General features: G+C 59.8%; 51 protein-coding genes and 1 pseudogene. 29 read left to right on the top strand and 23 right to left on the bottom strand.

Features of this window, described 5'->3' with window-relative positions:
- Positions 1–134: 134 nt before the first annotated feature.
- From msrQ to F8N80_RS28370, 6 genes are all read right to left on the bottom strand, one after another.
- Positions 135–755, bottom strand: coding sequence for a protein-methionine-sulfoxide reductase heme-binding subunit MsrQ (msrQ, locus tag F8N80_RS28395; protein ID WP_150785196.1), 621 nt, complete (start codon positions 753–755; stop codon positions 135–137).
- A complete protein-coding gene (gene msrP / locus F8N80_RS28390) occupies positions 755–1768 on the bottom strand; it encodes a protein-methionine-sulfoxide reductase catalytic subunit MsrP (protein ID WP_150785195.1) in 1014 nt (337 codons plus the stop codon). The genes msrQ and msrP overlap by 1 nt, the downstream gene beginning before the upstream one ends.
- Positions 1769–1826: 58 nt before the next feature.
- Positions 1827–2681: a CDP-diacylglycerol--serine O-phosphatidyltransferase gene (pssA, locus tag F8N80_RS28385; RefSeq protein ID WP_064675887.1), complete on the bottom strand. Its 855-nt coding sequence runs from the start codon at positions 2679–2681 to the stop codon at positions 1827–1829.
- Positions 2682–2825: 144 nt separating this feature from the next.
- The gene (gene ilvC, locus F8N80_RS28380; protein ID WP_122540428.1) at positions 2826–3842 is read right to left on the bottom strand and encodes a ketol-acid reductoisomerase; all 1017 of its coding nucleotides are present in this window, start codon (positions 3840–3842) and stop codon (positions 2826–2828) included.
- 48 nt (positions 3843–3890) lie between these two features.
- The gene (gene ilvN / locus F8N80_RS28375) at positions 3891–4382 is read right to left on the bottom strand and encodes an acetolactate synthase small subunit (protein WP_003176102.1); all 492 of its coding nucleotides are present in this window, start codon (positions 4380–4382) and stop codon (positions 3891–3893) included.
- Positions 4383–4384: 2 nt separating this feature from the next.
- Positions 4385–6109 carry an acetolactate synthase 3 large subunit gene (locus F8N80_RS28370; RefSeq protein ID WP_150748267.1) on the bottom strand — a complete coding sequence of 575 codons (1725 nt, stop codon included), beginning with the start codon at positions 6107–6109 and terminating at the stop codon, positions 4385–4387.
- A 399-nt stretch (positions 6110–6508) separates the two neighbouring features.
- Between F8N80_RS28370 and F8N80_RS28365 the strand changes: the two genes are divergently transcribed.
- Positions 6509–6931 carry a DUF4124 domain-containing protein gene (locus F8N80_RS28365; RefSeq protein ID WP_150748268.1) on the top strand — a complete coding sequence of 141 codons (423 nt, stop codon included), beginning with the start codon at positions 6509–6511 and terminating at the stop codon, positions 6929–6931.
- 3 nt (positions 6932–6934) lie between these two features.
- Here F8N80_RS28365 and F8N80_RS28360 read toward each other — a convergent pair whose 3' ends face one another.
- Genes F8N80_RS28360 through mrcB form a run of 3 tightly spaced genes read right to left on the bottom strand, consistent with a single transcriptional unit; the run spans position 6935 to position 10345 of the window.
- The gene (locus tag F8N80_RS28360) at positions 6935–7270 is read right to left on the bottom strand and encodes a YqcC family protein (protein ID WP_150748269.1); all 336 of its coding nucleotides are present in this window, start codon (positions 7268–7270) and stop codon (positions 6935–6937) included.
- Entirely contained in the window at positions 7270–8004 is a 735-nt protein-coding gene (locus F8N80_RS28355; protein WP_150748270.1) for a tetratricopeptide repeat protein, read from the bottom strand. Before F8N80_RS28355 ends, F8N80_RS28360 begins: the two co-directional genes overlap by 1 nt.
- Before the next feature lie 16 nt (positions 8005–8020).
- Positions 8021–10345 carry a penicillin-binding protein 1B gene (mrcB, locus tag F8N80_RS28350; RefSeq protein WP_150748271.1) on the bottom strand — a complete coding sequence of 775 codons (2325 nt, stop codon included), beginning with the start codon at positions 10343–10345 and terminating at the stop codon, positions 8021–8023.
- A gap of 118 nt (positions 10346–10463) precedes the next feature.
- On the opposite strand from mrcB, the gene F8N80_RS28345 reads away from it, so the two are divergent.
- The 3 genes from F8N80_RS28345 to F8N80_RS28330 all read left to right on the top strand — a co-directional run bounded on the left by F8N80_RS28345 (position 10464) and on the right by F8N80_RS28330 (position 13028).
- The gene (locus F8N80_RS28345; RefSeq protein WP_150785194.1) at positions 10464–12020 is read left to right on the top strand and encodes an AAA family ATPase; all 1557 of its coding nucleotides are present in this window, start codon (positions 10464–10466) and stop codon (positions 12018–12020) included.
- 91 nt (positions 12021–12111) lie between these two features.
- Positions 12112–12456, top strand: a complete 345-nt coding sequence (locus F8N80_RS28340) for a pentapeptide repeat-containing protein (RefSeq protein WP_150748273.1) — start codon at positions 12112–12114, stop codon at positions 12454–12456.
- 299 nt (positions 12457–12755) lie between these two features.
- Entirely contained in the window at positions 12756–13028 is a 273-nt protein-coding gene (locus F8N80_RS28330) for a TfoX/Sxy family protein (protein ID WP_003228231.1), read from the top strand.
- 306 nt (positions 13029–13334) lie between these two features.
- On the opposite strand, the gene F8N80_RS28325 is transcribed toward F8N80_RS28330, so the two are convergent.
- The 5 genes from F8N80_RS28325 to F8N80_RS28305 all read right to left on the bottom strand — a co-directional run bounded on the left by F8N80_RS28325 (position 13335) and on the right by F8N80_RS28305 (position 17639).
- A complete protein-coding gene (locus tag F8N80_RS28325) occupies positions 13335–13619 on the bottom strand; it encodes a DUF6124 family protein (protein WP_150748292.1) in 285 nt (94 codons plus the stop codon).
- A gap of 461 nt (positions 13620–14080) precedes the next feature.
- Positions 14081–14944 (bottom strand): ChaN family lipoprotein, encoded by an 864-nt coding sequence (locus F8N80_RS28320; protein ID WP_150748274.1) that lies wholly within the window; start codon positions 14942–14944, stop codon positions 14081–14083.
- Positions 14945–14965: 21 nt separating this feature from the next.
- Positions 14966–15733, bottom strand: a complete 768-nt coding sequence (locus F8N80_RS28315) for a heme ABC transporter ATP-binding protein (RefSeq protein ID WP_150785193.1) — start codon at positions 15731–15733, stop codon at positions 14966–14968.
- Positions 15733–16716, bottom strand: a complete 984-nt coding sequence (locus F8N80_RS28310; RefSeq protein ID WP_191633003.1) for a FecCD family ABC transporter permease — start codon at positions 16714–16716, stop codon at positions 15733–15735. Before F8N80_RS28310 ends, F8N80_RS28315 begins: the two co-directional genes overlap by 1 nt.
- 50 nt (positions 16717–16766) lie before the next feature.
- On the bottom strand, positions 16767–17639 hold the full coding sequence (locus tag F8N80_RS28305) for a heme/hemin ABC transporter substrate-binding protein (RefSeq protein WP_150748277.1): 873 nt from the start codon (positions 17637–17639) through the stop codon (positions 16767–16769).
- Positions 17640–17806: 167 nt separating this feature from the next.
- On the opposite strand from F8N80_RS28305, the gene F8N80_RS28300 reads away from it, so the two are divergent.
- Complete coding sequence (locus tag F8N80_RS28300; protein ID WP_150785192.1) at positions 17807–18124, top strand: Rieske (2Fe-2S) protein; 318 nt, start codon at positions 17807–17809, stop codon at positions 18122–18124.
- Here F8N80_RS28300 and sfsA read toward each other — a convergent pair.
- Together sfsA and F8N80_RS28290 are read right to left on the bottom strand one after the other, a co-directional pair.
- Entirely contained in the window at positions 18121–18834 is a 714-nt protein-coding gene (gene sfsA / locus F8N80_RS28295; protein WP_150785191.1) for a DNA/RNA nuclease SfsA, read from the bottom strand. The genes F8N80_RS28300 and sfsA overlap by 4 nt on opposite strands.
- Entirely contained in the window at positions 18834–20006 is a 1173-nt protein-coding gene (locus F8N80_RS28290; RefSeq protein WP_150785190.1) for a pyridoxal phosphate-dependent aminotransferase, read from the bottom strand. The genes sfsA and F8N80_RS28290 overlap by 1 nt, the downstream gene beginning before the upstream one ends.
- A gap of 333 nt (positions 20007–20339) precedes the next feature.
- Here F8N80_RS28290 and dksA point away from each other — a divergent pair, with 333 nt between their 5' ends.
- From dksA to F8N80_RS28205, 14 genes are all read left to right on the top strand, one after another.
- Positions 20340–20780 carry an RNA polymerase-binding protein DksA gene (gene dksA, locus F8N80_RS28285; RefSeq protein ID WP_150748281.1) on the top strand — a complete coding sequence of 147 codons (441 nt, stop codon included), beginning with the start codon at positions 20340–20342 and terminating at the stop codon, positions 20778–20780.
- 199 nt (positions 20781–20979) lie between these two features.
- The gene (gluQRS, locus tag F8N80_RS28275; RefSeq protein WP_150785189.1) at positions 20980–21876 is read left to right on the top strand and encodes a tRNA glutamyl-Q(34) synthetase GluQRS; all 897 of its coding nucleotides are present in this window, start codon (positions 20980–20982) and stop codon (positions 21874–21876) included.
- A gap of 77 nt (positions 21877–21953) precedes the next feature.
- Positions 21954–22130, top strand: a complete 177-nt coding sequence (locus F8N80_RS28270) for a hypothetical protein (RefSeq protein WP_003176118.1) — start codon at positions 21954–21956, stop codon at positions 22128–22130.
- A complete protein-coding gene (locus tag F8N80_RS28265; protein WP_191633002.1) occupies positions 22114–25068 on the top strand; it encodes a sensor histidine kinase in 2955 nt (984 codons plus the stop codon). Before F8N80_RS28270 ends, F8N80_RS28265 begins: the two co-directional genes overlap by 17 nt.
- Before the next feature lie 22 nt (positions 25069–25090).
- Positions 25091–26527 (top strand): sigma-54-dependent transcriptional regulator, encoded by a 1437-nt coding sequence (locus F8N80_RS28260; RefSeq protein ID WP_150748284.1) that lies wholly within the window; start codon positions 25091–25093, stop codon positions 26525–26527.
- Positions 26528–27233: 706 nt separating this feature from the next.
- The gene (locus F8N80_RS28255) at positions 27234–28634 is read left to right on the top strand and encodes a polynucleotide adenylyltransferase PcnB (RefSeq protein ID WP_150748285.1); all 1401 of its coding nucleotides are present in this window, start codon (positions 27234–27236) and stop codon (positions 28632–28634) included.
- Positions 28635–28637: 3 nt separating this feature from the next.
- A complete protein-coding gene (folK, locus tag F8N80_RS28250) occupies positions 28638–29123 on the top strand; it encodes a 2-amino-4-hydroxy-6-hydroxymethyldihydropteridine diphosphokinase (protein ID WP_150748286.1) in 486 nt (161 codons plus the stop codon).
- Between the two features lie 367 nt (positions 29124–29490).
- Entirely contained in the window at positions 29491–30291 is an 801-nt protein-coding gene (gene panB / locus F8N80_RS28240) for a 3-methyl-2-oxobutanoate hydroxymethyltransferase (RefSeq protein ID WP_150748287.1), read from the top strand.
- Complete coding sequence (panC, locus tag F8N80_RS28235) at positions 30288–31142, top strand: pantoate--beta-alanine ligase (protein ID WP_150748288.1); 855 nt, start codon at positions 30288–30290, stop codon at positions 31140–31142. The genes panB and panC overlap by 4 nt, the downstream gene beginning before the upstream one ends.
- Positions 31143–31553: 411 nt before the next feature.
- Positions 31554–33218 (top strand): glucose-6-phosphate isomerase, encoded by a 1665-nt coding sequence (pgi, locus tag F8N80_RS28225; protein ID WP_150748290.1) that lies wholly within the window; start codon positions 31554–31556, stop codon positions 33216–33218.
- A gap of 192 nt (positions 33219–33410) precedes the next feature.
- Complete coding sequence (gene acs / locus F8N80_RS28220) at positions 33411–35348, top strand: acetate--CoA ligase (RefSeq protein WP_150785187.1); 1938 nt, start codon at positions 33411–33413, stop codon at positions 35346–35348.
- A gap of 315 nt (positions 35349–35663) precedes the next feature.
- Positions 35664–36680, top strand: coding sequence for a class I SAM-dependent rRNA methyltransferase (locus F8N80_RS28215; protein ID WP_150785186.1), 1017 nt, complete (start codon positions 35664–35666; stop codon positions 36678–36680).
- A gap of 94 nt (positions 36681–36774) precedes the next feature.
- Positions 36775–39726, top strand: a complete 2952-nt coding sequence (locus tag F8N80_RS28210) for a DUF748 domain-containing protein (protein ID WP_150785185.1) — start codon at positions 36775–36777, stop codon at positions 39724–39726.
- The gene (locus tag F8N80_RS28205; RefSeq protein ID WP_150747777.1) at positions 39726–40022 is read left to right on the top strand and encodes a DUF2845 domain-containing protein; all 297 of its coding nucleotides are present in this window, start codon (positions 39726–39728) and stop codon (positions 40020–40022) included. The genes F8N80_RS28210 and F8N80_RS28205 overlap by 1 nt, the downstream gene beginning before the upstream one ends.
- A gap of 282 nt (positions 40023–40304) precedes the next feature.
- Here F8N80_RS28205 and F8N80_RS28200 read toward each other — a convergent pair whose 3' ends face one another.
- Together F8N80_RS28200 and F8N80_RS28195 are read right to left on the bottom strand one after the other, a co-directional pair.
- Positions 40305–40658, bottom strand: coding sequence for a BON domain-containing protein (locus tag F8N80_RS28200; protein WP_150747744.1), 354 nt, complete (start codon positions 40656–40658; stop codon positions 40305–40307).
- Positions 40659–40957: 299 nt separating this feature from the next.
- Entirely contained in the window at positions 40958–41371 is a 414-nt protein-coding gene (locus tag F8N80_RS28195; protein ID WP_150785184.1) for a pilin, read from the bottom strand.
- Positions 41372–41597: 226 nt separating this feature from the next.
- Here F8N80_RS28195 and pilB point away from each other — a divergent pair, with 226 nt between their 5' ends.
- Genes pilB through yacG form a run of 5 tightly spaced genes read left to right on the top strand, consistent with a single transcriptional unit; the run spans position 41598 to position 46209 of the window.
- Positions 41598–43298, top strand: coding sequence for a type IV-A pilus assembly ATPase PilB (pilB, locus tag F8N80_RS28190; protein WP_150747746.1), 1701 nt, complete (start codon positions 41598–41600; stop codon positions 43296–43298).
- 2 nt (positions 43299–43300) lie between these two features.
- Entirely contained in the window at positions 43301–44518 is a 1218-nt protein-coding gene (locus tag F8N80_RS28185; protein ID WP_150747747.1) for a type II secretion system F family protein, read from the top strand.
- A 1-nt stretch (position 44519) separates the two neighbouring features.
- Positions 44520–45392 carry a prepilin peptidase gene (locus F8N80_RS28180; protein WP_150747748.1) on the top strand — a complete coding sequence of 291 codons (873 nt, stop codon included), beginning with the start codon at positions 44520–44522 and terminating at the stop codon, positions 45390–45392.
- The gene (gene coaE / locus F8N80_RS28175) at positions 45389–46012 is read left to right on the top strand and encodes a dephospho-CoA kinase (RefSeq protein ID WP_150747749.1); all 624 of its coding nucleotides are present in this window, start codon (positions 45389–45391) and stop codon (positions 46010–46012) included. The genes F8N80_RS28180 and coaE overlap by 4 nt, the downstream gene beginning before the upstream one ends.
- On the top strand, positions 46009–46209 hold the full coding sequence (yacG, locus tag F8N80_RS28170) for a DNA gyrase inhibitor YacG (RefSeq protein WP_150747750.1): 201 nt from the start codon (positions 46009–46011) through the stop codon (positions 46207–46209). The genes coaE and yacG overlap by 4 nt, the downstream gene beginning before the upstream one ends.
- Positions 46210–46279: 70 nt before the next feature.
- Here yacG and F8N80_RS28165 read toward each other — a convergent pair whose 3' ends face one another.
- Together F8N80_RS28165 and F8N80_RS28160 are read right to left on the bottom strand one after the other, a co-directional pair.
- Complete coding sequence (locus F8N80_RS28165) at positions 46280–46975, bottom strand: energy-coupling factor ABC transporter permease (RefSeq protein ID WP_150785183.1); 696 nt, start codon at positions 46973–46975, stop codon at positions 46280–46282.
- Positions 46976–47051: 76 nt separating this feature from the next.
- Positions 47052–47984, bottom strand: a complete 933-nt coding sequence (locus F8N80_RS28160; RefSeq protein WP_150747752.1) for a LysR family transcriptional regulator — start codon at positions 47982–47984, stop codon at positions 47052–47054.
- 120 nt (positions 47985–48104) lie between these two features.
- On the opposite strand from F8N80_RS28160, the gene F8N80_RS28155 reads away from it, so the two are divergent.
- Complete coding sequence (locus F8N80_RS28155) at positions 48105–48347, top strand: DUF2790 domain-containing protein (RefSeq protein WP_150747753.1); 243 nt, start codon at positions 48105–48107, stop codon at positions 48345–48347.
- Positions 48348–48355: 8 nt separating this feature from the next.
- Here the strand turns inward: F8N80_RS28155 and F8N80_RS28150 are convergent, their stop codons facing one another.
- The 3 genes from F8N80_RS28150 to F8N80_RS28140 are packed head-to-tail and all read right to left on the bottom strand — an operon-like array spanning position 48356 to position 52225.
- Positions 48356–49624: an OprD family porin gene (locus F8N80_RS28150; RefSeq protein ID WP_150747754.1), complete on the bottom strand. Its 1269-nt coding sequence runs from the start codon at positions 49622–49624 to the stop codon at positions 48356–48358.
- Between the two features lie 16 nt (positions 49625–49640).
- Entirely contained in the window at positions 49641–50861 is a 1221-nt protein-coding gene (locus F8N80_RS28145) for a benzoate/H(+) symporter BenE family transporter (RefSeq protein ID WP_150747755.1), read from the bottom strand.
- Positions 50858–52225 carry an aromatic acid/H+ symport family MFS transporter gene (locus F8N80_RS28140; RefSeq protein WP_150747756.1) on the bottom strand — a complete coding sequence of 456 codons (1368 nt, stop codon included), beginning with the start codon at positions 52223–52225 and terminating at the stop codon, positions 50858–50860. The genes F8N80_RS28145 and F8N80_RS28140 overlap by 4 nt, the downstream gene beginning before the upstream one ends.
- Before the next feature lie 249 nt (positions 52226–52474).
- Here F8N80_RS28140 and F8N80_RS28135 point away from each other — a divergent pair, with 249 nt between their 5' ends.
- The 4 genes and pseudogenes from F8N80_RS28135 (at position 52475) to F8N80_RS28120 (ending at position 54829) form a co-directional block, all read left to right on the top strand.
- Positions 52475–53101: a DUF1780 domain-containing protein gene (locus F8N80_RS28135; RefSeq protein WP_047533376.1), complete on the top strand. Its 627-nt coding sequence runs from the start codon at positions 52475–52477 to the stop codon at positions 53099–53101.
- A 25-nt stretch (positions 53102–53126) separates the two neighbouring features.
- Positions 53127–53243, top strand: a pseudogene (locus F8N80_RS28130) (MOSC domain-containing protein); the annotation flags it as partial.
- 53 nt (positions 53244–53296) lie between these two features.
- Entirely contained in the window at positions 53297–53470 is a 174-nt protein-coding gene (locus tag F8N80_RS28125; RefSeq protein ID WP_008028730.1) for a DUF3094 domain-containing protein, read from the top strand.
- Between the two features lie 60 nt (positions 53471–53530).
- A complete protein-coding gene (locus tag F8N80_RS28120; protein WP_150785182.1) occupies positions 53531–54829 on the top strand; it encodes an NAD(P)/FAD-dependent oxidoreductase in 1299 nt (432 codons plus the stop codon).
- The last annotated feature ends 136 nt before the right edge of the window (positions 54830–54965 follow it).

Genomic DNA, 54965 nt, shown 5'->3' with positions numbered 1-54965 from the left:
TCTGGGCTTCGATGAACTGAAGCAACTCGCTGCCGAAAACTGCGTAACTCTTTGTTTACCAAGGAGTTTTCCGTTTCGACTGCGCCGGAAGTGGGGCGAATTATAGACTTACAGAATCTGCCGTCAACCTTTAATTAAGCCTTTCGTGCAGAAGGTGTCTTTTTAGCAATTAATCGTGGGATTCGGCGGGCTACGGGTGGCAACCGCAACACTAATAGCAATGCACCTATAGAGGCATAGATCGCCCACTCCTTCAGGTCGGCGCGCACAATCCATAACATATGCAACAAACCGAGCCCGAGAACCACATAGACCAGCCGATGCAGTTTCTTCCAGCGCCCTCCCAGACGCCGCTGACTATAACGATTGGAGGTCACCGCCAACGCCAGCAAACAGAGAAAGCCCAGCGCCCCGACAATAATGTACGGCCGCTTGCGCAACTCGACACCCAGCTGCGACCAATCGAAGCCGAGGATGAACGCCAGATAACCACTCAGATGCAGCACCACGTAGGCGAAACACCACAATCCCAGTTGTCGCCGAACAGCAACCCACCCCACCCAACCGGTGAGTTTCTGCAGAGGCGTCATGCTCAAGGTAATCAGCAGCAACACCAGCGTCCCCAAGCCCAGGCGGTCCACCAGCACCTTGCCTGGATCAGGCCCCAGCACTTCCTCCCAGGCCTGATACAACCAAAGCAGGGGCCACACCGCGGCGGCGATGAAGACCCCGATTCGCCAGAACGGATAGCGCATCAGTAGTTCTTCCGCAGATCGAGCCCTGCATATAAAGAAGCGACTTCATCCGAGTAGCCGTTGAACATCTGCGTGTCACGCACATTGGGCTTGAACAGACCACTGGGCAACCGCCTTTCACGGGCCTGGGTCCAGCGCGGGTGATCGACCGTGGGGTTCACGTTCGCATAGAAGCCATATTCATCGGAGGCAATGCTCTGCCAGGTGGTTTTTGGCTGCTCGCTGACCAGACTGATCCGCACGATGGATTTGATGCTCTTGAACCCGTACTTCCACGGCACCACCAGACGCAGAGGCGCGCCGTTCTGGTTAGGCAACTCACGCCCATACATACCCACTGCAAGAATGGCCAAAGGATTCATTGCCTCATCCAGTCGCAACCCTTCTACATAAGGCCAGTCGATCAAGGCAAAACCAGAGCGCTGCCCCGGCATGGCTTGGGGATCCTGCAGGGTTTCGAAACGAATGAACCTGGCCTTGGAAGTCGGCTCGACCTCCTTGAGCAACGCCGAGATGGGAAAACCGATCCATGGGATGACCATTGACCAGGCCTCCACACAGCGAAGACGGTAAATGCGTTCTTCCAGCTGATAGGGCTTCATGAAGTCCTCCAGCGCATACCGCCCCGGCTTACCCACCTCCCCGTCCACCACCACACTCCAGGGTTCGGTCTTCAACGCACCGGCGTTCGCCGCCGGATCACCTTTATCGGTGCCGAACTCGTAGAAGTTGTTGTAGCGGGTTGCATCCTTGAACGGCGCGACAGCCTCATCCTTGACGTTGACCGCCCCCCATTTGGTAGCAGGAAGCTTTTCGGCAAACCAGGATGGCGCCTTGCCAGGCTCTACGTCTGGATAACGCGCAGCATCGGCGGCGCTCGCCCACCGTGGCAGGCTGTTAACAGCCAGACCGGCGACGGCGGCACTCAGCACATTGCGTCGAGATAGATAGAAGGGTTCGGGCGTGACGTCCGACTCATGACAGTCAGACGTCTTGGGGACTTTGATCAGCATGACAACTCCGCAGCATTGGAGAACCTATGTACCAATAGACTGCGGAGTATGGGGGAAATTACAGGTTCTTGTGCCGACGAAGTCTTAACAGATATTGCACCGGACCAGAGGCTGCATAGGCGAGGAAAACCAGCAGCAGAATGCGCGGCGGATCGCTGAACACGACGGCAAACACCAGGACCACGGCGAGGATCGCCACGAATGGCACACGCCCCTTCAAGTCCAGCTCCTTGAAGCTGTTGTACTTGATGTTGCTGACCATCAGCATGCCCGCGGCCGCGACCATCAACGCCACCAGGAAGGACATCTTGGAACCCTGGATGCCGTAGTCGCTGAACGCCCAGACGATGCCCGCGACCACACCCGCGGCAGCCGGACTGGCCAGGCCGATGAAGTAGCGTTTGTCGGCGGTGCCGACCTGGGTGTTGAAACGCGCCAGACGCAGCGCAGCACCCGCGACATAAATGAAGGCAACCATCCAGCCGACCTTGCCCATGTCACCCAAGGCCCAGCCGAATGCCAGCAAGGCCGGCGCGACACCAAAGGCAACCATGTCCGACAGCGAATCGTACTCGGCACCGAAGGCGCTCTGGGTATTGGTCATGCGGGCAACGCGACCGTCGAGGCCGTCGAGCACCATGGCGACGAAAATCGCGATCGCGGCAAACGCAAAATATTTGCTAGCGCCGATGGTATCACCGGCACTCAAGGCGCTCTGGGCGCTCATCGAGTTGATGATGGAATAAAACCCTGCAAACAGGTTCGCAGTGGTGAACAGATTCGGCAGAAGATAGATACCACGATGCCGGACTTTACGGCCTTCAGCGTCATGCCCTTCCTCGATATGTTCATCGATGGGCAGCAGGCTTTCGGCGTCAGAAGCCTGGTTTGGCTCTTCGGGACGTTCGCTCATGGACATTACCTTGCAACGGTGTGGAAAGTTTTGACAGGTGTCTGGGACGAGGGTTCGGCCGCAAACGATGCAGCTTTATACCAGAACCGGCCCACCAAACGAAAAAACGCGGCCTAGGCCGCGTTTTCCGTACAAGTGCGCGACTTAGTTTTTGGCTTTGTCGACGATCTTGTTGGCACCGATCCACGGCATCATGGAGCGCAGTTGCTCGCCGATGATTTCGATACCGTGAGCGGCGTTGTTGCGACGCTTGGCGGTCATCGAAGGATAGCCGGTCGCGCCTTCGCTGATGAACATCTTGGCGTATTCGCCGTCCTGAATACGTTTCAGGGCGTTGCGCATGGCCTGACGGGATTCGGCGTTGATCACTTCCGGACCGGTCACGTACTCGCCGTATTCAGCGTTGTTGGAGATCGAGTAGTTCATGTTGGCGATACCGCCTTCGTACATGAGGTCAACGATCAGCTTCAGTTCGTGCAGGCACTCGAAGTAGGCCATTTCCGGCGCGTAGCCAGCTTCAACCAGGGTTTCGAAACCGGCTTTGACCAGCTCGACGGTACCGCCACACAGAACGGCTTGTTCGCCGAACAGGTCGGTTTCGGTCTCGTCCTTGAAGGTAGTTTCGATGATGCCGGTACGACCGCCACCAACGCCGGCGGCGTAGGACAGTGCAACGTTCTTGGCGTTGCCCGAAGCATCCTGGTAGATAGCGATCAGGTCAGGGATACCGCCGCCTTTGACGAACTCGGAACGCACGGTGTGGCCCGGTGCTTTCGGCGCGATCATGATCACGTCGAGGTCGGCGCGCGGAACAACCTGGTTGTAATGGATCGCGAAGCCGTGGGAGAAGGCCAGGGTGGCGCCTTGCTTGATGTTCGGCTCGATTTCGTTCTTGTACAGCGCGGACTGGAACTCGTCCGGGGTCAGGATCATGACCAGGTCGGCAGCGGCGACAGCGGAAGCAACGTCAGTCACTTTCAGGCCGTGAGCTTCGGCCTTGGCCACGGTGGCCGAACCTTTACGCAGGCCAACGGTAACGTCAACGCCGGAGTCTTTCAGGTTGCACGCTTGAGCGTGGCCCTGGGAACCGTAACCGATGATGGCAACTTTCTTGCCCTGGATGATCGACAGGTCGCAGTCTTTTTCGTAATAAACTTTCATGAAATTCCCCTATATATCCAGGCCGTTCAGGCCATTCGCTAATTTGGTTTAGATGCTGAGTACTTTGTCGCCGCGGGCAATACCGGTTACGCCGCTACGGACGGTTTCCAGGATCGAGGCGGTGCCAATGGACTGAATGAAGCTGTCGAGCTTGTCGCTGGTACCGGTCAGCTGAACGGTATACACGCTAGCGCTGACATCGACGATCTGCCCACGATAAATATCGGTCGTGCGCTTGATCTCGGCGCGTTGGGCGCCGGTGGCCTTGACCTTGACCAGCATCAGTTCGCGCTCGATGTGAGCACTTTCCGACAGGTCGACCAGTTTGACCACTTCGATCAGCTTGTTCAGGTTCTTGGTGATCTGCTCGATGACTTCATCGTGGCCAACAGTGGTCAGCGTCAGACGCGACAGGGTCGGATCTTCGGTTGGCGCCACGGTCAGGCTTTCGATGTTGTAGTTGCGCTGCGAGAACAGCCCGACTACACGAGACAGAGCGCCGGGTTCGTTTTCCAGAAGCAAGGAAATAATGTGCCGCATGATTAAGTACGCTCCGTCTTGCTCAGCCACATATCGCGCATGGAGCCGTCTTTGATCTGCATCGGGTAGACGTGCTCGCTGGTGTCGACCGAAATGTCGATCACCACCAGGCGATCCTTCATGGCGAACGCCTCTTCCATCTTCGACTTCAAATCCTTGGAGTCGGTGATGCGCATGCCGACGTGACCATAGGCCTCTGCCAGCTTGACGAAGTCAGGCAGCGATTCCATGTAGGAATGCGAGTGACGGCTACCGTAACTCATGTCCTGCCACTGGCGAACCATACCCAGCACGCCATTGTTCAGAATGACGATCTTTACCGGCAAACCGTATTGCAGGCAGGTCGACAGTTCCTGAATGTTCATCTGGATGCTGCCCTCGCCCGTTACACAGGCGACGTCGTCATCCGGAAAGCTCAACTTGATGCCCATGGCCGCCGGAAAACCGAAGCCCATGGTGCCCAGACCACCGGAGTTGATCCAGCGGTTGGGCTTGTTGAACTTGTAATACTGCGCCGCGAACATCTGATGCTGACCCACGTCGGACGCCACAAAGGCATCGCCCTTGGTCACTTCGCACAGGGTTTCGATCACGGTCTGCGGCTTGATGACACTGCCGTCGCCCTTGTCGTAAGGGAACAGGCCGCGATCACCGCGCCACTCATCGACTTGCTTCCACCAACTGGCAACGGACTCCTTGTTCGGGGTCTCGCCGATTTCCTTGAGGATCGCGACCATTTCGGTCAGGACGCTCTCGACCGGACCGACGATAGGCACGTCAGCCTTGATGGTCTTGGAAATCGAAGCCGGGTCGATGTCGATGTGGATGATCTTGGCATTCGGGCAGAACTTTGCCGGGCCGTTGATCACACGGTCATCGAAACGCGCACCGACAGCCAGGATCACGTCGGCATGGTGCATCGCCAGGTTAGCGGTGTAGCTGCCATGCATGCCGAGCATGCCAATGAACTGACGGTCGGTGCCAGGGTAGGCACCCAGGCCCATCAGGGTATTGGTCACGGGCAGGTTGAGCATCTTCGCCAATTCGGTCAGCGGCGCGGAGCCACCACCGAGGATCACGCCGCCGCCTGCGTACATCACAGGACGCTTGGCCGCCAGGAGCATTTCGGCTGCCTTGCGGATTTGCCCGGAGTGACCGCGAACGGCCGGGCTGTAGGAACGCAGCTTGGCTTTTTTCGGGAAGATGTATTCGAACTTCTCGGCCGGGTTGGTCATGTCTTTCGGAATATCGACAACGACCGGACCAGGACGACCGGATTGCGCCAGGTAGAACGCTTTCTTCATGACTTCCGGGATTTCCGAAGCGTGCTTGATCATGAAGCTGTGCTTCACGATCGGCCGGGAGATACCGATCATGTCGGTTTCCTGGAACGCATCGGTGCCTACCATGGTGCTAGGCACCTGGCCGGAAATGATCACCATCGGAATGGAGTCCATGTAGGCCGTGGCAATACCGGTGATGGCGTTGGTTGCGCCCGGCCCCGAGGTCACCAGTACCACACCGGCTTTACCGGTGGCACGGGCATAGCCGTCAGCCATATGGGTCGCAGCCTGCTCGTGACGAACCAGGATGTGGGTCACTTCCGGCTCTTTGAACAGGGCATCGTAGACATGAAGAAGAGCACCGCCCGGGTACCCGTAGATGTACTTGACGCCTTCGTCGCGCAAAAAGCGGACGAGCATCTCACCGCCAGATAAAAGCTCCACGTTGTTCACCTCTAAAACGCCAGAATACCGTCCACTCAAAGAGGACGGGTCTTAATAGGTTTACTTCTCGGCAGAGCATGAGCGACGGTGGTCGCCGACTACGTCAGCACTGACTGAGCAAGTATTGGGATCGTCCCAAGTGTTGCGGGGCTTTCCCACCCAGCGCGAGGTAACGCGTTGCGGGTGTAACAGGTCGGCGCGGATGTGCGCCTCATGATCTGCCGAGTGGGTCTGCTTCTGGCAGTCCCTCTACAGCGGACTTTGGATTCTTCTGTTTCGTCCTCTGCAAGTCAAGTCGTCTATGTGCTTTATTGAACCAAGTACATGAGAAAGCAAGAAAAAACCGCTAAACAGCCACTGTGTTAGCTTCAATTGCGCAACTCAAGACAAGGAAATGGCATGCGAACGTTTTTCCTGAGCATCGGCCTGCTGATCGGCATGAGCCCTTTGTGCATGGCCGGACAGATCTACAAATGGGTCGACACCCAGGGGGTTACCCATTTCGGTGCGCAGCCGCCCCAGGGCCAGGAAGCCACCAGCGTGATCATCCCCAGTGCGCCTGCCGACAAGCCGTCCGCACTGCCGCGCAGCAATGCGATCGGCGATCAGCAGGCCATCGATAAGACAGTGAAAAAGCAGGTCGCCGAGCAGCAGGCTCAACTCGAGGCGTTCTGTGAGCAGGCTCGCACCAACCTCGCGCAACTGCAGAACAATCCACGACTACGGGAAGAGATTGACGGCGAGATGCGCCGCCTGACCGACCAGACACGTCAGGAGCGCATTACCGAAGCACAGAAACAGATTGAGCAGAACTGCCAGTAGGCGTCAGCGGGAGGCGGTGATCAGCTGATCGAACTCTTTGAGCAAGACCTGCAATTGCCGATCCCTGCCCTGGACATTGCGGGCGGCGAAGACCATTTCGGCCATCTCCTGAATCCCCGATGCATTGGGCAATGGCAGATCCTGTTCGAGGATGATCTTCATTCGCGGCAAGAAGATCCATTGCAGCCACTGCTCGAAATCCAGCGTATCGACGGAGAACGGCTCGACACTGGACAGCGCTTCAACGGAGGGCGAGACATCGTCCCACCAACCCTGAACCCGCAACTCACGCTCGATCAGCAGCAACTGCTCGGCAATCTTCGGAAAACGTGCATCCATCACGAAGAAACCTTGGCCTTTTGACGGGCCAATGCCGCACCGGCGGAATCGCCCTGCTTCTCCCGCGCCTGGGCAATCAACTCCCACAAGCTGGCCTGAAGTGCCGGACGACCATTGGCAAAGGTCAGACCGCGACGCGCGAATTGCTCGGCTTGCTGTGCATCGCCCTGGGCCATGCGTACCTGGGCCAGACGATAAAGCACTTGCGGCTCACGCGGTGCGACCCGCTGGGCGCGCTCGAGGCTGGAAGAGGCACCGTTGAGGTCACCGCCTGCCTGTTGCTGCTGAGCGGTGGTCAGCAGCGCCAATACCGGACCGTCCAGTTGCTCATCGGCGGACAGGCCACCCGAACTGGTCGACGGGATCCCGCTTGGCGTCGACGGCATGCTGTAGCTGCCTTGATTGATAGGCGCGGACTGAACCGGCGCGGTGTAAACCGGACCGGGAGTGATCGGCCCCGGAGTGATCGGCGCCGTGCTGATCGGTGCCGATGCCACTGCACCGCCACCCGGCACCATCACCACCACTCCGGTGTCGCCCTGCGGAATCGCCTGGGTCTGGTTTTGTGCGGGACGCTGGACCGTCGTTTGACGGTAACCGCCTTTCGCCTGAACCCGTTCGCTATTGGAAACGGCGCTGCCGGAATCCACCACCGGAATCGACCCGCGCTGTACGGTGGAGCAACCGCTGAGCAAAGCCACGGCGGTAACCGCTGGAATCAACCACTTGTTCACTTGAAACCCTCTTTGCTTAATTCATCCAGCCCTTGACCCAATCCATCACCGTTTCGCCCGATACAGGGCTGTCGCCACCGCAGGCGGCACCGGGAGGCGGCTCACTGCCGCGAATATACGGCATCTGCACCGCGCCTGGGCAGCTCGAATCAGAACCTTGTCCTGTACGCGAATCGACCCAGGCCTGAACGATGTTGTCCGGCTGCGGCATGTCCAGCGGCAGCGGATCGGCCTTGCGCATGAAACTGGTCCATACCTGCAACGCACCGGTGGCACCGGTAAAGGGCGTCTTGCCGTTGTCATCACGCCCCAGCCAGACCACGGCCAGCAAGTCCTGGCTGAAACCGGCGAACCAGCTGTCTCGCGAATCGTTACTGGTGCCGGTCTTGCCGGCCAGCGTCAGGGTCTTGGGCAACACGTTATAAACCGAACTGCCGGTGCCTTCACGCATGACCCGCTGCATCGCGTTCTGCACCAGGTAAATGGAAGCCGGATCGAAGCGCTGTTGAATCTGGAACGGATAACGCTTGAGCGGCTCGCCTTCGGCTGTCAGCACGCTGCGAATCCCGCGCATTGGCGTATTGAAGCCGCCGTTGGCCAAGGTCTGGTACATGGTTGCCACTTCGATCGGACTCAGGCCACCAGCACCCAGCAACATCGACGGGAAGGCCGGGAACTCGCGACTCACACCCAGGCGTGCCAGCGTCTTGAGCACATTGGGTACGCCCACCGCCAAACCGAGACGTGCGGTCGACAGGTTGTAGGAATGTGCCAGGCCTTGATAAAGGAACACCGTGCCATGGGAACGGCGATCGTAGTTCTGCGGTTTCCAGACTTGACCATCCGCACCCTTGACCGAGAACGAATCGTCCGACAACCAACTGGTCAAGGTGTACTGGCTCGGTTTCTCGAGGGCTGTCAGATAAACCGCCGGCTTGATCAACGAACCGATCGGTCGCACAGCATCCAGCGCCCGGTTGAAACCGGCAAAACCCGCCTGACGACTGCCGATCATGGCCTGGACTTCGCCGGTTTCCGGGTTGGTCACGACCATGGCCGCTTCGACTTCATCCGAGCCCTTGCGCCCGGCCAGGCGCTTGAAGGTGTCATTGACCGAGGCTTCGGCTTTCATCTGCAGGATCGGATCGAAGCTGGTGAAAATCCGCAGGCCTTCTTCGGTCAAGTCTTCGTCACGATAATCCTGGCGCAGCTGACGCTTGACCAGGTCGAGGAAACCAGGGAACGAGCTGTCGGCCAACTTGCCGCGAGTCGTCACGCCCAGTGGCATTTTTTTCGCTGCCGCAACCTGCTCGGCGGTGGCGACACCCTGCTGCTCAAGCACATCGAGCACCAGATTGCGGCGTTCGAGCGCCCGCTCCGGGTTGCGGCGCGGGTTGTAATAGGAAGGCCCCTTGACCATGGCCACCAGCATGGCGACTTGATGCAGTTTCAGTTCGGACAACGGCTGCCCGAAGAAGAACTGGCTGGCCAGACCGAAACCGTGCACGGCTCGCTGGCCATCCTGACCGACGAACACTTCATTGAGGTAAGCCTCAAGAATTTCCCGTTTGTCGTAATGCAGCTCAAGCAACATCGCCATCATGGCTTCGGTGAGTTTGCGGGTCAGGCTGCGTTCGCTGGTCAGGTAAAAGTTCTTGACCAGCTGTTGCGTCAGGGTACTACCGCCCTGGGTCATCTTGCCACCAGAGGTGTTGACCCAGACGGCCCGGGCAATCGACTTGGGCGACACGCCCCAATGGCTATAAAAATCCCGGTCTTCCACGGCCACCAGGGTTTCCAGCAGATACGGCGGCACCTGATCGATCTTGATCAGAATGCGGTCTTCGAGATTCTTGGGGTAAATCCCACCGATCAGGAGCGGCTCCAGCCGCACCACGGAAACTTTTGAACCCTTGGCCCCCGAGAGTTCAGCCACATAATCGCCGGAGAATCGCACACGCACGGGCTGCGCGCTTTCCATTCCTTCATAGAACTGGAAGCCACGGGTATTCAAGTCGACGGTGTTGCCGTTGACCGCTGCCGCGCCAGGGCCGTTGCTCACGGCTTCGCGACGATAGCCCAAGGCATCGAGCTCGGTCAGGAAGTCAGCCTTGCTGAGCTTTTGTCCGACGAACAGCTCGAGCGGGCGCGCGTACACCTTGGCCGGGATGGTCCAGCGCTTGCCGGAAAACTTCTCCTGGACCACAGCGTCGAGGTAAACCGCGAATCCGGCGAGCACCACGAGGCCGACCAGGCTGAGTTTAAGGGCCCAGCCCAGCCAGGGGCTCAGGCCTCTGGAAGGTGGTTTCTTGGGGGTGCGGGGGGATCGAGTACGAGTCATGGCGGCGGATTATACGCACTTTATCGATACTCGACAGAAGCCCTCCGAGGTTTGCGTCCGGCGGACTTGCCGCCATAATGACGGCCGTGAATTTTCCCCAGACTTTGAAGGAATGCCTGTGAGCCAGTCCCTGATCGCTGCCCTGCAAAACCCCGCCCTCTACCCGCATCCCGTGGATGGGTTCCAGGTCATCGAAACCCATATATCCTGGGTCATTCTCACAGGCCCCTTTGCCTATAAACTGAAGAAGCCGGTCAATTTCGGCTTCCTGGACTTCACCAGCCTCGACGCTCGCAAGCATTTCTGCGGCGAAGAGCTGCGCCTGAACCAGCGCCTGACCCACGATTTGTATCTCGAAGTGTTGCCGATCACCGGCAGTGCCGAAGCGCCACAGCTCGGTGGCGATGGCCCGGTCGTCGATTACGCCCTGAAAATGCGTCAATTCCCACAGAGCGGATTGCTGGGCACGCTACAGGCCAACGGCGAGTTGACCACCAAGCACATCGACGAGATGGCCGCACAGATCGCACAATTCCACCTCAGCGCGCCGAAAGTGCCCGCCGGACACGACGCCGGCACCCCGGACAGCGTCATGGCGCCGGTGCGCCAGAACTTCGAACAGATCCGTCCGTTCCTCAGCGACAAGGCCGACCTGCTGCAACTCGATGCCCTGCAAGCCTGGGCCGAAAGCAGCTTCGAACGCCTCAAGCCACTGTTCGCCCAGCGCAAGGCGGACGGTTTCATCCGCGAATGTCACGGTGACATCCACCTGGGCAACGCCACGGAAATCGACGGCAAGGTCGTGATCTTCGACTGCATCGAGTTCAACGAACCCTTCCGTTTCACCGACGTCTATGCCGACACCGGTTTCCTGGCGATGGACCTCGAAGACCGCGGCCTGAAGTGTCTGGCGCGTCGTTTCATCAGCCAGTACCTGGAGCTGACCGGGGATTACCAGGGCCTTGAGCTGCTGAACTTCTATAAAGCCTATCGCGCACTGGTACGCGCCAAGGTCAGCCTGTTCAGCATGCCGGCCGAGGCCGACCCGGTGCAACGCGCCACCACCCTGCGCCAATACCGCAACTACGCGAACCTGGCGGAAAGCTACAGCACCATTCCTTCGCGCTTCATGGCGATTACCCACGGCGTGTCCGCGGTCGGCAAGAGCCACGTGGCGATGCGCCTGGTGGAAGCACTGGGCGCCATTCGCTTGCGCTCGGACGTAGAACGCAAACGCCTGTTCGGCGAACAAACCGTCGTCAACGACCCGCAGGCCGGCATCTACAGTGCCGAGGCCAGCGTCGCGACCTACAACCGCCTGCATGAAATTGCCGCGGTGATCCTGCATGCCGGTTTCCCGGTGGTGGTCGATGCCACTTACCTCAAACGGGAACAGCGCGACGGCGCAGCGAAAATCGCCGAGGGCACCGGTGCGCCCTTCCTGATCCTGGATTGCAATGCGCCGCAAGCGGTGATCGAGAGCTGGCTGGCGCTGCGTCAGGCAGACAACAAGGACCCGTCCGACGCCAACCTGGCCATTATCGAAGCGCAGCAAGCCACCCGTGAAGCGTTGACGCCAGCAGAGATTCTCTACAGCAAACGCGTGCAGACCAACGAAAGCGGGACCCTCGACACCGTCGTCGCGCAAATCCGCCAACGCCTGCCAGGACTGTAAGAGTACGTTTGAGCCGTGAAGCCCTCGCCGGCTTCACGGCCGTCAAATAGTGGCACTACACTGGCTTCATAACACCAAGAGGTGATGTGACATGAGCCAGCCCAAACTTCTCGACACAGCGCTTTATGCCTTGCTGCACAAAGACGACATCACCGGTTTCAACAACGAACGCCCCCAGGACGGAACCATCGACATGGTCGGTGGCGATTTCCGCGGGCTCGACCTGCGTGAGCTGAATGCCGACGGCATCGACTTCACCAATGCCTACTTCCGCTCCGCCGACTTGCGCGGCATCGACTTCAGCAACTCGATTCTGGAAGGGGCAAGCCTGGCCCATGCGCAGATTTCCGGCGCCTACTTTCCGCCCGAGCTGAGCGCAGATGAAATTCTGATGTCGATGAATTTCGGTACACGCCTGCGCTACCGCACCCGCTAACACCCGCCTAACCTCCCTGACACAACGCAATCCACTGTGGGAGCGGGCTTGCTCGCGAAGAGGGCGTGTCAGTCAACATCATCGTTGACTGACACGCCCTCTTCGCGAGCAAGCCCGCTCCCAGAGGGTTTTGCGTCACCCCTCCTCTACTGCATTCGCAGACATTCCTTCAGCGCCAAGCGTCCCCCTTCTTAGAAGCTTTTGCGTCGAAACCGAGCAAACAATCACGCTTTTCCTGCTGATGGCTACACTCCTGAGAAGCTCGCCCACGCACCGTTCGGCCGTCGCAAGGAGGCTTGATGAATGATGAACTGCAGCACCTGAAGAATCTTGGCAAGACGTCAGCGCAGTGGCTGCATGCCGTGGGCATCCACAGCGCCTCGGACTTGCGTCGCCTGGGGGCGGTGGACGCTTATCGGGCCGTGCGCACCCGCGGCTTTCGGGCGTCCAAGGTGTTGTTGTATGCGATCGAAGGCGCGTTGATGGACGTGCACTGGAACGACATTCCTGCCGAGCGCAAGGACGCCCTGAACAAACAACTGGAAGCCATTTCATCGCGTCACAAAAACTGAATGGACCTGCGGCCCAATGATCACGGGGCCCTCCAATGAACCGATGACTAATTTAGAGCAAATGAAAAATCAGCTGTTGACTTGGTAATGAGAATCGCTATGATTATCACAACTGGTCGCGAGACTGGTCGATATTTGAAAAGCCCTTGGTTCGGACTCTCAGATATCTCCTCATCAGGCTAATCACGGTTATTTGACCCGGCTCTTGCCGGGTCTTTTTTTGGGCGAAAGGTTTGTATTCCGACCTGCCTGTTGGAGCTGTCGAGCGAAGCGAAGCTGCGATCTTTAATGTTTAAAGGACAGCGGCTATTCAGGCGGCTCGATCCGATCCAACGCCCGATTGACCGCCAATTCACCCAGCGTGATGACTTGCGCAATGCCCAGCAAAGCGTTGCGTGACGTTCCCTGCAGATGATCTGCCAGGTCTGTGGCCAAGACATTGGCCGACGCCAGCGACTCACACGCATAAGCCAGCAGTGTTTCGGTATCGAGCTTAGGGTTGACGATGAAGAAGCTGCAGGGGGTTCGCGGGGAGGACATGATGTTGAAGGCCGAATCAGTGTCCGGCGGATCAGGCGTTACCTTGGACATAATTTTCATTTCCTGATTGCGCGGCCACTCCTCGCTACTAATACAAGGGGGTGGCGGCTGTACGCAGGTTAGTAGACCGGGGAAATGAAGAAAGCCGGCGCGCCCGAGGACGCCCTGCGCACAGCCACCATCAAATTCAGGTACGGAAATACCCGTTTGACGGAAGCTCGTGCACTCTTCAAATACCACGGGCTACTAAACCCGATCACTGGCGATCAGTGATGCGAATCAAGTTACCGAGCAGGCCCGAGGCGCACAAGCCGGCGGATTCTGGCGTACCTGTAGGCAACGACGCAAGGTGCTGTAGCTCCCAGGAAGAAATCGCGAGAACAGTCCTACAAATTCACCCAAGCGACACTTCGTAAACCCTGCCCCGTCCCAAATCCCCTCCAGATCAAGCACGCCATAAACCCGGAAGCATCCTACATGCCCATCGGAAGCGTCCTATTTTCTTTGCTGCCTCACTTCCCAGGCTGCTTACCGAACTGCTTACGCATCTGCTCACAATAATCCGGCGTCTGCATAGCCGGCGTGTACCAGACGTAATCGGCCATCGCCAGTGTGACCTCACCGCCCTGTTGAGCCAGCATCAGCACCGTCGGCGCCCCAGGTGCCCCCAGATCCAGCAGATGAATCGGTACGCCGACGTCCTTGCGCGCATGGTAAGCCCCGGAAAAAAGCACTGAAGGCTCAGGTGCGGCGAGCAGCCGTTCAGCCATGCGCCGGTCACGCTGCTGCTGAACGGCAAGCATTGCCGGCATCTGTGCTTTGGGCAGCAGGCCGCAATGGGAATCGCTGACTTGCTGCAGCAGTTCGTCCTTGACTGAAGACGCGTTGGAGCGTGAGCCGCTCAAGGTGGGAGGGTTGGTATAGATCGCCCGGACTTCCGGTGTGGCCAGATTAGCGGACAGCAGCGGATATGGCTGGGTCAGGGCGAAACGAACGATCGGCCCGTACAAATCCCAGTCCCAGCCATCCTGCCAGGCCAACGCAGCGGGCAAGTCCGCCGGGGGTGCCGAAGCGTGGCGAACCTCATCGACGCGTGGCTGCTGGTCTGGCGTAAGCATTTCCAGCAGCAGACTGCCTTGAGGTCGGCGCTCACCCAGTACCTGCAACAACCACAGTTGCAGTGCATGGTGGTCGCGATTGTCATGCTGCTCACCTACGATCACTCGCGAAGGCTCGGCCAAGCGAGCAACCAGTTCCTGTGGCGTCAGGCTTTGACCGCTGCGCAAGTCGCGGATCTCACCGACGACCGGGGGCGGTGCCGAAACATGCTGGCAAGCACTCAGCATCAGCATTGCCAGAATCAACATTACACGCATGCGCCCACTCCTTTGAAAGACTCAGCGGGCGATGATCAGCGGATGCCCACGCTCCGGATGTTGTTGCACCAGCACTTCCAGGCCGAAGACCGCCTTGAGCGGTTCCGGACGCAACACCTGTTCCGGTGTATCGAGCGCCACCGGGCGCCCGCCTTCGAGCAGCAGCAGGCGATCACAATAGCGCGCCGCCAGGTTCAGATCATGCAGGATCACCAGCACCGCCGCACCGCGATCGGCAAACTCGCGCACCGCCTGCAGCGTAGTGTGCTGGTGCAGCGGGTCGAGCATCGAGGTTGGCTCATCGAGCAACAGGGTCTGCCCCGCCTCACCCGGCCAGAGTTGAGCCAGTACCCGCGCCAGATGCACCCGCTGACGTTCGCCACCGGACAAGGCCAGGTAGCTGCGGCCAGTCAGATGACCGGCATCGGCAGCCTGCAACGCGGCGGTGACGATTTCATCATCGCGGACCCGGCCGCTCTGATGGGGCAAGCGGCCCATGCCGACCACTTCTTCGACGCGAAAGGCGAAGTCCAGGGTCGATACCTGCGGCAACACAGCCAGGCGCTGGGCTCGCAGCGCCCCGGTCCAGTGGCTCAACTCGCGCTCCTCGAGCCAGACATTGCCCTGGTCAGCCTGCAACTCGCCGCACAAGGCGCCGAGCAAGGTGCTTTTTCCGGCACCGTTCGGCCCCAGCACACCCAGGATTTCGCCCGGCTTGACCTCGAGCGTGATGTCGGTCAATACGATCTTTCGACCCCGACGGACTTGCAGATTTTGCGTTCGCAACATCAGGCACGCCCTCGGAGCAGTAAATACAGGAAAAACGGCGCACCGATGAAGGCCGTGACAATTCCGATCGGCAACTCGGCAGGCGCCAGGGCCAATCGTGCGACCAGATCGGCAAACAACAAAAGACTGCCACCGGCCAGCACTGAGGCCGGCAACAGCACGCGATGGTCAGGCCCCGCCAGCAGTCGCACCAGGTGCGGCACCACCAGCCCGACAAAGCCGATCATCCCGGCCGCCGCGACTGCTGCGCCGACACCCAGCGCCGTGCAGAACACCAGTTCGCGCTTGAGCCGTTCGACATCGATGCCCAGGTGACCCGCCTCCGACTCTCCCAGCAGCAACGCATTCAGCGCCTTGGCCCGGCGCGGCAGCCACAGCGCCACGCCCACAGTGATCAGCAGCAACGGCCAGAGTCGCGCATAGCTGGCGCCGTTCAGGCTGCCCAGGTTCCAGAATGTCAGCGTACGCAGGGTCGCGTCATCGGCCAGGTAGGTAAACAGCCCCACGGCGGAACCCGCCAGCGCCGTCAACGCAATCCCCGCCAACAGCATGGTCGCGACATGGGTCTGCCCGTTGCGCCGGCCCAGCCGATACACCAGCGCCGTGACGCCGAGCCCGCCTAAAAATGCGCACAGCGACAACAGATAAGGCCCGAGGGCTTCCGGTAGGCCGCCGAATAGCGAACCGCCGACAATCGCGATCGCCGCGCCCAGCGCCGCACCGCTGGAAACCCCCACCAACCCCGGATCTGCCAGCGGGTTACGAAACAGTCCCTGCATCGCCACGCCGGACAATGCCAAAACGCCCCCCACCGCCAGCCCCAACAGGGTTCGCGGCAGGCGAATCTGGCCGAGGATCAGTTCGGCCTGCTCCAGCCCGTCGGCCGCAATGGGCAAGCCGATCAGCCGCAACGCCGCGCGCAAGGTATCGAACAGCGGCAAGCTGACGGGTCCAAGCGCCAACGATAGCCAGACCGCCAGCAAACACAGCAGGCTCAGGCCAATAAACAAAGCACGCGGTTTAACCAGGATGGTCATTGGCCGGCAGAACCGGGGAAGAAGCCGTCAGACAGTGATTTCAATGCCTCGGGCAACCGCGGCCCGAGCCCGCCCACCAGCAGGGTTGGATCGAGTTCCATGACTCGCCCGTCCTTGGCCGCGCGGGTCGAGGACAGGATCGGATTCTCCTTGAACAGTGCTGCCCGCGCGGCGTCGCCTGTGAGCGCACGATCGGCAAACACCAGCACGTCAGGATCCAGACTGACCAGCGATTCAACGGAAAAAGGTTTATAGCCAGAATGTGTTGCCAGATTGTGCCCGCCGGCCTTTTGCAGCAACCAATCAGCGGCGGTGTCCTTGCCGGCGATCAGCGGTTTGCCACCGGCGTGGCCGAGCAGCAACAGGACTCCCGGCGACTTTTCCTTCACCTGCGCCCGGGTGACCCGGACCTTTTGCTGCTCGAGTTGCTGCTGATACGCCTGCAGCAATTGCGCCGCCCGGTCTTGCGCGCCAAGCAACTTGCCCAGATGCTGCAGATTTGCCTGCAAAGTCGGCAGATCCGGCTGGGCCGAGAACAGCTCGACTTGCACGCCGGCACTGCGAACCTGCGAAAGCACCGGCGGCGGCCCCATTTCTTCGGTGCCGATCAGAATCTGCGGGCGCAAACTTAAAATGCCCTCCGCCGACAATTGCCGCTGATAACCGATGCTGGGCAGTGCCTTCAGGGATTCAGGGTGCTGGCTCGTGGTATCGACCCCCACCAGTTTCGACTCGCCACCCAGGGCGCTGACCCACTCCGACAGCGCGCCACCGGCACTGACCCAACGTTGTGGCAACTCGGCCGCTGCGGCGTGATAACTGACGAGAAGTCCGACACAGAGCGCAGCAACGCGGGTACTCAGGCGCATAAACAGCTTCCTTGAACGTTTTCCCAGGCATCGAGATGACAGGCCAAGTATCCTCGGCATCCGACACCTGCCCACCTAATGGGCGAAGCGGTCATTTGATAATTGTTTGCATTTGAACGTCAAGCTCGGACATATCCGGTCACTAGACGCGGCACTTGAGGATAGACATGAAGTTTCTTTGTACCGGCGTCGAGCTGGCCGATGACAGCAGCCGCGGTTTCGACATCGACGGCCAGAAGCTCTTCGCTGTGCGCCGGGGCGGCCAGGTCTACGTCTATATCAATCGCTGTCCGCACCGTGGCGTCGGGCTGGAATGGACCCCCAACCAGTTTCTCGACCCCAGCAACAGCCTGATCCAGTGCGCCACCCATGGCGCACTGTTTCTGATCGAAGACGGCGAATGCGTCGCCGGCCCGTGCGCCGGGCAATCCTTGTCCAGCATCGTTTGCCACGAGGACGACCAAGGAATCTGGGTCAGCCTTTAACCGTTGAGCAACACGTCCAGACGTCGATCGACCACCATCTCTTCGTGAGTCAACCGAACGCCGTAGGCCAATACCTCGACGCCACAGGCCACCGCCTCACGCAGTGCAGCGGCGTAGGCTGCATCGATTTCTTCTGCAGGACGCACCGCTTCGATTCCGGTGAGGTTCACGCAATACAACTGCACCGCGCGAATCCCGTCCCGAGCCAAATGGGCCAACTCCCGCAAATGCTTGGCCCCGCGCTGGGTCACCGCATCGGGAAATGCCGCCACCAATGAGCCGTCGTAACCCAGGGTGACACTTTTGACTTCCACATAGGCCGGTCCGCTCGGGTAATCGAGGCGGAAATCGATGCGGCTGCGTTCCTGGCCATAAGCCACTTCACGCTTCAGCCCGGTAAAGCCGTTCAGTTCGGTGATGACGCTGGCCCGCAACGCCTCCTCGATCAAGCCGTTGGCCCGCCCGGTGTTCACGCAAAACAACCGCCCTTGCGGGGTTTCGCCTACCTCCCAGGTGCCGGGCAATTTGCGTTTCGGGTCATTGGAACGGCTGAACCAGACCTGCCCGCCCGCGACCTGGCAATTGAGCATCGAGCCGGTGTTCGGGCAGTGAATGGTCAGCAACTCGCCGCTAACGGTCTCGATATCCGCGAGAAAACGCTTGTAACGACGGATAAGGCGACCTTCTTCGAGTGGAGGATGAAAGCGCATCAGCCTTGCCAGCTGCGCAAACCGCGCGTAATCCGCTCGACCGCTTCCTGCAAGCGCACCAGACTCTGGGTGTAGGCAAACCGCACGTGATGCCCGGCCTGATAACGTCCGAAGTCCAGCCCAGGCGTAATCGCCACATGCTCGGTTTCGAGGAAATGTCGGCAGAACGCGAAGGCATCACCGCCGAACTTGCTGATATCGGCGTACAAGTAAAAAGCCCCTTCGGGTTCGACGGCGATACCGAAGCCCAATTCCCGCAAGGCCGGCAGCAGGAAATCCCGACGCCGGCCAAATTCGGCGCGACGCTCTTCCAGGATGCTGATGGTTGCCGGTTCAAAGCAGGCCAGTGCGGCGTGTTGGGCCATGCTTGGGGCGCTGATGTAGAGGTTCTGGGCGAGTTTTTCCAGCTCACCGACCGCGGCTTCGGGCGCCACCAGCCAGCCGAGCCTCCAGCCGGTCATGCCGAAATACTTTGAAAAACTATTTAAGACAAAGGCGCTGTCATCGACTTCCAGGACGCTGGCCGCGTCGGTGCCGTAGGTCAGGCCGTGATAGATCTCGTCCACCACCAGATGGCCGTGGCGCGCCTTGATTGCGGCCGACAGGTCCCCCAGCTCGTCGCGCGTCAGGATGGTCCCGGTCGGATTGGCCGGCGACGCCACCAGGGCGCCGACACTGTCCTGATCCCAATGTCGGGCCACCAGCTCCGGCGTCAACTGATAACGCACCTCCGGACCTACGGGAACAAGCTGCGCCGCGCCTTCCACCAGCCGCAGGAAATGCCGGTTGCACGGGTACCCCGGGTCCGCCAGCAGCCAGTGCTTGCCTGGGTCCACCAGCAGGGCGCTGGCCAACAACAGCGCACCAGAGCCGCCGGGCGTGATGAGGATGCGCTGCGGATCGATATTCAACCCATAACGCTGCTGATAGAAGCCTGAAATGGCCTCGCGCAACTCAGGGATGCCGCGCGCAGCGGTGTAGCGGGTCTTGCCCGCCGTCAGCGCCGCCTGGCCGGCCCGGATGATCGGCTCGGCGGTGGTGAAGTCCGGCTCGCCGATTTCCAGGTGGATCACGTCGTGGCCGGCAGCTTGCAGTTCATTGGCCCGCGCCAGCAGCGCCATGACGTGGAAAGGTTCGATCGCGCGACTGCGGGCACTGTAGGGCTGAGCCATTAGCCTTCCTTCAACAGGGAAAAAAAATCGATTCTACCCAAGCGCAGGAACGAGCGAGAACCTAAAGCGGTCAGACCCATATAGCGCTGGTCTCAAACGACTCAAGCGTGTGTCCCAAGTTTGACTAAAATCAATAATTGATCAGGTCTCCAGCGCCACCAGACCAAGCTTCGCATGCATTTGCAAGCACCGAAGGCGACTACCTCGACATCCGGGAGTAGCGCGGTCCGATTTGATCTGGTAAGTTCGCCCGCTTGCAGCCGCAGGGCCGGCAGGTGTCGGTGATGGAGCAATCCTGCGCAATGGATTACAAGAGTAGAGGCGGTCCATTTCATGCCCACCCAAGCAAAGCAGCAAAATCAGGCGATCAGCGGTTTCGAACCCTACAAAGAAGTGAAGGGCGAGGAATACATGGGCAAGCCCATGCGCGCTCACTTCACCAAGATCCTGAACAAGTGGAAACAGGACTTGATGCAGGAAGTCGACCGTACTGTTGATCACATGAAAGATGAAGCGGCCAACTTCCCGGACCCGGCAGACCGTGCCAGCCAGGAAGAGGAATTCAGCCTCGAATTGCGCGCCCGTGATCGCGAGCGCAAGTTGATCAAGAAAATCGACAAGACCCTGCAATTGATCGAAGATGAAGAGTATGGCTGGTGCGAGTCCTGCGGCGTCGAAATCGGCGTCAAGCGACTGGAAGCCCGTCCTACTGCCGACATGTGTGTCGATTGCAAGACCCTGGCGGAAATCAAGGAAAAACAAGTCGGCAAGTGATCTCGACTTGAATGAAGAACGGAGCGTGCGAACGCTCCGTTTTTGTTTCTGCAATTCGCCTCGGCAAACCCTGTGGGAGCGGGCTTGCTCGCGAAGGGGGCAGCAGCTTTAACATTAGTGTTGGCTGACACACCGCTTTCGCGAGCAAGCCCGCTCCCACAAGTGACTTGCGCACGACGGGACAACGTAAATCGCCCTTATGACCACCACGACCTCCCCCGCCTACATCGGACGCTTCGCCCCCACGCCCAGTGGCCATCTGCATTTCGGCTCGCTGGTCGCCGCGCTGGCTTCGTACCTCGACGCGCGCTCGGTGGGTGGTCGCTGGCTGATGCGCATGGAAGATCTCGATCCGCCGCGGGAAGAGCCCGGCGCTCAAGCGGCCATTCTCAAGGCTCTGGAAAGCTACGGATTCGAGTGGGACGGCGAGATGGTCCGACAGAGCGATCGGCACACTGCCTACGCCGAAGTCATCGACCGCCTGTTCAACCTTGGCCTGGCTTATGCCTGCACCTGTTCGCGAAAACAGCTGGAGCCGTATAAAGGGATTTATCCGGGCCTGTGCCGCAATGCCGGCCATGGCACCGAAGATGCCGCGATTCGCCTGCGTGTTCCCGAGCTGGAATACCACTTCATCGACCGGGTCCAGGGCGAATTCCGCCAGCACCTGGGGCGGGAAGTCGGCGATTTCGTGATCCGCCGCCGCGACGGGCTCTATGCCTATCAACTGGCGGTGGTGCTGGACGATGCCTGGCAAGGCATCACCGATATTGTCCGTGGCGCCGACCTGCTGGACTCCACACCGCGCCAGCTCTACCTGCAAGAATTGCTTGGCTTGCCACAACCGCGTTACCTGCATATTCCGCTGATTACCCAGCCCGACGGCAACAAGCTCGGCAAGTCGTACCGTTCGCCGCCGTTGAGCGAAAATCAGGCGACGCCCTTGTTGCTGCGTGCGTTGCGCGCACTCGGCCAACACCCGGGCGCCGAACTGGCTTACGCCACACCACGGGAAGTGCTGGACTGGGGCATCGCCCACTGGGATGCACGGCGGATCCCGCGCACACTCAGCCTGCCCGAAGCGCAACTACAGTGATCACACTTGCAGTGGCGCGCCCATCCGTTACCATCGCCGCACGTTTTCAGGCATGCGCATAAAAAAGAGAGGCCGGGATGTACATCTATCGCTTGGTCCTGCTCCTGGTAGTGGGGATTTATCTGTTTTCCCCGGCCATCATGGATTGGTGGATCGACGCTACTGGCGCCTGGTATCGCCCCTATCTGCTCTGGCTGATCCTGATCGTCGTGACCTTCATCCTGCAGAGCCAAAAAGATGCCGATGAGCTTTAGCCTGACCCAGATGATCCTGATCAGCGCCGCCTACCTGGCGGTGCTGTTCGGCGTCGCCTGGATCAGCGAACGGGGCATGATCCCCCGGGCGATCATTCGCCACCCGCTGACATACACCCTGTCGCTGGGCGTCTACGCCAGTGCCTGGGCGTTTTACGGTACGGTGGGCCTGGCCTACCAGTACGGCTATGGTTTTCTGTCCAGCTACCTCGGGGTCTCCGGGGCGTTTTTGCTGGCGCCGGTGTTGCTGTATCCGATCCTGAAGATTACCCGCACCTATCAGCTGTCCTCTTTGGCCGATTTGTTCGCGTTCCGCTTCCGCAGCACCTGGGCGGGAGCACTGACCACTATCTTCATGCTGATCGGCGTGCTGCCGTTGCTGGCCTTGCAGATTCAGGCGGTGGCCGACTCCATTGGCATCCTCACCCGGGAACCGGTCCAGCATCGCGTGGCCTTGAGCTTCTGTGCCCTGATTACCTTATTCACGATTTTCTTCGGTTCGCGCCATATTGCCACCCGCGAGAAGCATGAAGGCCTGGTGTTCGCGATTGCCTTCGAATCGGTGATCAAGTTGATCGCCATTGGCGGTGTCGGCCTGTATGCGCTGTATGGCGTGTTCGACGGCCCGCAACAGCTGGAATTGTGGCTGCTGCAAAACCAGACCGCCCTCGCCGCCCTGCATACGCCGCTACAGGAAGGGCCATGGCGCACGCTGCTGCTGGTGTTCTTCGCCTCGGCGATCGTGATGCCGCACATGTATCACATGACCTTTACCGAAAACCTCAACCCGCGCTCTCTGGTGAGCGCCAGCTGGGGCCTGCCGCTGTTCCTGCTGCTGATGAGCCTGGCAGTGCCGTTGATTCTCTGGGCTGGCTTGAAACTCGGGGCCACCACCAACCCGGAATACTTCACCCTGGGCATCGGTATCGCCGCCAACAGCAAAGCCCTGGCGCTCCTCGCGTACATCGGCGGCTTGTCGGCGGCCAGCGGGCTGATCATCGTCACCACCCTGGCGTTGTCCGGGATGGCACTGAACCACCTGGTGTTGCCGCTCTACCAGCCGCCGGCCGAAGGCAATATCTACCGCTGGCTGAAGTGGACCCGCCGGGCGCTGATCGTCGCGATCATCATGGCCGGCTACGGTTTCTACCTGATGCTGGGCGCCGAGCAGGACCTGGCTAACCTTGGCATCGTCGCCTTCGTCGCCACCCTGCAATTCCTGCCGGGTGTGCTGTCGGTCCTGTACTGGCCGACCGCCAACCGCCGCGGCTTCATCGCCGGCTTGCTCGCCGGGATTCTGGTGTGGCTGGTGACCATGCTGCTGCCGCTGGTGGGCAATCTGCAGGGTTTCTACATTCCGCTGCTGAACATGATTTACGTGCTGGACGACACCAGTTGGCACATGGCGGCCATCGCTTCGCTGGCGGCCAACGTGCTGATGTTCACCCTGATCTCGCTGTTCACCAACGCCAGCGTCGAAGAGGCCAGCGCGGCCGAAGCCTGCGCAGTGGACAACGTGCGTCGCCCGCAACGCCGGGAACTGCACGCCGCCTCGCCCCAGGAATTCGCTACGCAGCTGGCTAAACCCTTGGGCGCCAAGGCGGCACAGAAAGAAGTCGAGCAAGCCCTGCGCGACCTTTATCTGCCGTTCGACGAGCGCCGTCCTTACGCACTGCGCCGATTGCGTGACCGCATCGAAGCCAACCTGTCCGGCCTGATGGGGCCGAGCGTGGCCCAGGACATGGTCGAAACTTTCCTGCCCTATAAGGCCGGCGGCGAAAACTACGTGACTGAAGACATTCATTTCATCGAAAGCCGGCTCGAGGATTACCATTCGCGCCTCACCGGCCTTGCCGCCGAACTCGATGCCCTGCGCCGCTATCACCGCCAGACCCTGCAAGAATTGCCGATGGGCGTCTGCTCGCTGGCCAAGGATCAGGAAATCCTCATGTGGAACAAAGCCATGGAGGAATTGACCGGGATTGCCGCGCAACGTGTGGTCGGTTCGCGCCTGAGCACCATCGCCGATCCGTGGAAAGCGCTGCTGCAAGGCTTCATCAATCTGCCCGACGAACACTTGCACAAGCAACACCTGGCCCTCGATGGCCAGACCCGCTGGCTGAACCTGCACAAAGCGGCGATCGATGAACCCCTGGCGCCGGGCAACAGCGGCCTGGTGCTGCTGGTGGAAGACCTGACCGAAACCCAGATGCTCGAAGACAAACTGGTGCATTCCGAGCGTCTGGCCAGCATCGGCCGCCTGGCCGCCGGCGTGGCCCATGAAATCGGCAACCCGATCACCGGCATCGCCTGTCTGGCACAAAACCTGCGCGAAGAGCGCGAAGAAGACAGCGAACTGAAGGAAATCAGCGGGCAGATTCTCGAGCAGACCAAGCGCGTGTCACGCATCGTTCAGTCGCTGATGAGCTTCGCCCACGCCGGCAGTCATCAGCACAGCGACGAGCCCGTCTGTCTGGCTGAAGTGGCTCAGGATGCCATCGGCCTGCTGGCCTTGAACCGACGCAATTTCGAAGTGCAGTTCTTCAACCTGTGCGACCCCGACCACTGGGTCGAAGGTGACCCTCAGCGCCTGGCGCAAGTATTGATCAACCTGCTCTCGAACGCCCGTGACGCCTCGCCTCCGGGCAGTGCGGTGCGGGTCAAGAGCGAAGCCGGCGAACACACGGTCGATCTGATCGTGGAAGACGAAGGCAGTGGTATTCCCTCGAGCATCATGGACCGATTGTTCGAACCTTTCTTCACCACCAAGGATCCTGGCGAAGGCACCGGTCTGGGCCTTGCACTGGTCTATTCCATCGTTGAAGAGCATTATGGACAAATCACCATCGACAGCCCGGCTGATGTACACAGCCAACGCGGCACCCGAATCCGGGTGACCTTGCCGCGTCATGTCGAAGCGACGTCCGCTGTGAACTGAGACCGTCGAGAGTATCGAATCAATGCCGCACATTTTGATCGTCGAAGACGAAACAATCATCCGCTCCGCCTTGCGCCGCCTGCTGGAACGTAACCAGTACCAGGTCAGCGAAGCCGGTTCAGTGCAGGAAGCACAAGAACGCTTCACTATTCCCACGTTCGACCTGATCGTCAGTGACCTGCGCCTGCCTGGCGCACCGGGTACCGAGCTGATCAAGCTTGGCCAGGGCACTCCGGTGTTGATCATGACCAGCTACGCCAGCCTGCGTTCGGCGGTCGACTCGATGAAGATGGGCGCGGTGGATTACATCGCCAAGCCTTTCGATCACGACGAAATGCTCCAGGCCGTGGCGCGTATCCTGCGCGACCGGCAAGCGGTGCAAGCCAGCGGCGAGCCGGTCGTCGGCAAGGCCACCAATGGCGCGGCGAAACCAGGACCCGACAATAGCAACGGCGAAATCGGCATCATCGGCTCCTGCCCGCCGATGCAGGATCTGTACAGCAAGATTCGCAAAGTCGCGCCGACCGATTCCAATGTCCTGATCCAGGGCGAGTCCGGTACCGGTAAAGAACTGGTGGCGCGTGCCCTGCACAACCTGTCCAGACGCGCCAAGGCGCCGATGATCTCGGTGAACTGCGCGGCCATTCCGGAAAGCCTGATCGAGTCCGAACTGTTCGGCCACGAAAAAGGCGCGTTCACCGGCGCCAGCGCCGGGCGTGCCGGACTGGTGGAAGCTGCCGATGGCGGCACCCTGTTCCTCGACGAAATCGGCGAACTGCCACTGGAAGCCCAGGCCCGCCTGCTGCGCGTATTGCAGGAAGGTGAAATTCGCCGGGTCGGGTCGGTGCAGTCGCAGAAAGTCGATGTACGCCTGATTGCCGCGACTCACCGGGACCTCAAGAGCCTGGCGAAGATCGGCCAATTCCGTGAGGACCTGTACTACCGCCTGCACGTGATTGCCCTGAAACTGCCGGCCTTGCGCGAGCGCGGTGCGGACGTCAATGAAATTGCCAACGCCTTCCTGGCGCGCCAGAGCGCGCGAGTCAATCGCACCGACCTGAGATTCGCCGCGGACGCCGAGCAAGCGATTCGTCATTACTCCTGGCCGGGTAACGTTCGTGAGCTGGAAAACGCCGTCGAGCGCGCGGTCATCCTGTGCGAGAGCCCGGAGATTTCCGCCGAACTGCTGGGTATCGACATCGAGCTGAGCGATCTGGAAGAAGACGACTTCATCGGCCTGGCGCCGCAACAGGGTAACAGTGCCGGGAACAACAGCCATGAGCCGACCGAAGACCTGTCACTGGAAGACTACTTCCAGCACTTCGTTCTCGAACATCAGGACCACATGACCGAAACCGAGCTGGCCCGCAAACTCGGGGTCAGTCGCAAATGCCTGTGGGAACGCCGTCAGCGCCTGGGCATTCCGCGGCGCAAGACCGGCGTGGCCAGCGAGAGCTGAACCGCAGCTGTCCGATGTGCGGGTAACACCTGACAAACGTGAAGAAACTGTTACCTCAGCTTTCTCACGTAACAGAAGCCGGGGCTTACGGTAACGAAGCCCCGGCTTTTTTGTGCCTCGAAAAACCTGTCCAGATGACGTAACCCCTTGTTTTGCTGAGCTTCACAAAAGTTGGCACGCCCCCTGCTATATGTTTGGTACAAGAACAATAACAAGCAATGCACAAGACAATAAAAATAAGACGAATCGACTCACGCACAATAAAAACAAGACGGCGAGAGGCGCAGCTAACTGATTCTTTTGGAGAGGCGTTGTATTTGGGGCGTGCCCCACGACCAGGCCGAGAACAACAAAAAACTGTCACAAGACAGAGCCTGAACTGGTTGGATCGCAAGATCACTGCAACACAGCGACCAAAGCAATCCGTTTGCTCTTGGCTCCCGATTGGGAGGGTCATGAAGGAAAAACTTCATGGCGAGGGCACTCAACAAAAACAAGAAGCCCGAATCAAAAATAAAAATAGAGCATGCAACTACTTTCTTGGGGAGCTTCGGCTCCCCTTGTAGTTTCCGCGATTCGAAAAACCCCGCTCCTACACCTCATATCTGCTGTCTCCTACACCATCCCCCGACTAAATGCTAGAATCCCCGCCCATCATGCGGTCATTCTTCGTTTTGGCCGAACATTCCTTCAAACAGTGCATCCCATGCTGAAGAAGCTGTTCCAGTCATTCCGTTCTCCCAAGCGTCATACGCAACACATCCGCAGCACGCCTGAAGTGCTCAACAGCGGCCAACACTCGCTGCAAAAGACGCAGTTCAGCCGTTACGCGGTGAATATCGTCGAACGCTTGCAGAACGCCGGTTACCAGGCTTACCTGGTCGGTGGATGTGTGCGTGACATGCTGCTCGGCATCACGCCAAAAGACTTCGACGTCGCCACCAGCGCCACACCGGAACAGGTCCGGGCGGAATTTCGCAACGCGCGGATCATCGGGCGTCGATTCAAACTGGTACACATCCACTTTGGCCGCGAAATCATCGAAGTCGCGACCTTCCGAGCCAATCACCCGCAAAACGACGAGGAAGAAGACAGCAATCAGTCTTCCCGCAACGAGAGCGGACGCATCCTGCGCGACAACGTCTACGGCTCGCTGGAAGAGGACGCGCAACGCCGCGACTTCACCATCAACGCCCTGTACTACGACCCGGTCAGCGAACGCATTCTCGACTACGCCAATGGCGTACACGACATTCGCAATCATTTGATCCGTCTGATTGGCGACCCCAAGCAACGCTATCAGGAAGACCCGGTGCGGATGTTGCGGGCCGTGCGTTTTGCCGCCAAGCTGAATTTCGGCATCGAAAAACACAGCGCCGCGCCCATTCGCGAGCTGGCGCCGATGCTGCGCGAGATCCCGTCGGCCCGTCTGTTCGAGGAAGTACTCAAGTTGTTCCTCTCCGGCCATGCCGCGGACACTTTCGAGATGCTGGTCGACCTGCAGTTGTTCGATCCGCTGTTCCCGGCCAGTGCGGCAGCGCTGGAATACAACCCGACGTACACCCACACGCTGATCAGTGAAGCCTTGATCAACACTGACCTGCGGATCAAGCAGAACAAACCGGTGACCCCGGCGTTCCTCTTCGCCGCCCTGCTCTGGCCGGCCCTGCCGGCGCGAGTCCTGCGCCTGCAGGAGCGCGGCATGCCGCCGATTCCAGCGATGCAGGAAGCGGCCCATGAGCTGATTGCCGAACAGTGCCAGCGAATTGCGATTCCGAAGCGCTTCACCATGCCGATCCGCGAGATCTGGGACATGCAGGAGCGCCTGCCCCGCCGCAGCGGCAAACGCGCCGATCTGTTGCTGGACAACCCGCGCTTCCGCGCCGGTTACGACTTCCTGCTGTTGCGCGAAAGCGCCGGCGAGCAGACCGATGGCCTGGGCGAATGGTGGACGGATTATCAGGACGCCAACGACAGCGAACGTCGGGACATGATCCGCGACCTCAGCGGCAAGGATGACGGCACCGGTGCGCCACGCAAACGTCGCCGCAGCGGTGGCGCCAAGCGCAAACGCGCAGCTGGCGCTCCGAGCGCCCCGGGCGAGTAATCCATGGAACGCATCTACATCGGCATGGGCAGCAACCTGGCTGACCCCGCCGAACAATTGCGCAGCGCGATCGATGGGCTGGCGCAGTTGCCGCAGACCGAACTGGTCGGGGTTTCGGCGTTTTATCAAAGCGATTCGCTGCTGCCCGGCCAACCGCGGTACACCAACGCGATCGCCGCCCTCGATAGCATGCTCCCACCGCTGGAGCTGCTGGATGCGCTGCAAGCGATCGAGAATGGGCAGGGCCGCGAGCGCCTGGAACGTTGGGGGCCACGTACGCTGGATCTCGATATTGTGCTGTTCGGTGATCGGCTGATCGACGAGCCTCGCCTCAAAGTCCCTCATTACCATTTGCAGGAGCGGGCCTTCGTGCTGTATCCGCTGGCGGAACTGGCGCCTGCGGACTTGCGCCTGGCTGATGGCCGGAGGCTAACCGACCTGCTCGCAGCTTGCCCGTTCGTCGGGCTGGAACGACTCCCCCCGAATTGACTCAGATCCCCCTGTGGGAGCGGGCTTGCTCGCGAATGCGGTGTGTCATTCAGCATCAATGTTGACTGACACACCGCATTCGCGAGCAAGCCCGCTCCCACATTGTTTTGTGTCGAACACAAGACCTGCGCTTGCTGAAACGCATCAGTTACCCCGGTAACACCCCGCATGTAACAACGCGGTAACACACCCAATTGACTTCCCGAGTTCTCCTCACGACTATAGGCGTCCCGCTGTCGCCAACACGGCGTTGAAGGGCGCAATCCAGGCCTTCAAAGCACGACAACAGACCGTGCGCCTGTATTTAACGAAGAATCACGCGCGTTACTCGCAGTAGTTTCCACAGCGCCTGAATGAGGAACTTTTCATGCCAGCCATCACCCTGACCACGCTGCAAGGTCTCAAGCAAAAAGGTGAAAAAATCACCATGCTGACCTGCTATGACGCAACTTTCGCCCACGCTTGCAACGAAGCGGGTGTCGAAGTGCTGCTGGTGGGCGACTCCCTCGGCATGGTTTTGCAGGGCCACGACAGCACCCTGCCGGTCACCACCGCTGAAATGGCTTATCACGTGGCAGCCGTCAAACGCGGCAACGCCGATGCGTTGATTCTTGCCGACCTGCCCTTCATGGCCTACGCCACCACCGAACAAGCCATGACCAACAGCGCGCTGTTGATGCAGGCCGGGGCGCACATGGTCAAGGTCGAAGGGGCCTTGTGGCTCGCAGACTCGATCCGTCTGCTGGCCGAACGCGGCATTCCGGTATGCGCGCACATGGGGCTGACACCGCAGTCGGTGAACATCCTCGGCGGTTACAAAGTCCAGGGCCGCAACGAAAACCAGGCGCGGCAGATGCGTGCCGACGCGATCTCCCTCGAACAGGCCGGCGCGGCGATGCTGCTCCTCGAATGCGTGCCGAGTGAACTGGCCGTAGAAATTTCCCAGGCGGTGAAGATCCCGGTGATCGGCATCGGTGCCGGCAGCGGCACCGATGGCCAGGTGCTGGTTCTGCACGACATGCTGGGCCTGTCCATTACCGGCCGCGTGCCAAAGTTCGTGAAGAACTTCATGGCTGGCCAAACCAGCATTCACGCGGCCTTGAGCGCTTACGTCGCTGAAGTAAAAGCGGCATCTTTCCCAGGTATCGAACACGGATTCTCTGCATGAACACCGTCAAAACCGTACGCGAACTGCGGGCCGCCGTGGCCCGTGCCCGCAGCGAAGGCAAGCGCATCGGCTTCGTGCCGACCATGGGTAACCTGCACAGAGGTCATGTAGCGCTGATTACCAAAGCCACCCAGCGGGTGGATTTCGTGGTCGCGAGCATTTTCGTCAATCCGCTGCAATTCGGCGCGGGCGAAGACCTCGACAAATACCCCCGGACCCTTGCCGCCGACCAGGAAAAATTGCTCGAGGCCGGTTGCCACTTGCTGTTCGCGCCATCCGTCGAAGAAATGTACCCCGACGGCATGACCGGCCAGACCCGGGTCAGTGTTCCGCAGCTCTCAGAAGGTTTGTGCGGCGCCAGCCGTCCCGGGCATTTCGAAGGGGTGGCGACGGTCGTCAACAAGTTGTTCAACATGGTCCAGCCGGACCTGGCGATTTTTGGTCAGAAAGACTTCCAGCAACTGGCGGTGATCAAATCCCTGGTCCATGACCTGAACATGCCGATCCAGATCATTGGTGAACCGACCGTGCGTGCGGCCGACGGCCTGGCGCTGTCGTCGCGCAATGGCTTCCTCAGCGAAGAACAGCGGGCCGTGGCGCCGATTGTGTATCGCACGCTGTCGTCGATTGGCGAAGCCATCAAACAAGGCGACCGGGATTTCCCGGCGCTGATCGGCGTGCAGATCAAGCAGCTTGAAGCGGCTGGCCTGCGTCCGGATTACCTGGAAATTCGCCACGCCCAGACCTTGCGCCCGGCGACTGCGCAGGATCGGGATCTGGTGATTCTGGTGGCGGCGTTCCTGGGGACAACGCGGTTGATCGACAACTTGCATCTGAAACTCGACGCCTGAACACCGCAATTTCCCTGTGGGAGCGAGCCTGCTCGCGAAAGCGATCTCACATTCACCCTCATCGTTGAATGTCAGAGCGTCTTCGCGAGCAGGCTCGCTCCCACAGGGGTTCTGCGTCGGTTTCCCTATCGCATTCCTGCCTTTGAAGCCTTCGGGCCAGTGCCGGTCCAGGTCGCCCGATCGAACCGAAGCCTGCCTCCCCCTCCGTCTGTCGGACCGTTCCTCGGTTCGATGTTAAAAAAGTACCGGAAACAGGTCAGACAAAGCCAAGACAGATCATCGCGCGGGAGTTACTGTATTCGCCCTGCGCCATGAAATCGTGTCGACGCAGTTGACCGGACCGCCCACCCACAGCGTTCCGCGATTTTTAGTGTTCAAAAGGCCGTTCAAGTAAAAAGGAAACCCGCAGCGATGGCGTACTACCGCACTCCTCACGATGTGACCGCTCTGCCCGCCTGGCAAGCGTTGAATGACCACCGCCAAGCCATGCAGGATTTCAGCATGCGCGAAGCCTTTAATGCCGATCCGCAGCGCTTTACTCAATTCACCCTCAGCAGCTGTGGTCTGTTTCTCGACTATTCGAAGAACCTGATCAACACCCAGACCCGCAACCTGCTGGTGGGCCTGGCCAACGAAGTCGACCTCCAGGGCGCGATCAAAGCGCTGTTCGACGGCGAAATTGTCAACTCCTCGGAAGGTCGTCCGGCCTTGCACACCGCCCTGCGCCGCCCGGTGGGCGACAAGCTGTCGGTCAACGGCGTCAACGTGATGCCGGAAGTGCACAAGGTACTGAACCAGATCACCGACCTCGTGGGCCGTATTCACGATGGCCTGTGGCGTGGTTACACCGAGAAGCCGATCACCGACGTGGTGAACATCGGCATCGGTGGCTCCTTCCTCGGCCCGGAGCTGGTCTCCGAAGCGCTGCTGTCCTACGCGCAGAAAGGCGTGCGCTGCCACTACCTGGCGAACATCGATGGCAGCGAGTTCCACGAACTGACCCTGAAGCTGCGCGCCGAGACCACGCTGTTCATCGTCTCGTCGAAATCCTTCAACACCCTCGAAACCCTGAAGAATGCTCAGGCCGCACGTGCCTGGTACCTGGCTCAAGGTGGCTCGGAGGCCGAGCTGTATCGTCACTTCATCGCCGTATCCAGCAACAACGCTGCGGCCGTGGCGTTCGGTATCCGCGAAGAAAACATCTTCCCGATGTGGGATTGGGTCGGCGGGCGTTACTCCCTGTGGTCGGCCATCGGCCTGCCGATTGCCCTGGCCATCGGCATGTCGAACTTCAAGGAACTGTTGTCCGGCGCCTACACCATGGACCAGCACTTCCAGAGTGCGCCATTCGATCAGAACATGCCGGTGCTGCTGGCTTTGCTCGGCGTCTGGTACGGCAACTTCTGGGGCGCGCAGAGCCATGCGATCCTGCCGTACGACCACTATCTGCGTAACATCACCAAACACTTGCAACAGCTGGACATGGAGTCCAACGGCAAGAGCGTCCGTCAGGACGGCACTCCCGTGTCCACCGACACCGGTCCGGTCATCTGGGGTGGCGTGGGTTGCAACGGCCAGCACGCCTATCACCAGTTGCTGCACCAAGGCACCCAGCTGATCCCGGCCGACTTCATCGTGCCGATCGTCAGCTACAACCCGGTGTCCGACCATCACCAGTGGCTGTACGCCAACTGCCTGTCCCAAAGCCAGGCGCTGATGCTCGGCAAGAACCGCACCGAGGCAGAAGCCGAATTGCGTGCCAAGGGCATGAGCGAAGAAAACGTACAGAAAATCGCACCGCACAAGGTGATTCCGGGCAACCGTCCGAGCAACACCCTGGTGGTCGAGCGCATCAGCCCGCGTCGTCTCGGCGCGCTGGTGGCGATGTACGAACACAAAGTCTTCGTGCAAAGCGTGGTCTGGGGCATCAACGCCTTCGACCAGTGGGGCGTGGAGCTGGGCAAGGAGCTGGGCAAAGGCGTCTACAACCGCCTGGTCGGCAGCGAAGAAACCCCGGCTGACGATGCTTCCACCCAAGGCCTGATCAACTACTTCCGCGGTCGTCACCGCGGGTGATTTGACGCCACCTCCTGTAGGAGCGAAGCTTGCTCGCGAAAAACGATGACTCGGTGTACTTGATACACCGAGTCGTCTGCTTCGCGAGCAAGCTTCGCTCCTACAGGGGGGGCTTGTTTTCGGGTCTTGAACCCGCCTTCCACTCGGCGCATCTTTATTACTTGTTTACCAAAACAAGAATAAGGAACCGTCATGTTCGATATCAGCACGTTCCCCCAAGCCGATGCCGTCCGCCGGGCTGCTCAATTAGGTCAAGACGACTACCAGCGCCTGTACCGTCAATCCATCGAGCACCCCAGCACCTTCTGGGCCGAACAGGCCACTCGCTTTCTCGATTGGAGTGCGCCTTGGGATACCGTCCAGCGTTACAACCTGAAAACCGGTGAGGCGAGCTGGTTCGCCGGCGGGAAGCTGAACGTCAGTTACAACTGCATCGACCGTCATCTGGAAAAGCGCGGCGATCAGATCGCAATCATCTGGGAAGGCGACGACCCCGCCGAGTCCGCACAGATCACCTACAAAAAATTGCATCACAACGTCTGTCGCCTGGCCAATGTGCTCAAAAGCCGTGGCGTGAAGAAAGGCGATCGGGTGTGCATCTACATGCCGATGATCCCCGAAGCGGCCTATGCCATGCTCGCCTGCACGCGGATCGGTGCGGTGCATTCGGTGGTGTTTGGTGGTTTTTCCCCGGACTCGGTGCGCGACCGTATTCTTGACGCCGACTGCCGCACCGTGATCACCGCCGATGAAGGCGTGCGCGGCGGTAAAGTCGTGCCGCTCAAGCAGAAGGTCGACAAGGCGCTGCAAAGTTGCCCGAACGTCAGCACGGTCATTGTGGTCGAGCGCACCCAGGGCGAGGTTGACTGGGTCGAAGGTCGCGATCTGTGGTATCACCAGGCGCTGCGCGACGTCAGCGACGATTGCCCGCCTGAACCGATGGACGCCGAAGACCCGCTGTTCATCCTCTACACCTCCGGCAGCACCGGTAAACCCAAAGGTGTGCTGCACACCACGGGTGGCTATCTGCTGCAGGCGGCGATGACCTTCAAGTACGTGCTCGACTACCGCGACGACGAGGTGTTCTGGTGCACCGCCGACGTCGGCTGGGTCACCGGCCACAGCTACATCGTCTACGGTCCGCTGGCCAACGGCGCCACCACCCTGATCTTCGAAGGCGTACCCAGCTACCCGAGCAGCTCGCGCTTCTGGCAGGTCATCGACAAACACCACGTGAACATCTTCTACACCGCACCGACCGCCCTGCGCTCGCTGATGCGCGAAGGTCTCGCCCCCTTGAAGGAAACGTCCCGCGCGAGCCTCAGATTACTCGGCAGTGTCGGTGAGCCGATCAACCCGGAAGCCTGGGAATGGTATTTCAATGCCGTCGGCGAGCAGCGTTGCCCGATCGTCGACACCTGGTGGCAGACCGAAACCGGCGGCATCATGCTCAGCCCCCTGGTCAGCGCCCAACGAATCAAACCCGGCTGCGCCACGCAACCGATGTTCGGCGTACAGCCGGTGCTGCTTGACGACGTGGGCAAGGAGATCAAGGGCGCCGGCAGCGGCGTGCTGGCGATCAAATCCAGCTGGCCGGCACAGATTCGCAGTGTCTACGGTGACCCGCAACGGATGGTCGACACCTACTTCAAGCCTTACCCCGGCTATTACTTCACCGGCGACGGCGCACGGCGCGACGAAGACGGCGACTACTGGATCACCGGACGTATCGACGACGTGATCAATGTTTCCGGACACCGCATCGGCACCGCCGAAGTGGAAAGCGCCCTGGTGCTGCATGACAGCATCGCCGAAGCGGCGGTGGTCGGTTATCCCCACGACGTCAAGGGCCAGGGGATCTATGCCTTCGTCACCCCCATGAATGGTACCGAGCCCAACGACGAACTGAAGAAAGAATTGCTGGCGCATGTCAGCGAGGAAATCGGCAGTTTCGCCAAACCGGACTTGATCCAGTGGGCCCCGGCGTTGCCGAAAACCCGTTCGGGCAAGATCATGCGGCGGATTCTGCGCAAGATCGCCTGCAACGAGCTGGACACTTTGGGCGACACTTCGACCCTGGCTGATCCCGGCGTGGTTCAGGAGCTGGTCGATAAACGCCTGAACCAGTAACGTGGTGCGCGGTTTCCCCCTGTAGGAGCGAGCGGTGCGGCGATCCGACTTGCCCGCGAAGAGGCCGGCACATTCAACAGTGATGTGGACTGATCCGACGCTTTCGCGGGCAAGCCTCGCTCCTACAGGGGGTAATTCTGTAGGAGCGAGGCTTGCCCGCGAAAAACGCAAGGACGACACGTGCTGACTGATGCTGCGCGTATCTCTGACGTCCATCGCGAGCAATCGAGCGTCGACCCGGCTGCTCCTACAGGTTCTTCTCTTGTATAGCTGTTAAACTCCCGCGCCCGAATTCCCTCCTGCAAGGCGCCCAGCATGTCTTCCTTGAATCAGGCGCTGCGCGCCGCCCTCGATCATCGCCAGGACCTGCTCGCCGAGCTGCACCAGCAAGGCACCGATTGCTATCGGCTGTTCCATGGCAGCCAGGAAGGCGCTGGCGGCCTGACAATCGACCGTTATGGCCCGCAACTGCTGGTGCAAAGCTTTCACCAGTCCTTGACGCGGGATGCCCTGCTGCAGTTGCACGACACCATCAATCAGCACCTCGGCCTCGACACCCTGCTGGTGTACAACGACCGCTCCGGGGGTAACTCGCGCATCGACCGCGAAGACACGGTCTACCGCGCCGATGAAGCCGCCCTGCGAGACCTGATCGGCCATGAATGGGGCCTGAACTATAGGGTTCGCGGTCGCCATGCAGGCCAGGACCCACTGCTGTTCCTCGACCTGCGCAACACCCGCGGCTGGGTCAAGGAGCACAGCCAAAACAAAACGGTGCTGAACCTGTTCGCCTATACCTGCGGCGTCGGTTTGAGCGCCGCAGCCGGTGGCGCCAGCGAGGTGTGCAACCTGGACTTCGCCGAAGGCAACCTGGCGGTCGGTCGCGAGAATGGCTTGCTCAATCCGCAACTGCCAGGCATGCGGTTCATCCAGTCCGACTACTTCCCGGCGATCCGGCAGTTGGCCGGCCTGCCCATCAGCCAGCGCCGCGGGCAGAAACTGCCGAGTTATCAGCGCCTGGAACCGCGCCAGTACGATCTGGTGCTACTGGATCCGCCGGCCTGGGCCAAGAGCGCGTTCGGCACCGTCGACCTGCTGCGCGACTACCAGAGCCTGCTGAAACCGGCGCTACTGACCACCGCCGACGATGGCGTGCTGATCTGCTGCAACAACCTGGCAAAAGTCAGCATGGACGACTGGCGCGAGCAGGTTTTGCGGTGTGCCGAGAAAGCCGGGCGGCCCGTGCGTGAGTGGACAGTGATGAAACCGGGTGGCGATTTTCCGTCCATGGATCAACAGCCGCCGCTGAAAACGCTGATCCTGCAGCTCTGAGATCAAAGCAATAAGGTAAAACAAATCCTCCAAAGCGCAGTGCCTTCGGAACCAGAATCGCGTGCCATACTCCAAGGCACTCCGATTCAGACAAATGAAGCCGCACATGTCCAAAGGATTGATTCGCGCCATTGGCGCCCTGTTGACCGCGCTGGCCCTCTACAGCCTGCTGGGGTTTCTGATTTTGCCGGGTATCGCGTTGCGAGTGGCCAACCAGCAACTGGCCAATTACGCGACGACGCCCGCCACGCTGACGCGGATCGAACTCAACCCGTTCAGCCTCGAGGTGACACTTTGGGGCCTGGTCATCGGTGAGCCGGGCAAGGAACAGGTCGGCTTTGGGCGGCTGTACGCCAATCTGCAGATCGACAGCCTCTGGACCAAGGCGCTGCACCTGTCCGATATCGAACTGGACAAACCCAAGACCGAAATCCTTTTCGGCAAGGACGGCAAGCTCAATCTGCTGGGACTGTTCAAGCTGCCCGCCAGCGAGCCCACCCCGGCCGACCCGAACGCCAAACCGTTCCCCCTGCGGGTCGAGCGCATCAAACTGGCCGGCGGCTACGTGCACTTCCAGGATGCACGGCCGAGCGAGCCCATCGAATTCCTCTACGACAAACTCGATTTCGAACTGAAGAACCTCAGCACCCTGCCCGAAGACAGTGCCGACATGACGTTGGTGGCCATCGGCCCGGGAGGTGGACAGCTCGACTGGACCGGCAACTTCAGCCTGATCCCGCTTGCCTCCGAAGGTAAGCTGAAGATCACCGACGGCAAGATGAAATCCTTTTGGCCCTATGTGCGTGACGCTGTGCCACTGGTGCTCGAAGAGGGCGTCGTCAACCTCAGCACCGACTATAAGCTCAACTTGTCCAAGGAAACCGAACTGCTGCTGAGCAATCTCGCCGTCAGCGTCGCACCTTTCGCCATCAAGGCCCCGGACGGACGACCACTGGCGAAGCTCGAACGACTGGACGTCAGCGAAACCACCGTCGACCTGGCCAGGCAACAAGTGGTAGTCGGCAAGATCCGCAGCCGGAAACTGGAAACCTGGGCCGCCCTTGAAGCCGATGGGCAACTTGACTGGCAGAAACTGTTCGCCAGCCAACCGTCCAAAGCGGCCACCAAGGCCAACGCCGAACCGGCCAGCACCCCGGCGGCCGCCGATTCACCGAAACCCCAACCGGCGCCAGCGAGCAAACCCTGGCAAGTACTGCTCAAAGACGTTCAGCTGCGCAATTACCAGGTGCATCTGGCTGACCGCAAGGCGCAACCGCCCGTGGCCCTGGACGTCGGCCCGCTGAACCTGGACCTGCAGAACTTCGACAGCCTCAATGGCTCGCCCTTCAACCTCAAGCTCGACACGGGCGTGGGCAAGCAAGGCAAGCTCATGGCGGACGGCGAGGTCAATCTGGCTCCGGTCAGCGCCAGGCTGAAGGTGCAAACCAAGGACGTCGACCTGCGGGTCGCGCAGTCCTACATCACCCCCTTCATTCGCCTCGAACTGCGCAGCGGCATGCTCTGCAGCGATCTGGCGGTCGACTTGAAAAGCACCGAGCCGCTGGCGTTCAGCGTCACCGGCCGCGCCCAGGTCGATCAGTTGCATACCCTCGACACCCTGAAAACCCGCGACTTCCTCAAGTGGCAGCAACTGGTGCTCGAAGGTCTGAACTACCAGCACGGCGACAGCCTGTCGATCGACAAGGTGAACCTGTTCCAGCCCTATGTGCGCTTCATGATCAACGACGACCGCACCACCAACGTCGATGACCTGCTGATCCCGCAACCGCCTGACGCCGGCACAAAGACCGCCGCCGCCAAGCCCGCCGGTAAGGACAAACCACTGGGCATCCATATTGGCGGCATTGCCATCAATGACGGCTCGGCGAACTTCGCCGACTTCAGCCTGACCCCGAACTTCGCCACTGCCATTCAACAGCTCAACGGACAGATCGGCACCATCGACAGTCGCCAGGCGAAACCGGCCAGTGTCGACATCAAAGGCAAGGTCGACCGCTATGCACCGGTGACCATCAAGGGTTCGGTCAACCCGTTCGACCCGATGGCCAGCCTCGACATCGCCACCAGTTTCAAGCGGGTGGAACTGACGACCCTGACGCCCTACTCCGGCAAATTCGCCGGCTATCGCATCCGCAAGGGCCGGCTCAATCTCGATCTGCATTACCGGATCACCAAAGGCCAGCTCAAGGCTGAAAACAAGGTGGTGGTCGAACAACTGCAACTCGGTGAAAAAGTCGACAGTCCGGATGCGGTGAGCCTGCCGTTGAAACTCGCCATCGCGCTGCTCAAGGACGTCGACGGCAAGATCTCCATCGAGCTGCCGGTGACCGGTGACCTGAACAACCCGCAGTTCAGCGTCATGCCTATCATCTGGCAGACGCTACGCAACCTGGTCGTCAAGGCCGCCGCGGCGCCATTCAAGATGATTGGTGGCCTGGTCAGTGGCGGTGGTTCGCAAGATTTGGGCACGGTCGCGTTTGCGCCGGGTTCAAGCGACCTGAGCAAGGACGCCGAGGGTTCGTTGATCAAACTGTCCCAGGCGCTCAAGGAGCGTCCGGCCCTGCGCCTGGAGATCGAGGGTACTGCCGCGCAAAGCAGTGATGGCCCGCTGATTGCCGAGCAACGCCTGGAACGGGAATACAAGTACAACTACTATAAAATGCTGCAGCGCCGCGGTGACAAGGTGCCGGCTAAAGCCTCGCTGGTGGAAGTACCGGACAGCGAGAAAGGTCCGCTGCTCGAAGGTATTTACCGCACACGCCTGAAGACTCAGCCCCCCGCCGAATGGAAGGACCTGGGCAAGGAAGAACGCACCGCGAAAATGCGTGAGGGCGTGATCCAGTTCTGGAGTTCCAGCGACGTGTTGTTGCGGCAGCTGGGTCAGGATCGCGCCAGCAGCATCAAGGACTATCTGGTCGACAAGGCTCAGTTGGCCGACGAGCGCGTGTACTTCATCGACGCCAGCCTGGGTCAGGCGGAAAGCGACGGTCGGGTGATTACGCCACTGCACCTGGATGCCGAATGATGCGCAGACGATTGCTGACAGGCCTGACCCTGGCGCTGGCAGCGAGTCATGCCTGCGCCGCGGATACCCTGCGCTGCGGCAGTCAATTGGTCAGCGTCGGTGACAGGTCCGGCGAGGTGGTGCACAAATGCGGTGAACCGGTCAGCCGCGATGTGTTGGGCTATAAACGCAGCGCCGACCGACGGGAAGAGTTCCAGGTCGAGGAATGGACCTACGGGCCAAACGGCGGGATGTACCAGTACTTGCGGTTTGAAGGTAATCGCTTGATGCAGATCACCAGCAAGCGCGGTAATTAGGCACGACATAAATCTTTGTAGGAGCAAGCTTGCTCCGGGCGGCGTTCCGACGATGAGGCCCTAACATTCAACATTTGCATTGACTGTTACACCGCTATCGCGAGCAAGCTTGCTCCTAAAGTTGTTGTGTGTCGCTCACAATAGAACAGGCCCCGGACACGAATGTCCGAGGCCTGTAACGGCCACATCCTTGTGGCCTTTCGCATGAACTCTAAGTTGCGGCAGACGTATGACTCGGCTCGTCTACCGCGCCTTCTCCCGGTTCAGGCGAGAAGTCTTGCCTTACTCGGCTTTCAGGCCGTCAGCGGAGACCGCTTGGACGCCTTTGATTTTCTTGGCGATAGCCACTGCGGTGGCTTTCTGTGCGTCGGTCACGGCAACGGTCGACGACAGGGAAACAACACCTTTGTTGGTTTCGACCTTGATGTCAGTACCAGGAATGCCTTTTTCGGTGACCAGGTCTGCTTTGACTTTGGTAGTGATCCAGGTATCGGAAGTAGCTTCTGTGGCTTTGGTCATCTCACCGGCGGCCAGCACCATGGGTGCTTGAGTGGCTTGAGTCTGGGCAAATGCAGTGTTGGCCAGGGTCAGGGTCAGCGCGGTAGCAGCAGCGGCAGCGATAGCGAACTTCTTCATACGAGTAACTCCTGTTTTTTCATAAAGTCTGCTGCGTGTCTTGTCAGCAGGGTTACCGGGTATGTTGCGAACGCTGTGCCAACTTTGAGATAGCTATTAAGTCGTTATAAATCAATAAGTTAAAAAAACTGACTATTTTCGAAATCATGCAAATTGCATGACATTGAAATTTTCTACATGCAAGTTGCGGGTTTTCCGGTAGGCCTAACGCCATGAATTTTGGGGATTTTTTCCCAGTGATTTTGAACCGTAGGCAAAAAAAAACCCCGCCTCATCGAGACGGGGTATGGATACCTAAATCAGGACTTACCAGTACAGCCTTTAGGCGCATATTCTTGTTCAACTTCGGTGGTGCAAGCCCAGCCATTCGTCGAGCGCGTTAGCGTGATCTTCTTGCCTAATACCGGCGCGGGCGCGTTTGCTATCTCGCAAATAATTGTGCCCGCACCACTAGTGGCTGTTCCAGAAGCAGTTAGTGCGCAATTTGAGGTTGGGCTAACTCCGCCAATTGCCGTCACATCTGCCGGGCTGGTTCCGTTATTCATAAGCTCTTCAAACGGCACTTTCAACGCCGAAATCTCCGCCAGGCCTGCCGTCACCTTAGCTCGCGCCTGATATTTCGAGTAAGCCGGCAGCGCAAACGTCGCCAAAATCCCGATGATCGCCACAACGATCAGCAATTCAATAAGCGTAAAACCTTTCTGATTATTCATAGACAAGCTCCATGCATGAGTCGAAGTCTCATGATCTGAACCGGCTGTAGCACAGTCCATGCCAAGCGCTTCAACCCCGGTTGTCCGGGGGGTGAGAGCAACGCAGCGCCCTTTCCTACCCTCAGGATCCGCACTTTCTGACAATTATTGTCACCTGCGCCCCACTGGTTTGGCTCCGCCGCTTGACTAGGCTATAAGTCATGCATTTTTTGTGTCCGGTATCCCCATGAATGACATCGCCCTTAGCGGCCTGGCCAAGCAATTGGTCCTGGCCGAACTGCTCACTGACAAAAGCGCGCAACTGGCGTATCAGCAAGCCCGGCGCAACCGGATTTCTCTGGTCAGCTACCTGGTGCAAAACAAACTGGTGAAAAGCCGTCAGGTTGCCGAGATTGCCTCGGAGCACTTTGGCATGGCCCTGCTGGACCTCAATTGCCTGGACAAGGAAACCCAACCCAGGGGCCTGGTCAGCGAGAAACTGATCCGCCAGCACCACGCCCTGCCCCTCTGGCGACGCGGCAACAAATTGTTCGTGGGGGTTTCCGATCCGACCAATCACCAGACCATCAACGATATCCAGTTCAGCACCGGGCTCAGTACCGAAGCCATTCTGGTCGAAGACGAAAAACTCACGGCAGCGATCGAGAAGTTCTTCGACAGCCACAGTACCGGCCTGGAAGACATGGCCGACGTTGACCTCGATGGCTTGGACATCGAGTCGATCGATGACAACAATCAGGACGCCATCGCCGGACAGGATGCCGATGACGCGCCCGTGGTGCGTTTCGTCCACAAGATGTTGCTCGATGCGATCAAGAGCGGTTCTTCCGACCTGCATTTCGAGCCCTACGAAAAAACCTACCGCGTGCGGATGCGCACCGACGGCATGCTGCGTGAAGTCGCCAAACCGCCGATTCAACTGGCCAACCGCATCGCTTCGCGGCTGAAAGTCATGGCCAGCCTCGACATCTCCGAACGACGCCGGCCTCAGGACGGGCGGATCAAGATGCGCCTGTCCAGGAGCAAGTCCATCGACTTCAGGGTCAACACCCTGCCGACCCTGTGGGGCGAGAAAGTGGCGATCCGGATCCTCGATCCGTCCAGTGCGCAAATGGGCATCGATGCGCTTGGCTACGCGCCCGACCAGAAAGATTTGTACATGGCCGCTCTCAAGCAGCCACAGGGAATGATTCTGGTCACCGGACCCACCGGTTCAGGCAAGACCGTGTCGCTCTACACCGGCCTGAATATCCTCAACACCGTGGACATCAACATCTCCACGGCCGAAGACCCGGTAGAGATCAACATGGAGGGCATCAACCAGGTCAACGTCAACCCCAAGCAGGGCTTGGGTTTCGCCCAGGCGCTGCGCTCGTTTCTGCGTCAGGATCCGGACGTCATCATGGTCGGCGAAATCCGCGACCTGGAAACGGCGGAGATCGCCATCAAGGCCGCCCAGACCGGGCACCTGGTGCTGTCGACCCTGCACACCAACAGCGCCGCCGAAACCCTGACCCGCCTGCACAACATGGGCATCCAGGGCTTCAATATCGCCACCTCGGTGAGCCTGATCATCGCTCAGCGCCTGGCGCGCAAATTGTGCAGCCATTGCAGGAGACCGATCGAGATTCCCCGGGAGGCGTTGCTCAAGGAGGGTTTCCCCGCGGAACGCATCGGCTCGTTCACGATCTATGAACCGGTCGGTTGCGATCACTGCAACGGCGGTTATAAAGGGCGCGTAGGGATTTATGAAGTGGTGAAGAACACGCCCGAGTTGCAACGGCTGATCATGGCCGAGGGCAACTCACTGGAAATCGATACCCAGATGCGTAAAGACGGGTTCAACGACCTGCGTACTTCCGGGCTGATCAAGGCCATGCAGGGCATCACCAGCCTTGAAGAAATCAATCGGGTCACCAAGGACTGAACATGGCGGTCAAAGCAGCAAAAATCAGCGTGTATGCCTGGGAAGGCACGGACAGGAAAGGTTCGAAAATGACCGGCGAACTCAGCGGTCAGAATCCGGCGCTGATCAAGGCGCAGTTGCGTAAACAAGGGATCAATCCCGGCAAGGTGCGCAAGAAATCCGCCTCGATCTTCAATCTGGGCAAACGCATCAAGGCCCAGGACATTGCCCTGTTCACCCGGCAGATGGCGACCATGATGAAAGCCGGCGTGCCGCTGTTGCAATCGTTCGACATCATCGGCGAAGGCTTCGATAACCCGGCCATGCGCAAACTGGTGGACGAAGTGAAACAGGAAATCGCGGCGGGTAACAGCTTTGCCGCGGCGTTGCGCAAGAAGCCCCAGTATTTCGATGAGCTCTACTGCAATCTGGTCGATGCCGGCGAACAGGCCGGCGCTCTGGACACCCTGTTGGAACGGGTAGCGACCTACAAGGAAAAGAGCGAAAGCCTCAAGGCGAAGATCAAGAAAGCCATGACCTACCCGCTCGCCGTGGTGTTTGTCGCGATCATCGTGACCGCGATTCTGCTGGTCAAGGTGGTGCCGCAGTTCGAGTCGGTGTTCAAGGGGTTTGGCGCCGAACTGCCGGCCTTCACCGTCATGATCATCGGCCTGTCGAAGTTCATGCAGGACTGGTGGTGGGTGATGCTCGGCGGACTGATCGCAGCGGTCTTCGGCCTGCGACACGCCTTCAAGACGTCACAAGGCTTTCGGGACCGGACGGACACCTGGCTGCTGAAACTGCCGTTGATTGGCACGCTGATGTACAAATCCGCCGTGGCCCGTTATGCCCGTACGCTGTCGACCACCTTCGCCGCCGGCGTGCCGTTGGTCGAGGCACTGGAGTCAGTGGCGGGTGCGACCGGCAACATCGTGTTCAAGCGTGCCGTGCTGCGCATCAGGCAGGACGTGTCGACCGGCATGCAGCTGAATTTTTCCATGCGCTCCTCCGGCATCTTTCCGAACATGGCGATCCAGATGACGGCCATTGGCGAAGAGTCCGGGGCACTGGACGACATGCTCGACAAGGTCGCGGGTTTCTACGAGGACGAAGTGGATAACATGGTCGATAACCTCACCAGCCTGATGGAACCGTTCATCATGGTGGTACTGGGGGTTGTCGTCGGTGGCCTGGTGGTTGCGATGTACCTGCCCATTTTCCAACTCGGCTCTGCGATCTGACATGCCCTTGAACGAAATTCTGACTGTCTATCCACTGGCCTTCGTCGTCATTGCAGCAGGGGTCGGCCTGCTGGTCGGCAGCTTCCTCAATGTAGTGACCTGGCGCCTGCCCAAAATGCTCGAGCGTGAGTGGCGAGGGCAGGCCCATGACATTCTGGGTTTGCCTGAGGAAACGCCCCAGCCGGTTTACAACCTGCTAATGCCCCACTCTCAGTGCCCGCACTGTGGCCACCGGATTCGGGCCTGGGAAAACATTCCAGTGCTCAGTTTTGCGTTTCTACGAGGTCGATGTTCAAGCTGCAAGACGCCGATCAGCAAACGCTACCCGTTGACCGAACTGGCCTGCGGCCTGCTGTCGGCGTTCATCGCCTGGCACTTCGGGTTCGGTTGGCCTGCGTGCATGGCATTTGTCCTGAGCTGGGGCCTGTTGGCCATGAGCCTGATCGACGCCGAGCACCAGCTATTACCGGATGTGCTGGTGCTACCACTGATGTGGCTCGGATTGATCGTCAACAGTTTCGGCCTGTTCGTGCCGTTGCAGGAGGCGTTGTGGGGCGCGATAGCCGGCTACACGGCGCTGTGGTCGGTGTTCTGGCTGTTCAAGCTGATCACCGGCAAGGACGGCATGGGCCACGGTGATTTCAAGTTGCTGGCGATGCTCGGCGCCTGGGGCGGCTGGCAGATCCTGCCCCTGACCATCCTGTTGTCATCCCTGGTGGGCGCCGTTATCGGCGTGATCTTACTGCGCATGCACAACGCGAAAACCTCGACGCCGATGCCTTTCGGACCCTATCTGGCGATTGCCGGCTGGATTGCCTTGCTCTGGGGTGGTCAAATAACCGACTTCTATTGGCAGTTTGTCGGTTTGAAATGAATACCTTTGTGGAAAAACCCTGGATTCTCGGCCTGACCGGCGGCATTGGCAGCGGCAAAAGCGCCGCGGCCCAGCACTTCATCGATCTGGGCGTGCACCTGGTGGACGCCGACCATGCGGCGCGTTGGGTGGTGGAACCGGGGCGTCCGGCCCTGGCGAAGATCGCCCAACACTTCGGCCCCGGCGTGTTGCAAGCGGACGGGCAACTGGATCGCGCGGCGCTGCGCAAACTGATCTTCGAAGTGCCGGAAGAACGGTTGTGGCTCGAAGCGCTGCTGCATCCGCTGATCGCTACAGAAATCGCCGACCATCTGGGCAAGGCACAATCGCCTTACGCGATTCTGGTTTCGCCGCTGCTGATCGAGTCCGGGCAATACGCCATGACCCAACGGGTCCTGGTAATCGATGCCCCCGAACAGCTACAGATCGAACGCACCCTGCAGCGTGACCAGACCAGCGAACAACAGGTCCATGCGATCCTCAAGGCCCAGTCCAGCCGCCAGGATCGCGTGAGCCATGCCGACGATGTGGTGGTCAACGACCGCGACCTCGCCTGGCTGCACAGCGAGGTCGAACGCCTGCATCACTTTTACCTTACTTTGCGTGGAGGCCAGTCATGAGCCAACCCCCAACCGTCGATTGCCCAACCTGCGGCGCCCCTGTCGAATGGAGCCCCGAAAGCAAATTCCGGCCGTTCTGTTCGGACCGTTGCAAGCTGATCGACCTGGGCGCCTGGGCGTCGGAAGAACACAAGATTCCGGTGGCCCCCGATGCCGAGGACGAGTTGTTCAGCGGCGACTTCGATCCGCGTCACTGATCGCGATCATCAGGGCCGCATAAAGCGGTAGTCCAGACCATGATCGAGGCTCTCGGCGAGAAACTGCAATTCATCCGCCAGATCCTCGATCGTCGTCCTTCCAGGGCGCCGAAAGATAACGCGTGCGATTGAAGGTCTCGAGCCACTCGGGACAGAACACCACCAGCGCGCTGACCACCATGCCGTTGATGAACGCCTCCGGGAAAATGATCAGCCACAGGTAACCGACAAAGTCTTCCAGCCAATAGGGCATGGCAAAACGTTCGTCGAACCACAGCAACCACAGCGCCAGCAGCAGACACAGCAACGCTGACAGCGCCGCTGCAAAAAAACCGGAAACGAAGATATACACAAAGGGATTACGCGGCTGTGCTCGCTCCACCAGGATCGCGCAGCATTCGGTAACCAGCACCGGCAGCAGAATCAACAGCGCACCATTGCCCCCCATCGCCGCCAGATCCTGGCGCCCGAGCAGCACCAATCCCGCCTGTGCGACCAACCCGCCGACAATCGCCAGCGGCCAGTCGAGCAACAGGGTCACGGCGGTCATGCCGATAAAGTGGTAGGACACTCCGGTATCGAAGTCTCGCCGCACCAGCCAGAGCATGAACAGCGCGAATACCGTACCGAACAACAGATGCTGGCGTCGACTGTCGCTGAACAACTCGACCCACGGTGCTCGCGCAACGGCCCAGATCAGCACCGGTCCATAGATCAACAACCCCACCGTGAGGGTTTCAGGTGACAGCAGCTCGGCGCCGATCATGGCTGGGCATACTCCCTTGTCTTGCCGAAAGAGAACAGGCCCTCAGTCTACACCGCCCTTCGCATGCTCTTCGACTTCAGGCCCAATGCCGCGGATCGTCCATCACCGCCTCGTGCTCGGCGAACAGTTTGGGCAATTCAGCCTTGAGAAAGTCCACCCAGGTCCGAACCTTGGCATCGAGAAATCGCCGTGACGGGTACAGCGCGTACACCTTGCGTTGACGGGGGCGCCAGGCCGGCAGCAAACGCAACAAGGTGCCATCGCTAAAGGGGCGCGATGCGATATAGAACGGAATCAGGCTGATTCCCATGCCGGCCTCCGAGGCCTTGACCATCGATTCGGCGACGTTGCACTGAAAGGTCTTCGCCGGGCTGACCGCCTGTTCGCCATGCTCGTCCTGGAAGACCCAATCATCGCCGTACAACGGGTCGAGCATGCGCAGGCACTGATGCTCGTTCAGCGCCAGCGGTGTATGGGGCACGCCACGCCGTTGCAGGTACGCCGGGGAGGCGCAGGGCACGCTGTAGATCTGTCCGATGGCCTGGGCGACCAATTGCGAATCGGCCAGTTCATGGGCGATCGAAATCACCACATCGTGCCCTTCCTCCAGCGGATCGGGATTGCGCTGCGACAGGGTCAGTTCGAACACCACATCCGGGTAAAGCTCGCTGTAACGGGCGATCAATGGCGTGATCAACACGCCCAGGCCATTCATGCTGTGCACCCGCAGCCGTCCGCTCGGTTTGAGATGAGCGCCGCGCGCCTCTGCCGTTGCCTCCTCCATTTCTTCGAGTATTTGCCGACTGCGCAGCAGGAAGCGTTCTCCGGCCTCGGTCAGGCTCAACCGCCGCGTGGTGCGTTGCAGCAAGCGCGCCTGCACATGCTGCTCCAGATCCGCCACCAGTCGCGACACTTGCGCGGTCGACAGGTCCAGCGCATCGGCGGCAGCGGTAAAACTTGCGCAGTCCACCACGCGGACGAACACCCGCAAGTTATTGAGCAGATCCATGGGCCCTCCGGGGCGAAGATTGTTACGTTTCCTGTAAGGCTGCATCAAGCACAGGCCTCTTTATCCGGCGAGGGCAAAGACTAGAATTCAGGTATCGGATTCAACACGGAGCACGGAAAAATGAAAACCCTGATCAGCCTGTTTCTGACCCTTGTCGCCACCTCGGCCATGGCCGCCGGCAACGAGCCGGCCGCCACCCCGTACAACCCGGCGGAGCCACTGGACATTGCCGAAGTGATTTCAGTGTCCGACACCGCAACCGCCTGCGACGTTGTGCCAGCGACTATGGTCTACATCGATCATCAGGGCCAGACCCATCGCGTGACGTATCAAGTGATGGGCAACTGCATGAGCAATCTGTGATCGCTGCTTTATAGCAACGTCCACGTATAGCTGAGGATCAAACGGTTCTCATCGATGTCACTCCGGTAGTTGGAACGCGCCATCACATTGCGTACGCGGATACCCAGGCCCTTGAGGCTGCCGCTCTGCAGCACATAGCCGAGATCGAGATCACGTTCGCGATCCTTGCCTTCAAAACCCAGGCCGGTATCGACATTGCTGCCGGTGATGTAGCGCACAGTACTGGTCAGCCCCGGCAGGCCAAGGGCCGCGAAATCGTAGTCGTAACGCGCCTGCCAGGAGCGCTCATCGGTGTAGGCAAACTCGTAGGTCGGCACTTCGTTGCCCAGCGGACTGATATTGGCAAAGACCCGCGGGAAGGCGCTGTCACCGAACATGCCCTGATAACCCAGATAAAACGTGTGGCCGCCGCGTTTGGCCGACAGCAGGGAGAAGAACGCCTGGTTGTCGATATTGCCCAGCAGCTTTTTGCCGTCTTCGCGCGAATCGTAATAACCGAGGTTGGCGCCCAGGGTCCAGTTGCCCAACGGTTGGCTGTGCTTGAGGCCGAGAAAGCGCTGGTTATAGATATCTTCCAGTTGCCCGAACCAGGCGCCGACCGAGGTGCGCTTGTCGTTGAAGGCGTAATCGGCGCCGGCGAAGTTGAAGCCATCGCTGCTGACCTGGCGCTGCGGTATATGACCGAGCATGGCTTGCATCTTTTCGTCGCCGGCCTCGTTGCGCAGGCTGGTGGACCTCAAGTGGCCGCCTTGCATGGTCAGGCCATCGATCTCGTTCGAGCTGATACTTGCGCCCTGATAGCTGGGCGGCAGCAGACGGATATCACTGAAGGCCAGCACCGGCACGTTGGGTTGCAATTCACCCACCTTCAGTTCGGTCTTGGAGTAGCGCACCTTCAACGCGCCTTCCAGTCGGCTGTAATCATTCGCCGCACGGCCGTCATCCTGCACCGGCAGCAAACCGGTATTGACCCGGTCCGGGCTGCTGTCGAGTTTGAGGCCGAGCAGGCCGATGACATCCACACCAAAACCGACCGGGCCTTGGGTGTAACCGGACTTGACGTTGAGGATGAAGCCCTGTGCCCACTCTTCGGCCTTCGATTGCCGGTTGGCGCCGACGATGTCGGAAAAGTCCCGGCTGAAGTAGTAATTGCGCGCTTGCAAGGTCGCCGTGGTGTCTTCGATGAAACCGCCCTCGGCGGCCATCGCACCAGCGGCGAAACTCGAGACGACAGCCATGGACAACGCTGAACCGGTTGCTGGGAGAATCTGTTTCATCGTTTTTCTCTTGTTTTTATTGATCGACAGGTTGAAGTGCTTCAGCCGCAGCGATTTCGCTGCGAGGAACAGGACGACGGGCGTTTAACAGCACGTGGGTGACCATGCCGAAAATCAGCCCCCAAAATGCAGCGGACAACCCCAACAACGACATGCCCGACGCGGTGGTGAGAAAGGTCACCAGCGCCGCTTCGCGATCCTTCGGTACGGCCATGGCACCGGCCAACGCCCCGGCAATCGCGGCGAACAGCGCCAGCCCGGCCAGGGCTGCGATCAGTTCTTTGGGGAACGCCGAAAACAGTGAAACCAGGGTGGCGCCGAAGATCCCCAGCACCAGGTAACACAGGCCACCCACGACACCGGCCACATAGCGTTGGCCGGGATTTTCATGGGCCTCGCGGCCGGTGCATATGGCCGCGGTGATCGCCGCCAGGTTCAGCCCATGACAACCGAACGGTGCCAACAGCGCCGTGCCCAACGCACTGCTGGCGATGATCGGGCCGGCCGGCGTCGAGTAACCGCTGGCCCGCAGCACTGCCATGCCGGGTACAAACTGGCCGGTCAGCGCCACCATCACCAGGGGCAAGGCAATGTTCAGGGTCGCGCTCAGGCTGAACGTCGGGGTGATCCACACCGGCGTGGCAAAACCGATCACCAGCGCTTCACGGTGCAGATCCCCGGCAAGCAAGGCGAGCAAACACCCCACCAGCAGCACCATCAACACCGCATAACGCGGCATCACCCGCTTGCAGACCAGGTAGGTGGCAAACATCGCCAGCACCAGCAACGGTTTGCCCTGCAAAGAGACGAACAACCCGGTGCCGAAGCTGAACAGAATCCCCGCCAGCATCGCGGCCGCAATGGCCGCGGGCAGTTTGCCGATGATCCGGTCAAACGCCCCGGACACCCCGACCAGAAAGATAATCAGGCTGCTGACCAGGTAAGCCCCCACCGCCTCCGGCATCGAGATCCCGGGCAACAACGCCACCAGCAACGCCGAACCCGGCGCCGACCACGCGATGATCACCGGTACGCGATAACGCAGGCTCAGGCCGATTCCGAGCACGGCGCTGCCGATGGAAATCGCCCAGACCCAGGACGACAACACTTCTCGCGAGAGGTGTGCGGTCTCGGCAGCCTGGAAGATGATCACCAACGGGCCGGCGTAGGAAATCACCGTGGCGATAAATCCGGCGACTGCCGCCGACAGGGAAAAGTCCTGGAATAACGCTTTCATGAAACTTCGCCGACAGTCCCGTCAGGCGATCCTTGCTGCGAGCCCGATAGTGCTTGCCGGGCACTGCGCCGACTGCTGATGGCGAACACGGTCATGGCAATCGCGGCCACTGCACCGGGCAAGGCAAAGGCCATGAAGTTCAGTTGCAGCGGCAGGTTGATCCCGAGCAAGGCACCGCCCAGCAGCGGTCCGACGATGGCGCCGTTGCGCCCGATGCCCGACGCCCACCCCAGGCCGGTGGAGCGAATGGTCATGGAGTAGAACTGCGCAGCGCAGGCGTACAACAGGATCTGCGAGCCGATGGTGGTAGCCCCGGCAATGGCGATCAGCAAGTACAGCACCGGCATCGGGCTGTTGAATCCCAGCAAGGTGATCGATACGGCGGCACCGGCGAAGAACACCGCCAACACCCGCGGCAAGTTGAGTTTGTCACCCAGCACACCACCGCCCACCGCGCCGAAAATGGCACCGAAGTTGAGTACCAGCAGGAACGACAGACTCGAGCCCAGGCTGTAACCGGCGTTGGCCATCAGTTTCGGCAGCCAGGAACTCAAGGCATAGACCATCAGCAAGCAGCAGAAAAAGGCCAGCCACAGCATCAGCGTACGCAGCGCTCGGCCCTCGCGGAACAGTTGCAGTACCGGAGCACCAGTACCTTTCGCGTCGCTCATGTGCAGTTGATCGCCGGTTTGCGCGACGTAAGCCGGATCAATCCGCTGCAGGATGTCGCGCGCCTCTGCATTGTGCCCCTGGCGCAGCATGAAACCCACCGACTCGGGCAGGAAGTACATGATCAAGGGCAACAACAGCAACGGCAGCACCGCCACGTAGAACACCGATTGCCAGCCAAAACTCGGGATCAGCACGATACCAAGCCCCGCCGAAAGCATGCCGCCCACCGAATAACCGCTGAACATGATCGCCACCAGCGTGCTGCGGATTTTCTTCGGCGCGTACTCGTTCATCAGTGCCACGACGTTGGGCATTACCCCGCCAATACCCAGGCCGGCGATAAATCGGCAAATGCCAAACTCGGTGGGGTTGCGGGCAAATCCGTTGAGGACGGTAAAACCGCTGAAGAGCATCACACATATCGTGATGGCTTTTTTGCGGCCGATCCTGTCCGACAGCGGGCCGAAAAACAGCGCGCCGAACATCATTCCGAACAGTGCATAACTGCCCAGTGCGCCCGCTTGCAGGGGACTGAGCCCCCACTCTTTCATCAGCATCGGCAGCACTACGCCGTAGATCACCAGATCGTAACCATCGAAGATGATGATCAGGGCACACCAGAACAGCACCATCCAGTGAAAACGGTTGAATCGTGCGTTGTCGATAACCTCATGTACGTCGATCTTGCGCATGGCATCTATCTCTTGTTGTTGTTTTTAAGAGCGTCGGTAACACGGCTAACGTCCGTATAGCCGAGGGTAAAGATGCCAGGCATGGGGCAATATCCACTTCGCGCAGATCGCTATCCGTTTTGTGCAATGCCCTGAACCGGGCGCGGGATGAATGTGTGGCGGGCATGGCGCCGCAGATCCGGCAGATTTCTGACCTTCTGCGACAAACTGTCTTCTTTGCGATCGCATTTGAACGCTAAGCTTGGGCTTATGGATGATTCAGATTATTTACGCCTGCTGACCATTGCGGCCGAGCAAGCCAATGCGTTTCTCTCCAATGCCCGCAAATGGGAGCGTGAGCGTTGGGTGTGCCAGCGCCTGTTGCAGGGCCTGAACATTCCCTACCGCGCCGACGAGTTCGCACCGGCCGGCGAGCCGCCGGACGTGCTGTTCCGTGACGCCAGTTTCGAGGTGTTCTTCGTCCTCGACGAAGGCCGGCGCCTCAACGACGAGTGGCGCGATGAACTGCAACGCCGACGCAGCGCGTTTTCCCTGAGCCAACTGGTAAGGCGCGAGGCCAAACCCCGACGCATTCCGGCCAACGAATTCTTGCTGAGACTGGCGCCAACCTTGCGCAAAAAAGCGCACAACTACAAAGAGCGCGGCATGGACCTGGGGGACCTGGACATTATTGCCTTCGCCAGCCTCAAGCGCGAAGTGCTGGACCTCAACAGTCATTTCCCGCCGCCTACCGAGTATCTGCGGCAAGGCTGGCGTTCGTTGTCGCTGGTCGGTCCTACGTTCGCACGGGTGTTGTTCGCGCACCCGGATGCGCCGGATTTCCTGCGCAGCAATTTGGGTCGCAGCATTGTGTTCGACGTCGGGATCAGCCTGTGAGTCCGATGCAGGAATTGATTGCCGACGCGGACATGGCGCAATCACTGCCCGGGTGATACAAAGTGGAATCATTCGCCTGGACGATACGGTGCGCGTCGAGCCCATCCCAGACAGCGGCTATGCTCCGTTCAACGTGGGGTAAAACCCTCTTGTAGCTTCTAAACATTTAGCAACGTCTACCTGACGAGGCCCGAAATGACCAGCCGCCTGAACCCCGACGACCAAAAGCATGTCGAAGAGTACCTGCACCTGTCCCAGCACCGAGTCGAGCGCCGGCCTTTTCGGCCGTGGATGCTCCTGGTGGTGGTATTGGCAGTGACCATTGGTTTAGGCCTGTTGAGCCGATTTATCAGTTACCTGACGCTATGAGCTGCCTCGCGCTCGCTCGGGTAATTGCACCGATTTCTTTTAGCCTTGCGAGATATCCCCATGACTCATCGTATTGTCATCGTTGGCGGCGGCGCCGGCGGTCTGGAGTTGGCTACCCGTCTGGGTAAGACTCTGGGCAAGCGCGGCACGGCCAGTGTGATGCTGGTCGACGCGAACCTGACCCATATCTGGAAACCGCTGTTGCACGAAGTGGCGGCCGGTTCCCTGAACTCTTCCGAAGACGAACTCAACTATGTGGCCCAGGCAAAGTGGAACCACTTCGAGTTCCAGCTGGGACGCATGAGCGGGCTTGATCGCGCACAGAAGAAAATCCAGCTGGCCGCGACCTATGACGAAGCCGGCGTGGAGCTGGTCCCGGCCCGTGAACTGGGCTACGACTCGCTGGTCATTGCCGTTGGCAGCACCACCAACGATTTCGGCACCCAGGGCGCGGCGCAGCATTGCCTGTTCCTTGACACCCGCAAGCAGGCCGAGCGCTTCCATCAGCAATTGCTCAACCACTATCTGCGCGCCCACGCCGGGCAAACCGACACGGTCGAGCAGATCAGCGTCGCCATCGTCGGTGCCGGCGCCACCGGGGTCGAACTGGCCGCCGAGCTGCACAACGCCGCCCATGAACTGGCGGCCTATGGCCTGGACCGGATCAAGCCGGAAAACATGCACATCACCCTGATCGAAGCCGGGCCACGGGTGCTGCCTGCGCTGCCGGAACGGATTGGCGGGCCGGTGCATAAAACCCTGGAAAAACTCGGGGTCAATGTGATGACCAATGCGGCCGTCAGCGAAGTGACGACCGATAGCCTGATCACCGCCGACGGCAAAGTGATCAACGCCAGCCTGAAAGTCTGGGCAGCCGGGATTCGCGCACCGGGTTTTCTCAAGGACATCGATGGCCTGGAAACCAATCGCATCAATCAACTGCAAGTGTTGCCAACCCTGCAAACCACCCGCGACGAAAACATCTTCGCCTTCGGTGACTGCGCAGCCTGCCCGCAACCGGGCACTGATCGCAATGTGCCGCCACGCGCCCAGGCTGCTCATCAGCAAGCTTCGCTGCTGGCAAAATCATTGAAATTGCGCATCGAAGGCAAGGCAATGCCGGAGTACAAGTACACCGACTATGGCTCGCTGATCTCGCTGTCGCGTTTTTCGGCTGTGGGTAACTTGATGGGCAACCTGACCGGCAGCGTGATGCTCGAAGGTTGGCTGGCACGGATGTTTTATGTGTCGCTGTACCGTATGCATCAGATGGCACTGTATGGCGCGTTCCGCACGGCAATGCTGATGCTGGGCAGCAAGATCGGACGCGGGACGGAGCCTCGCCTCAAGCTGCACTGACACACATCCACTGTGGGAGATTCTATGGTTGAGGGGAAGCCTCAACCTGCTTTCGGTTGGTATTCGCTCTGCCCTTTCAGTAGGGCGAATACGATTCGAGCGAGTTTGCGAGCCAGTATCACCAGTGCTTGCGTGG

It is taken from the genome of Pseudomonas fluorescens, assembly GCF_902497995.1.
GTDB classification, from domain to species: Bacteria; Pseudomonadota; Gammaproteobacteria; order Pseudomonadales; family Pseudomonadaceae; genus Aquipseudomonas; species Aquipseudomonas fluorescens_BK.
This window is presented reverse-complemented; position numbering and strand designations above follow the sequence as displayed.

Bases quoted from the DNA above. Each gene is read 5' to 3' on its own strand.
- mrcB (WP_150748271.1), bottom strand. From the start codon at position 10,345: ATGACTCGTACTCGATCCCCCCGCACCCCCAAGAAACCACCTTCCAGA.
- F8N80_RS28255 (WP_150748285.1), top strand. From the start codon at position 27,234: ATGCTGAAGAAGCTGTTCCAGTCATTCCGTTCTCCCAAGCGTCATACG.
- gluQRS (WP_150785189.1), top strand. From the start codon at position 20,980: ATGACCACCACGACCTCCCCCGCCTACATCGGACGCTTCGCCCCCACG.
- F8N80_RS28210 (WP_150785185.1), top strand. From the start codon at position 36,775: ATGAAGCCGCACATGTCCAAAGGATTGATTCGCGCCATTGGCGCCCTG.
- msrQ (WP_150785196.1), bottom strand. From the start codon at position 755: ATGCGCTATCCGTTCTGGCGAATCGGGGTCTTCATCGCCGCCGCGGTG.
- sfsA (WP_150785191.1), bottom strand. From the start codon at position 18,834: ATGCGCTTTCATCCTCCACTCGAAGAAGGTCGCCTTATCCGTCGTTAC.
- dksA (WP_150748281.1), top strand. From the start codon at position 20,340: ATGCCCACCCAAGCAAAGCAGCAAAATCAGGCGATCAGCGGTTTCGAA.
- panB (WP_150748287.1), top strand. From the start codon at position 29,491: ATGCCAGCCATCACCCTGACCACGCTGCAAGGTCTCAAGCAAAAAGGT.
- F8N80_RS28200 (WP_150747744.1), bottom strand. From the start codon at position 40,658: ATGAAGAAGTTCGCTATCGCTGCCGCTGCTGCTACCGCGCTGACCCTG.
- F8N80_RS28140 (WP_150747756.1), bottom strand. From the start codon at position 52,225: ATGCGCAAGATCGACGTACATGAGGTTATCGACAACGCACGATTCAAC.
- F8N80_RS28150 (WP_150747754.1), bottom strand. From the start codon at position 49,624: ATGAAACAGATTCTCCCAGCAACCGGTTCAGCGTTGTCCATGGCTGTC.
- F8N80_RS28160 (WP_150747752.1), bottom strand. From the start codon at position 47,984: ATGGATCTGCTCAATAACTTGCGGGTGTTCGTCCGCGTGGTGGACTGC.
- F8N80_RS28215 (WP_150785186.1), top strand. From the start codon at position 35,664: ATGTCTTCCTTGAATCAGGCGCTGCGCGCCGCCCTCGATCATCGCCAG.
- F8N80_RS28265 (WP_191633002.1), top strand. From the start codon at position 22,114: ATGCCGATGAGCTTTAGCCTGACCCAGATGATCCTGATCAGCGCCGCC.
- F8N80_RS28340 (WP_150748273.1), top strand. From the start codon at position 12,112: ATGAGCCAGCCCAAACTTCTCGACACAGCGCTTTATGCCTTGCTGCAC.
- F8N80_RS28360 (WP_150748269.1), bottom strand. From the start codon at position 7,270: ATGGATGCACGTTTTCCGAAGATTGCCGAGCAGTTGCTGCTGATCGAG.
- F8N80_RS28165 (WP_150785183.1), bottom strand. From the start codon at position 46,975: ATGATCGGCGCCGAGCTGCTGTCACCTGAAACCCTCACGGTGGGGTTG.
- F8N80_RS28270 (WP_003176118.1), top strand. From the start codon at position 21,954: ATGTACATCTATCGCTTGGTCCTGCTCCTGGTAGTGGGGATTTATCTG.
- F8N80_RS28305 (WP_150748277.1), bottom strand. From the start codon at position 17,639: ATGCGCCTGAGTACCCGCGTTGCTGCGCTCTGTGTCGGACTTCTCGTC.
- F8N80_RS28290 (WP_150785190.1), bottom strand. From the start codon at position 20,006: ATGGCTCAGCCCTACAGTGCCCGCAGTCGCGCGATCGAACCTTTCCAC.
- F8N80_RS28205 (WP_150747777.1), top strand. From the start codon at position 39,726: ATGCGCAGACGATTGCTGACAGGCCTGACCCTGGCGCTGGCAGCGAGT.
- F8N80_RS28315 (WP_150785193.1), bottom strand. From the start codon at position 15,733: ATGTTGCGAACGCAAAATCTGCAAGTCCGTCGGGGTCGAAAGATCGTA.
- pssA (WP_064675887.1), bottom strand. From the start codon at position 2,681: ATGAGCGAACGTCCCGAAGAGCCAAACCAGGCTTCTGACGCCGAAAGC.
- F8N80_RS28330 (WP_003228231.1), top strand. From the start codon at position 12,756: ATGAATGATGAACTGCAGCACCTGAAGAATCTTGGCAAGACGTCAGCG.
- F8N80_RS28365 (WP_150748268.1), top strand. From the start codon at position 6,509: ATGCGAACGTTTTTCCTGAGCATCGGCCTGCTGATCGGCATGAGCCCT.
- coaE (WP_150747749.1), top strand. From the start codon at position 45,389: ATGAATACCTTTGTGGAAAAACCCTGGATTCTCGGCCTGACCGGCGGC.
- acs (WP_150785187.1), top strand. From the start codon at position 33,411: ATGTTCGATATCAGCACGTTCCCCCAAGCCGATGCCGTCCGCCGGGCT.
- yacG (WP_150747750.1), top strand. From the start codon at position 46,009: ATGAGCCAACCCCCAACCGTCGATTGCCCAACCTGCGGCGCCCCTGTC.
- F8N80_RS28180 (WP_150747748.1), top strand. From the start codon at position 44,520: ATGCCCTTGAACGAAATTCTGACTGTCTATCCACTGGCCTTCGTCGTC.
- ilvN (WP_003176102.1), bottom strand. From the start codon at position 4,382: ATGCGGCACATTATTTCCTTGCTTCTGGAAAACGAACCCGGCGCTCTG.
- ilvC (WP_122540428.1), bottom strand. From the start codon at position 3,842: ATGAAAGTTTATTACGAAAAAGACTGCGACCTGTCGATCATCCAGGGC.
- msrP (WP_150785195.1), bottom strand. From the start codon at position 1,768: ATGCTGATCAAAGTCCCCAAGACGTCTGACTGTCATGAGTCGGACGTC.
- folK (WP_150748286.1), top strand. From the start codon at position 28,638: ATGGAACGCATCTACATCGGCATGGGCAGCAACCTGGCTGACCCCGCC.
- F8N80_RS28320 (WP_150748274.1), bottom strand. From the start codon at position 14,944: ATGCGTGTAATGTTGATTCTGGCAATGCTGATGCTGAGTGCTTGCCAG.
- F8N80_RS28185 (WP_150747747.1), top strand. From the start codon at position 43,301: ATGGCGGTCAAAGCAGCAAAAATCAGCGTGTATGCCTGGGAAGGCACG.
- pgi (WP_150748290.1), top strand. From the start codon at position 31,554: ATGGCGTACTACCGCACTCCTCACGATGTGACCGCTCTGCCCGCCTGG.
- F8N80_RS28260 (WP_150748284.1), top strand. From the start codon at position 25,091: ATGCCGCACATTTTGATCGTCGAAGACGAAACAATCATCCGCTCCGCC.
- F8N80_RS28155 (WP_150747753.1), top strand. From the start codon at position 48,105: ATGAAAACCCTGATCAGCCTGTTTCTGACCCTTGTCGCCACCTCGGCC.
- F8N80_RS28120 (WP_150785182.1), top strand. From the start codon at position 53,531: ATGACTCATCGTATTGTCATCGTTGGCGGCGGCGCCGGCGGTCTGGAG.
- F8N80_RS28325 (WP_150748292.1), bottom strand. From the start codon at position 13,619: ATGTCCAAGGTAACGCCTGATCCGCCGGACACTGATTCGGCCTTCAAC.
- F8N80_RS28145 (WP_150747755.1), bottom strand. From the start codon at position 50,861: ATGAAAGCGTTATTCCAGGACTTTTCCCTGTCGGCGGCAGTCGCCGGA.
- F8N80_RS28195 (WP_150785184.1), bottom strand. From the start codon at position 41,371: ATGAATAATCAGAAAGGTTTTACGCTTATTGAATTGCTGATCGTTGTG.
- panC (WP_150748288.1), top strand. From the start codon at position 30,288: ATGAACACCGTCAAAACCGTACGCGAACTGCGGGCCGCCGTGGCCCGT.
- F8N80_RS28300 (WP_150785192.1), top strand. From the start codon at position 17,807: ATGAAGTTTCTTTGTACCGGCGTCGAGCTGGCCGATGACAGCAGCCGC.
- F8N80_RS28135 (WP_047533376.1), top strand. From the start codon at position 52,475: ATGGATGATTCAGATTATTTACGCCTGCTGACCATTGCGGCCGAGCAA.
- pilB (WP_150747746.1), top strand. From the start codon at position 41,598: ATGAATGACATCGCCCTTAGCGGCCTGGCCAAGCAATTGGTCCTGGCC.
- F8N80_RS28125 (WP_008028730.1), top strand. From the start codon at position 53,297: ATGACCAGCCGCCTGAACCCCGACGACCAAAAGCATGTCGAAGAGTAC.